Below are 57,671 nucleotides of genomic sequence, written 5' to 3' on the forward strand. Positions count from 1 at the left end.
ATTCTGCAGGAGTGCCAGCGGACCTGGGAGCGGGAAGGGTTATCCTACTCGTACCCCGAATTGGTTAAGATGGCGGATGCAGCACCTGCTTTTGCATGTTTCATTGATCCGGACGATCCCTTATTCCTCCCGGCTGGAGACATGCCGAAGCGGGTAAGGGAGTATGCGGCTCGCACCAACCAGCGCATTCCGCAAGCTGAAGGTGCCATCGTGCGCTGCATCATGGAGAGTTTGGCCATGCAGTACCGTTATGTGCTGGATTTGACCGAGGAATTGTCCGGACAGAAATTTCAAGGGTTGCATATGGTAGGCGGTGGCATTCATAATGAAACATTATGCCAGTGGACGGCGAATGCCATCGGCAAGCCTGTATGGGCTGGACCTGTAGAGGGCAGCGCCATTGGCAATATGGCTGTGCAGTGGATTGCACAGGGCGAGTTGTCCGATATATGGGAGGCTCGTGCCGTTATTAGGGAATCATTCCCGGTCAAGACTTACGAGCCCGAGGATACTCCACTATGGGAGGATGCCTGTGGTGTGTTTGGTCAGCTGACCCGGAAGAGATAGAATATATCGAATAGTAAGGATGGGCGGTAATATGCTGGTTGCAGAACGATATGAGAAAATAGTACAGTTGGTCAACGAAAGAGGGAGCATCCGCGTCTCCGAGCTGAGTCAGCTATGCGGCGTAACGGAGGAAACGATTCGCCGTGACCTTGACAGGCTGGAGCAAGCAGGACGCCTGCGCCGTTCCCATGGAGGGGCGGTTAGTGTGAAGGATCAACCGGAAATTCAGCGCTCGCAGCCGGAGATACCGTATGCTGAACGGGAAATCATGAATGCGCTGGAGAAGCAGCGCATTGCGGAGGAAGCGGTCAAGCGAATCCATCCGAATGACCGTATCTTGCTTGATGCCAGCTCAACGGCCTGGTATATGGCAAAAATCATACCGGATATTCCGATTACGGTATTGACGAATTCAATCAAGGTGGCTGCCGAGCTAAGCACCAAGGAGCGCGTCCAGGTTATATCTACCGGCGGCATTCTGGCACACCGCTCGTTGTCCTTTGTCGGTCCGCTTGCGGAACGCTCTCTTGATGCTTATTACGTGGATAAAGCCTTTCTGTCCTGCAAGGGCGTGCACCTGGACAGGGGACTTAGCGAATCCAACGAGCTTCAGGCCAGAATAAAGCATAAAATGATTGGAATGACGGATGAGACCATTGTGCTTGCCGATGCCAGCAAATTCGGTGCTCAGGCTTTTGCCCAGGTGGCCGACTTGTCTCAAGTGAATCTGATTATTACGGATAGGAGATTAACGGAAGAGGAAGCCGATCCTTATCGAGCTTTAGGCATCACCATTCAATCTGTGTAGAGCAGCGAATGGACATCAACATTGGAATCCCCCCGAGGTCGGGGGGTTCTTGCCAGAGACCGATCAATCGGTCCATATCCTGATGATAGCGGGGTGAAAATCATGAAGATTTCGTTGTTTGTTACTTGCCTCAGTGATGCCTTGTTCCCGCGGGTGGCTGAATCCATGGCAAGGCTGCTGGCCAGGTACGGTGTTCATTTGGAATTCCCGGAAATTCAGACCTGCTGCGGTCAGCCGGCCTATAACAGCGGTTACTGGGAGGATGCACGAATAAGCGCGAGGACGATTCTCGACGCTTTCGAAGATAGTGACTTCGTTGTTTCCCCTTCCGGTTCCTGCACCTATATGATTCATCATTATCCGGATCTGTTCAAGGACGATCCCCTCTACCTGAAAAAAGCGAAAGCGCTTCAATTCAAATCCTATGAGTTTACCCAGTTCCTTGTCGATGTGCTCGGTGTGACTGATGTGGGAGCCGTTTATCCGCAAAAGGTAACCTACCATCCCTCCTGTCACGGCAGCCGTCTGCTGGGCGTTAAGGATGAACCGATGAAGCTGTTGAATCAGGTGAAGGGGCTGGAGCTTGTACCGCTGCCTTTTGCTGAGGATTGCTGCGGGTTCGGAGGCACGTTTGCCGTGAAGATGGCGGATATTTCGGGAGCCATGGTCACTGAGAAAAGCGATCATGTGCTGGAGACGGAAGCGACCGTGCTGGTCGGTCTTGATATGGCCTGCCTGATGAATATTGCCGGCAATTTGCGTCATCGGGGCGAGAAGGTGCAGGTCAAGCACTTGGCCGAACTTCTGTACGAGGGGGTGAGCGTGCATGAACACAGCTGAATCGAAAGCGCATTCGGTTAAGGAACGTGCAGGTTACGCTCTGAACAACGAATTTCTGCGCAATGCGGTGAAGTTTACAACAGAGCGGCTGCGGCTTGGCAAAAAGCTGGCGTCGGAGGAGCATGGTAACTGGGATGAGTGGAGGGAGCGAGGACGTCAAATCCGGCTTCATACCATCGCTCACCTGGATTACTATTTGAATGAGTTTGCTGAACAGGCCAGGGCGAACGGGGCTCATGTCCACTTTGCGGAGACGGCGGAGGAAGCGGTCGCGCTATCCCTGCAGATCGCGGAGCACAAGTCCGCCAAGTCCGTCGTAAAGTCCAAATCGATGGTGTCCGAGGAGCTGCATTTGAACAAAGCACTGGATTCCATCGGCGTGGAGGCCGTGGAAACGGACCTCGGCGAGTACATTATTCAGCTTGCGGATGAAACCCCATCCCATATCATCATCCCTGCGATCCACAAGAACCGTTATCAGATCGCAGAGCTTCTGTCTGAGGAGGCGGGCGAAACGCTGCCGCCCGACACGGCGATCATGGCAGGTTTTGTACGAATGAAGCTGCGCGAGAAGTTTCTCGAAGCGGATATTGGCATGACGGGCTGTAATTTTGCAATTGCCGAGACGGGATCGATGGTATTGTTCGAGAACGAAGGCAATGCCCGGATGGTGACCACCGTGCCCAAGACGCAAATAACGCTTATGGGAATGGAGCGGATCATCCCGTCATGGGCTGACCTGGAAGTGATGGCCACCTTGCTCCCGCGGTCAGCGACCGGCCAGAAGCTGACAGTCTATATGTCTGGAATCAGTGGTCCCAAGAGAGAGCTGGACGCCGATGGACCTGATGAAATGCATATTATCATCATCGATAATGGGCGTTCTCTCCAGCTCGGCGATCCGGAATTCCAGGAGCTGCTCAACTGCATTCGCTGCGGCGCATGCCTGAACGCCTGTCCCGTATATCGCCATATTGGCGGTCACGCATACGGAGGCACCTACAGCGGTCCGATCGGTGCCGTATTGACTCCGGCGTTAAACAAGAATGTCGCGGAATGGGATGATATCGCCAACGCATCGAGTCTGTGCGGAGCATGTTATGAGGCATGTCCTGTGAAGATTCCGCTCCACGATATGCTGGTATCCTTACGGCGAAGAAAGATTGAGGCCGGACGCGGTGACAAGTTGGAAGCCATGGGGATGAAGGGCTTCTCCGCGATAATGGGTAATGCCAAACGTTATCGCAGCGTGGTATCCCTGGGGAAATGGGGGCAGAAGTTTGTCGTTCGAAACGGGGAGATTCGGACACGGATCGGCCCGTTGAAAGGATGGAACTCGTACCGAGTGACCCCGAGTCTGCCTAAGCAGTCCTTCCGGGATCGGTGGCCGGAGATGGAGCGGGATATCCGCCGAACCTCCGGGCAGATGGAGCCTGAAATCGCAAACCGATTGAAGGAACGGCTTCAGCAGCAGAAGTCGCGAAAGGGGGAGGACTCCCATGGGTAACCATGCAGACGGCGGGTGGTTAAGCCAACTGGAAGAACGCTCGCGCAAGAAACAGGAGTTGTTCATGGATGGGATTGCCGCGAAGCTGGGAAGAGACCGCGTTCGGTCAGCTCCGGAGCATCCTTTTCGCGGTGCGCCTGATTTCTGGCATGAATTCCAGTGGCCGCTGGAAGAGAAGATTACGCAATTTACCGCGAACTTTGAAGCGGCCGGAGGCCATGCGGTCAGGGTAAGCAATCGTGAAGAGGTAAGCCGGTTTATTCGAGATAAGGCACTGGAGATGAGTGCGGCCACGATTCTTCGTCAACGGGAAGAGGCTCTGGACCTTTTAGAACTTGAAGAGAGTTTGCCGGAGGCCATGATTCTCTCCTGGAACGAAGCTGCCGACACGGACTGGAGAGCTGTCGCCGCGAAGGCCGATTTTGGCGTGGTGATGGCTGATTATGCAGCGGCCTACACGGGTTCGATTACGGTGAAATCTGCCCCGCATAAAGGAAGGTCGGTCAGCCTGCTGCCCACGGTACTGATTGCCGTCATTCCTGTCGATCGGATGTATACCCGTTTAGGCGAGATTCTGGTTCAGTTTGATCAAGGCGGACGTGAGCAGCTTCCTGCCGGCATCCATTTCATCTCGGGTCCCAGCCGTTCTGCCGATATCGAGAATGATCTGACGATCGGCGTTCACGGACCCGGCATCGTCTATGCCGTACTAGTAGATTCTTATGAGTAATCATTAGATAAACAATAAGCCCCTTGCCTGGAATAGGAATGTTTATACTCCAGGCAAGGGGCTGTTTAGCATGTCGGAATTCTATCATTTTCAGGCGAAGGTAAAAATCTCGGTAGTTGCAAGAAGAACATCCCCCCAAGCGGGTTCTGTTTTTCTGCAAGCACGTCGATGGTAGTTTACTCGGTCGCTCGTTGTTTTTTTGTGTGAGATTATTTTCCTTTTCGCGTCAGCTCGGCCAGTCGATCCCACTGCTCATGGGTTACTTCTGACAGGTCATTGAACTGGCCTGCACCCCTCAGCCATTCGCCGCCATCAATGGTGATGACGTCCCCATTAATATAGCCGGCATAATCCGAGATGAGAAAGGCGGCCAGGTTGGCCAATTCCTCCGCGTCGCCAACGCGTCGCAGGGGGATACGGTCGATCATTTTCTGCTCAAGCTCCGGCGTCGGCGATAATCTTGACCATGCGCCTTCAGTTGGGAACGGTCCGGGCGCAATGGCTACTTGACGAATACCGTATGAGGCCCATTCCACAGCTAAGGATCGGGTAAGTGCGAGCACTCCCGCTTTCGCAGCTGCAGAAGGGACCACGTACCCTGAGCCTGTTGAAGCGTAGGTAGTGACAATGTTGAGCATCGTTCCGTTTTTCCCCTGCTCGATCCAGCGCTTGCCAACCTCAAGGGTCGTGTAGAAAGTTCCATGCAGCACAATATTTAACACAGCATCCACCGCTCGTGGCGAAAGACGTTCAGTCGGGCTGATAAAATTGCCAGCCGCATTGTTCACAAGCACATCAATGCCTCCATAATGCAATTCTGCTGCATCGACTAGTGCTGTGATCTGCGCAGGATCCCGTACATCACAGGTCTGATGCCATACCTCGCATCCCAATTGCCTTAGCTCATCAGCCGTCTGCTGCAGAACCTCCTCCCGGCGTCCGCATATGGCCAGCTTGGCGCCAAGCTGTGCGAACTTCTCGCCCATGGCACGTCCCAGTCCGGTTGCGCCTCCTGTGATCAATACGACTTTGTTTTGAAGTAAATCGTCGGTGAATGGTCCCATCGATTATTCTCCTTTCAAGCAGTGATGAAAATAGCAGAACGAATAAGTGAATCTGATGTTCATATGAGCGGCTGGTATCGATATTCGATATTGGAATTGCAATCGCTTACTTCCAGCGTAACATGGTTATCTCTTCCAGTCATCATATTCTTGTTTCATAACGGGCTGGCTTGGTTAGGTTAATAAGAAACGCTGGTTTAAAACGATACATCGTCGTGAATTCTACGCCTTAATATCACAACGGACCTTGAATGGATTACATCACGAGATGAGGTACCCTACATGAACCTGAAATCACTGACGGAGCGGCTGATTCTTAAGACAATTACAGGCAGCACTGCTGTGGAAATCACGAATCTCGATACGGATTCAAGAGCCATCAGACCTGGCGGATTGTTTGTCTGCGTTCCGGGATTTAATGTAGACGGCCATGATTATATCGAGCATGCGATACAGAACGGTGCTGTTGCCATTATGGCTGAGAAGGAGCTTCCGGAGCTTCCCGGGAACATTACGCGGATTACTGTGCCGGATACAAGAAGGGTGCTTCCCATTTTAGCCAACTCCTTTTTCGGTAATCCTACCGAGCAGCTGAAATTGATCGGGATTACGGGGACGAACGGCAAAACAACAACAACACATATGGTTGATAAGGTGCTGAATGATTCCAACCGCAAAACGGGAATTATTGGTACTCTCTATATGAAAATCGGAGATCATGTAGAGAAAACGTTGAATACCACGCCGGATACGATCCAGCTACAGCGATATTTTCATACGATGGTTGCCCATGGCGGCACGTATGGCGTGTTGGAAGTGTCCTCGCATGGACTGGATATGGGAAGAGTGCGGGGGTGTGATTTTCAGACCGTTGTTTTTACAAACCTGTCCCATGATCATCTCGATTTCCATCAGAACATGGAGAGTTATCGCAATACGAAGGAACTGCTATTCACCCAACTAGGCAACAGTGATCGTGACATGCAGAAAAAAGTGGTGCTGAATGCTGATGATGCGGCCTCATCCTATTACGGGAAGCGTACATCCGCACAGATTGTGACATACGGTATTCATAACCCGGCGGATGTTCGTGCTCTGCATATTCAAAATACCGGGGACGGCTGCAACTTTATCGTAGAGACGCCATGGGGAAGTAGCGACTTCAGTATGAAGATTCATGGCATACACAACGTGTACAATGCGCTGGCGGCCATTACTACTTGTCTGCTCGAAGGGATTCCGATCCAAGAAATCAGGAACAGTCTTCAGGATTTTGCAGGTGTTCATGGACGTTTTCAAGAAATAAAGACAGACAGGAGTTTTCGCGTAGTTGTAGATTATGCCCATAATCCGGATGGGCTCAAGGCAACCTTGCTGTCCGCTAAAGAAATTACCTCGGGCAAAATGATATGCGTGATGGGCTGTCGGGGCGAACGGGATCGGCTCAAGCGGCCGATCATGGCGGATATTGCAGCATCCTATTCGGATTATGTGTTGTTCACAACGGACAATCCGTTCTCCGAGGACCCGGAGCAGATCATAGCTGAGATGCTCGGAGGTTTGAGCTCTCATCATGCCGTCAACTGGGAGGTAGTGCCGAACCGCAAAGAGGCGATTCAACGTGCGGTCGAGATGGCCGGGGACCAGGACAGGATTATCATTACCGGGCGGGGTCATGAGACCCGTTACGTAGCGGGGAGTCAGGTTGATTCTTTCAGCGATGAGGAGGTTGTGCTGAGTTCCCTTCAGGTCATGGAGCACGGCATCCAGATGATGTCACCCGAACAATAAGCTTAAGCGATCTTGGGAGGTGTAATCTTGAAACGAACAACGATTGGCATCATGTTGGCAGCGATTTTGTTGACTGTGACAGCTTGTACCAGCCCTTCATCCCCGTCAACGGAGGGAGAGCGGCAGGAACAGGAGCAGGAGCAGGAGGTCAGCCGGGAGGAAAAGTCCCCCGATACTCCATACCAAATGCTTGCTGAACAATTGAAGACACCCTGGGCGATTGATTTTGACGGAGAAACGATTTATATCAGCGAACGGGGAGGGAATATCGTTCAGATCCAGGACGGCGCATTCAACAGACAGTCTGTACATACAGAGAAGCCGGTTGCCCAGATAGGAGAAGGCGGGTTCTTGGGCTTTGTATTAGCCCCTGATTTCAAGGAATCCAGAAGAGCCTTCGCCTATCACAGCTATGATCAGGACGGATCGGTTATGAACCGGCTGGTTCTATTGGAGCAGAAGGGGAATGAATGGACAGAAGCGGAATCGTTCATTGAGAAAATCCCGGGCTCCAATGTGCATAATGGCGGAAGAATAGCGATTGGACCCGACAATCATCTCTATGTGACTACCGGTGATTCAGGAGAGGGCGAGCTTGCGCAGAACCAGGAGAATCTTGCGGGGAAAATATTGCGGCTGACGCTGGATGGAAAAATTCCCGAGGATAACCCCACAGCAGGCTCCTATGTGTTTACGTTAGGTCACCGAAATTCGCAAGGCTTGGCTTGGAATTCCGAAGGAGAATTCTACAGCTCAGAACACGGACCATCCGGTACGCCTGGTGGACACGATGAGATTAATGAGATCACCGCAGGCAGCAATTATGGCTGGCCCGAGATTCTTGGGGATGAGCAGCAAGAGGGCATGAAGACCCCGGTGTACCATAGCGGCGATACGGCCATTGCTCCTTCGGGCATCGCTTTTGATGAAGAGGATCAGATGTATGTTGCTACCCTGCGCGGTCAGAAGCTGTACCGGTTCCAGCCGGAGAGTACCTCACTCGATGTTGTGTTGGAGGATGAAGGCAGATTAAGAGACGTGAAAGTATATAACGGCAAAATTTATGTCATTACCAACAACACCGATGGGCGGGGTGTGCCCTCCGATAACGATGACCGGCTGCTTGTACTGGAATAATTCAGAGAATTGTACATGTCTTGTCGTTTGAGAGAATAGGATAGAAGAAGCGTACCGTACCGTTCTAAAAAAGCCCCTCCCTGTATGGAAGAGGCCTTAAGTGGCAATAACAGATATTATGTTTGTCCGCTTTCGACCTGCTTTCGGATACGGTAGACGCATTTCTTGTCGCCCTTGGCGAGGCATTCGGTACGTTCCACATCGGCCTCCAGCAGCGATTGAAACAGGTCAAGCTCACAGCGGCAGGCATGCTGGAACCGGTTGGCTACCTGGGATATCGGGCAGTTCAATTCTTCGAATATATATTCATCTTCCGTTACCTTTTTGTAATCGACCATATATCCGTTGTCATTCTGAATTTGGGCAAGCGCTGCAACACGCTCTTCCAGGGCATCCGCTTTAACAGCAGGCGTATACTTGTTCAACAGTGTACCTTTTCGTTTATCAAACAGCAGCGAAATCATCTCATCACCAGCTTCGTCCTGCAGCTCGCTGAGCAGGTCAAGAGCAAGAGCGTGATAGTTCTTAGGGAAAAAATCCTCCGCAGAATCGGTAAGACTGTATAAGGAAACGGGTCTTCCCATCGGTTGCTTCACGGTTCTGTATGTGATGTAGCCCTCATTTTTCAAGCTTTCCAGATGACGCCTGACGGCCATGCCGGTAATGCCTAATGTCTCGGTTATGGATTTTGTGCTCAGTTCACCATTTATTTTTAACATTTGCATGATATACTCGCGAGTGCTGTATGCGACTTCCTGATCCACTAAAATCACCGCCTTGTTTCTCGATGAATTACTTCTATTACAACTAAAAATCGTTAAAAAGCAATATGTCTCATCTTATGACTTTACCTTCTATAAGTCAACCGGAATAGCAGTTTTATAAGCTTGATGTGACGCCGTTTATTGACAATCCACATGATTGACCACATAATTATGATATATTTTAGTATAAAAAGTATAAAAAAACAAAGTGTCTCAAGGTCACGAAACTTTATTTGGAAATGATAGGCAATGAAAAATTATAACATGGGAAGGTGGAATCACGAATGTATGTTATTGGTTCGGCTTGTATCGAAGAGAAAGCGGGAGAATGCGTAGACGTTTGCCCTGTGGATTGTATAGAAGAAGGAGATGACCAGTTCTACATAGACACGGATATCTGTATTTCATGCGGTGCTTGCGAGGCAGCATGCCCGGTGGCCGCTATTTTCTATTTCGAGGACCTGCCGGAAGAAGAGAAGCATTACTTCGATAAAGCGGTTGAATATTATAAAAACAAGTAGGGCGCTCGGGCGCTCCGGTTTGAGGCTAGCAAGCGCTCCGGTTTGAGGCTATCCGCTCTGTTGTCCGTCCGTTTCTTTTATTGGAATAGGCAGGGGTGAAACGGACTCCCAAAGGATCGGCTATCCTCAAACCTCCGCTGTGGGGGAAGATCTACAGATCAAAAGATTAAGGGATCAAGGGATTGAAAGATCGAATGCGAGAATAGCGTGACCAATCAATGATGTGTGCGAGGCATCACCCTAACGGACCTAGCAGGCGTTATTCTAGCGAAATCGAGCGATTGCAGGGATTAACGGACACCGTAGCTCTTATTCGTCACTGAAAAGCACCTTTGGGGGTGTTTTCGAGTAAATAAGAGCTCTCCAGTCCGTTAGAAAATCAAAAGCTGGTTTTTTAGGCAGATAAGAGCGTTCCAGTCCGTTAGTGTCCTCAGTTATCCAACCACCCAGGAACCACCCATTCAACCACGCTGCAGCTATCGATCCACGTGGACAGCCATCGACGTAAGGGGGTAGCCAGCAAACTCCTCGGGCAGCATCCAAACCGCATGTACAGCCCTCGACGGACATCTATCCAACCACACAGCATCCATCAAATCACGCAAAAGTCATCGTACCGCACGGCGCCACCAACCCTCACGGGCAGCCACCGAGCCGTATAGCCATCTACCGAACCCCATGGCCAGCCACCAACCCTCGCGCACAGCCACCGAGCTGTATAGCCATCTACCAAACCGCACGCACAGCCATCGAACGACCCGGGCAGCCATTCGCTCCCGCGCCGATCACGCGCTGCGGGGCGATGGTCAACTCGCTCCATGGGGACCGAGCTGATTTCTAGCGAGCGGGAACAAAAATCAAAGAATCAATGACAATCACAAATCATCAATTTTAAAGCCATTCGGGAAATAAAATGTACCCCATAAGACAGACACTTTAAAAAAGGTCATCTTATAGGGTGCATTTTAAAATTAGAGAAACCTCTCTAATTTATTTCTCGGGTGGTTTATTTCGCTTGGATGAAGTGTTCGACGTAGGCATGCCTCGAATCAACATCGTTATTACTTTAAACCCCTGTAAAACCACCTATTGAGGCGCTTAGAATGGGAAAATTTCCTGATGCGAGGTTCGGGGCATGCTTGGATGGATGTCGACCAAACAAGGCTGGCAAACATACAATAATTCGTTTCGCGGTTGGCTTTATTATGGAAGTCAAACCGCGGTGTTATCTACATTTCAGGAGATTTCGTGTCATATTAATGTCATGTTGTGCGCGTGAGAGGGGCAACTGTGTCTATGCAAGGGATTGTATCACTTTCGCAAAAAATTGAAATGCTTACATTTCCAAAATAAAAAAATAATAATTTAAATGTGTCATATATATTGACACTTTTACAAAAGACGTTTTATTATTAATATCACTGGAGAATAAAAATAATAAAATTGATAAAAATCACTGTTTTTTGATGATAACAGGTCGTTTTAAATGGAAAAATGATCTAATTAATCTACTGGTGAAATTAAATAGGGGATGTCTTCATGAAAAAGCATGATCAAGACTTTATGAAGCGGCAGAACAGACTCACGGTATTCCAAATCATCAAGAATGAACAGCCGATTTCAAGAGCAGCTATTGCCAAACAAACCGGAATGAGCCCGACAACCGTCAGCCGCATAGTGTCAGAGCTGACAGAAGAGGGATACGTTCATGAGACGGAAGAACAAGCTTCGGCCGGACGAGGAAGAAAGTCTTCCTTAATAAGGCTGCTGGATACTGCCGTGATCTCGATCGGCGTCGAGCTGGATCGTCACCAGGCCAACATCGGATTCATCGATGTACAGGGGAATGTGCTGTGTAGCGGCAATTTTCCCAGATCTTCGGGCGATACGCCAGAAGCAACGGTGGCTCGGATCGCAGACATTATTGAAGAGCTGATTCTTGAATGCGATATCGATCGCAGACGGATTGTGGGAATCGGCGTTGGGCTGCCAGGCATCATCGATGTTGAAGCAGGCATTGTCAATTTTTCCGTTCAGCTGGGTTGGAAGAATGTGCAGCTTGCTGAGAGACTGAAGGAATTAACGGGGCTTCAAGCTGTCGTAGATAATGAGCTGAAAGTGAAAGCATTGGCGGAACAATTAAAAGGCTCCGCGTATGGCTCCAACCGTACGGTGCTGCTGGGATTCGGTAATGGTGTAGGCTCGGCACTGATCCTGGAAGGGGAAATTTACCGGGGGGTGACCAACAGTGCGGGGGAAATCGGACATACCACGGTGGACCCTGAAGGCATGATGTGTGACTGCGGCAAGGCCGGCTGTCTTCAAACCTATATCAACATACCGTCCTTGCTATCAGAAGCCAGCAAAATAAAACCGGTTCGTACTATAGAAGAGTTATTCGCGGAGAGACGTGCAGGAACAAGGTGGGCGTGTTACTTAATCGATCGAGCCCTTGCTTATATGGCCATTACAATCAACAACGTGGTTAGCATGTACAACCCTGACAGCGTCATCTTGAGCGGTGAAATTCTGGACAAGTTTCCCGAAGTGTATGAGGAGATTACCAATCTCTGTTATACGCAGTATATCTGGGAACCGCTTCAGGATTCCTTCACCATCGTCCGCTCCAAGCTGCATGAGCATGGCGTCATCATTGGCTCGGGACTTGTGGCACAGGATCGTTATTTTCAATTGAATTAATTCATCTAAAGATCGGGGGAGCATGATTATGGGTTTTGTGCCATTGGTAGAGGAATATCGCGGAAATGTACTGGAGAATGTCCATTACGGAGCGATCAGCGTTGTAGACGAGAACGGAGGGGTCATTTATGCAGCAGGTGATCCGCATCACATGACATTCCTGAGGTCGGCGGCTAAACCATTTCAGGCGATACCGGTTATGAAGCGCCGAATTGCCGAAGTCTACGGACTTACGGGGGAAGAGACGGCACTGTTTGCCGCTTCCCACCGGGGCGAACGCTTTCATATCGATGCCCTGGAATCCATTCTTAAAAAAACAGGGATTCAGGAGGAGGCCCTCCACTGCTGTGCAACCTATCCATTGAATGAGGATGCAAAGGCAGAGAGGCACCACAACCATGAGGAGAAGCGCCGGATATTCCATAACTGCTCAGGCAAGCACAGCGGTTTGATTGCCCTGAGCAAGCATATGGGCTGGGACGAGAGCACGTATTACAAGCCGGAGCATCCGGTTCAGCAGGAAATCCTTGAAACCCTGGCTTACTTTGCTGAAGTTCCGGTTTCCTCGATTCCGCAAGGCATCGACGGCTGTGGGCTTCCCATCTTCGCACTTCCTCTGGATCGCATCGGGTACTCGTTCCTTAAGCTGGCTTGTCCGGATTTGATCCACGATGCGGAGACAGCGGATGCAGCTGCAAGAATGGCACAGCTGATGAACGAGTATCCGGATGTCATCGCAGATACGAGATTTGTGTGCTCGGCTCTGCTCCGGGATCCCAATCTGGCTGCCAAGGGCGGCGCCAAAGGCGTATACGGCATCGGACTTCGGGAGGAGCGCTTGGCCATCTCGCTTAAAGTATCCGATGGCTCCGAACAAGTATGGCCTTGTATCATTGCCTCCATCCTGGAGCGTCTTGGTTATGACAATCAAGCTACGATTAATCGATTGTATGATCTTGTGCCGAATGCGATCTTTAACGATGGCGGTACGCTTGTTGGCGAGCGGCGGGCCGTGTATGACTGGAATGATTAAGCTGTGAGGAACTCAAGGCTTAAGGAAGAGATGTTATTTTCTTAAGCGGCGAGTGAATCTATAGATATTATTACATCAAAGGGGGAGTAAACAATGAGATTCAAAGGTAGAACATGGTCACTGCTTATGCTGCTGCTCGCATTCACGATTGTTGCGGCAGGCTGCGGCGGAAATAGCGGAGGCGGTGAAGGTGCAAGTGAAGGCGGCGGCGAAACCAAGCCGGTGACAAAAGATAATAAAGACGTGGTCATTGCCATCAACGCCAACTTCATCACGCTTGACCCGCACAATGCTGGAGACACGCACTCGATTTCCGGTGCACGCACGATGTATGAAGGCCTGATGGGTTTCAATGAGAAAATGGAACTCGTGCCTATGCTGGCTGAAGACCACACAGTCAGTGAAGATGGTTTGACGTATACGTTCAACCTGCGTAAGAACGTGAAGTTTCATGATGGAACAGATTTCAATGCTGAAGCGGTAAAAGTCAATCTGGAGCGCATTATGAATGAAGAGAACAACCTTCGTATGCGTAAAAGCTTCTCGAAAGTGGCAGATGTTCAAACACCGGACGAACATACCGTTGTTATTACTCTCAGCGAGCCCTACAACGCGTTCTTGAACAAGACGGCCATGGCGCTGATCATCAGTCCGAAAGCGCTTGAAGACGGTATTGATATCACGAAGAACCCCGTGGGTACCGGAGCATACAAATTCAAAGAATGGGTCCAAGGTGATCGTCTCGTTGTGCTGAAGAACGAAGACTACTGGCAGGAGGGTCTGCCCAAAGTCGACAGTATCACGTTCAAGCCTGTACCTGAGAATGGTTCCCGTATTGCCATGCTGAAGACCGGAGAAGCGGACTTCATCTACCCGATGCCGACAGAGCAGGTATCTGAGGTCGAAGGCGATCAGAACATCGTTGTTGACAAGATCGATTCCACCATCGTGCGTTACATCACACTGAACACGATGAAGAAACCTTACGACGATCTGAAAGTCCGTCAAGCGATCAACTATGCAATCGATAAAGAAGCATACATTAAGGTTGTCAAATCCGGTCTTGGCTCCAAGCTGACTTCCTCCATGTCCTCAATGACACAGTATTATTCAGAGCAATCCGGTTATGACTACGATCCGGAGAAAGCCAAAGCACTCCTTGCGGAAGCTGGCTATCCGGAAGGATTCGAAGCAGAAATCTGGGGAGAGAACGACTCCGAAACGATGAAGGGTATGCAGTTCATTCAACAGCAGCTTGCTCTAGTCGGAATCAAAGTCGAAGTGAAATCGATGGAGGGTGCTACGCTGTCCGATCAAATCAATTCGGCAACGCCGGAAGATGCGAAGATTCAAATGTGGTATGTAAGCTGGTCACCATCTTCAGGCGATGCGGATGGAGCCACTAAAGGTCTGTTCAGCAGTGAATTCTTCCCGCCAGCTGGCTCTAATACAGCATATTACAAGAATGATAACGTAGATAAGTGGATCATGGATGCCAATAAGTCTGTAGATCCAGAGGCTGCAAAAAGCATTTATGCCGACATCCAGAAGCAAATCTGGGAAGATGCGCCATGGGCGTTCCTCGGTGTAGATCAGGTCATTACGGGTAAAAGAGCTTATCTTGAAGGCGTGAAGGCATTCCCTGATGGTTCCATCAATGTGCTGAATGCCGAAATAAAGTAATCAGACAGCGAAGAGCTTACTGAACGTATACCTTGTGGTGGGCCGCTTCTTAAGATTATTAAGGATGCGGCCCATCTTATTTTAAAAAGAGCTCAAATGTTGCGGAAGGAGGCTCATCCCTTGGGAAGATATGCAATTCAGAGGCTGCTGGGGGTTATCCCGCTGCTGTTCATTGTATCGATACTCGTATTTATGTTCATTCATCTTATTCCTGGAGATCCGGCGAGACTTGTTGCGGGTAAGGATGCCACCCTTGAGGAGATCAACGGTATTCGTGAGCAGCTGGGATTGAATTTGCCGTTATGGCAGCAATATGTTAATTACATGGGTGATCTGTTGAAGGGTGACTTGGGTGAATCCGTACGTTCCGGAATACCGGTTATGGAGATGCTGGAAAGCCGTTTTCTCCCAACCATTATCCTGACTTTTACCAGTCTTGGCTGGGCACTTATTATTGGACTGCTTATCGGGATTGTAACCGCTGTTAATCGAGGCAAATGGCCGGATTATATCGGTATGCTGGCCGCGATATCCGGTATTTCGCTGCCTGGATTCTGGCTTGGGCTTGTCCTTATACAAGTTTTCTCCGTTCAGTTGGGATGGTTCCCGACAGGGGGCATTGATACATGGCAATCTTATATTCTGCCTTCCTTCACGCTTGGAGCCGGCATTATGTCCATGCTGGCGAGATACTCCCGCTCCTCCATGCTGGAGACGATGCGTGAGGATTATGTCCGAACCGGACGCGCCAAAGGCTTGCGCGAGTTTACCGTTGTCGGAAGACATGCGCTGCGAAATTCCCTGATTCAAGTAGTGACCGTTGCCGGACTGCAGTTCGGGTTCCTGCTTGGCGGCTCGGTTATGGTTGAGACGGTATTCAGCATACCGGGCATGGGTCGTTTGTTGGTAGATTCCATCGCATTTCGTGATTATACCGTGATCCAGGCCTTGCTGTTAATGTTTGCAGCTGAATTTATTTTAATCAACCTGATCGTCGATCTGCTTTATGGCGTACTGAATCCGAAAATCCGGTATGCATCGAAATAGGAGGGGGAACCAATGAGCGACAACTCGACAGCGACTGTCATTTCTGTACCAGAGGAGACGTTTGTGAACAGGCCGGCAACAGGCAAATTCAAAGCGTTTATGTCTAAGTTTATGAAGCAAAAGCTTGCCGTTATATCCAGTGCGTTTATCCTGCTGTTATTCATAGTAGCAATAATCGGTCCGCATATTGTACCTTATCCTCCAAATGAACCGAATTACGACGCCCTGATGGAAGGACCATCGGCAGCGCATTGGGCAGGTACCGACGAGTATGGCCGGGATATTCTCAGCCGCTTGATCGATGGAACAATGCTCACGATGGCTGTCAGCTTAAGCGCGGTATTCATTTCCGCAATAGCGGGTACCATTCTCGGACTAATCAGCGGTTATTATGGCGGCTGGATCGATCGTCTGATCATGCGGGGCAGCGATGTTATGTTCTCCTTCCCCGATCTGCTGCTTGCCATCGGTATCGTGGCGATTTTGGGGCCGGGCTTATCCAACGTGGTTATAGCAGTAGCCGTATTCGGGACGCCGTCGTTCGCAAGGATCATCCGAAGCGTAACCTTGTCTGCCAAAGAATCGCTGTATGTCGAAGCAGCCCAATCGATGGGCGCCAAGAATAATCGGATTATCTGGAAGCACATTTTTCCTGAAACCGTACCAAGCATCATTGTTAACGTCTCGATGAAAATCGGTGGCGCCATTCTGGCAGCGGCATCCTTGAGCTTTCTTGGACTTGGGGCGAAGCCGACTGAACCGGATTGGGGTGCCATGCTAAGCATGGGGCGTGATTACCTCAGCATTGCTCCGCATATCGTGTATTTTCCAGGTTTCGTCATCTTTTTGACGGTGCTTGCTTTTAACCTGATTGGGGATGGCCTCAATGACGCGCTGGATCCGAAGACAAAAAATTAAAAGGGGGGATAAATCGTGGCGCAAACATTGCTTGAAGTGAAAGGTCTCAAAACCGAGTTCAAACGCGAGGGCTCATCGGTGCTCGCTGTGGCGGGAGTGGATTTTCATATTAATAAAGGCGAAGTGCTCGGGCTCGTAGGTGAATCCGGTTGCGGTAAAAGCGTGACCTCCCTGTCCATCATGAGACTTCTTAAAGATACACCCGGCAGAATCTCCGGGGGCTCCGTGAGCTTTGAAGGCAAGGATCTGGTGCAGCTGTCGGAAAAAGAAATGCGTCGTTACCGCGGTAACGAGCTGGCAATGATCTTCCAGGAGCCGATGACCTCACTCAATCCCGTGCTGCGCATCGGCAAGCAGCTGGAAGAGTCGATTATGCTTCATCTGGGCTACGGCCGTAAGAAGGCGCGTAATCATGCGATTCAGTCTCTTAAACTGGTTGGGATTCCGAGAGCCGATGAAGTCGTGGATGACTATCCGCACCAATTGTCTGGCGGCATGCGGCAGCGCGTCATGATTGCAATGGCCATGTCCTGTAATCCGAAGCTGCTCATAGCTGACGAACCAACGACAGCGCTCGATGTAACGATTCAGGCTCAAATCCTGGATCTGATGAACCGGCTGAAGAGAGAGCAAGAAATGGGAATGCTGCTCATCACACATGACCTTGGCGTCGTCGCGGAAATGTGCGATCGTGTGGTTGTCATGTATGCCGGCCGGGTGGTGGAAGAAGCAACAGTGGAGGAGCTGTTTGAGAATCCGCAGCATCCATATACCAAAGGGCTCATTCATTCCGTGCCGAAGCTGAGACAGAAGGTTCGCCGCTTGGAATCGATACCCGGGAACGTACCGGATTTGATGAATATGCCTCAAGGCTGCAAGTTTGCACCGCGCTGCCCATTCGTGATGGAGCGTTGTTTGTCACAGGAGCCTGAGCTGCTGCCCGTTGCCAATGAATCGCATCGTCAAAGTCGCTGCTGGCTGACGCAGGAAGGGCATCCGGAAGGAGGGGAAACCGCATGAAAGAAACACCTTTGTTAGAAGTCAGGAACCTGCAGAAATCATTCACCGTGAAAAAAGGATTCTTCGGTAACGCCAAGCAGCTGCGCGCCGTGGACGGAATATCCTTCGCCATTCAGAAGGGCGAAACCTTCAGTCTTGTTGGGGAGAGCGGATGCGGCAAGTCAACGACAGGCCGGCTGGTCACACGGTTGCTGACACCAAACGCAGGCGAAGTGATTTTTAACGGACAAGACATCAGCGGTTATAACGATAATCAGATGCGTCCGCTTCGTAAAGATATGCAGATGGTCTTCCAGGATCCTTACGCTTCCCTCAATCCCCGGATGAAGGTGAAAGAGCTGGTGGCAGAGCCGTTGCTGATCCATACCAAGATGAGCACGAAAGAGCGGGATAAATTGGCTTGCGAGCTGCTGGAAACGGTGGGTTTGAACAGCTTCCATGCCGAACGCTTTGCCCATGAGTTCAGCGGGGGCCAGCGTCAGCGGATTGGCATTGCCAGAGCACTGTCCGTTCGTCCGAATCTGATCGTAGCAGATGAGCCTGTTTCGGCACTGGATGTATCCATCCAGTCGCAGGTGCTGAACCTGCTGCAGGATCTTCAAGAGGAGTATGGGCTAACTTACCTGTTCATCTCGCATGATCTGAGTGTTGTCGAGCATATCAGCGACCGGATCGGTGTGATGTATTTAGGGACTTTGGTGGAAACGGCGGATAAAGATACGCTGTACGATCGTCCGCTGCATCCGTATACCCAGGCGCTGTTGTCCTCGGTTCCGGTTCCGGATCCGAAACAGAAGAAGGAACGGATTATTCTGAAAGGCGATTTGCCAAGTCCCGTGAATCCGCCAACAGGCTGCCGATTCCACACGCGCTGCCCTTCCTGCATGGAAGTGTGCAAGCAGGTAACGCCCGTATACCGTGAGGTTGAACCAGGGCATCAGGTGGCTTGTCATTTATATGATGAAGAGATCATGAAGCATGTGTAAGCAGCTTTGATATGGATGTTCGGTTGAGGAGGAGGACTCAGATGCAAATCACAATAGACGATATGCAATCGGTAGATACTTCGATTTATGCGGTTTATGAAGGGGAGGGGCCCCCTTTCCGGGTAACGGAATCCCAGAAGCAAAAATATACACTGACCTGGTTCTATGGCCGTTCTCATCATGAGACAGACGATCTCGTAGCCGGAATGGGTCCGCGCTCTGGCCTGACATTGGAGCAAGTGCGCAGAACGGGAGCATCCGCAGCGAGAGCACTGCTTAAGGAGAAAAAAGCAAGTGCGGTGCTGGTGCGCGCCTCATTCCGCGAGGGAGGGGCTTCTGCAGCAATATCGGTGAAGGAGGAGCTTCAAGCATGGATGGAAGGCTGGATGTACGGATTATATCAATTCAATAAACATCGAGGCGTTACAGCCAATCATCAAGACCTCTCCTTGAATCTCCGAGTGAAAGATTGGCAGGGGCTCACCCGTGAAGATATGGAATCCATCCTGAGGGAGGCTTCCATCCGCATAAACGGAACCCGGCTCACGCGAGATTTGGTTAACGAATCACCGGAAACGTTAAATCCGGAAGCGTTCGTTGCGGTCGTGGAGGAACGCTTCAAGAAGGCACCGGTTCAGCTTCACGTGTATCGCGGACAAGAGCTTCATGATCGGCAGATGAACGGGCTTATTGCCGTAGGCGCTGGCAGCCAATACGCCCCTGCCATGATTGAATTATCCTACAACGGAGCTTCTTCATCGGAGAAGAGTCCTCATATCGTGCTCATCGGCAAAGGCGTAACCTTTGATATGGGCGGTATGAACGTCAAGATTGGCCGAGATATCAGCGATGCCCGCATGGACATGGGCGGTGCTGCTGCCGTCGTTGGTGCAATGGATATTCTGGTATCTCGCCAAGCACCGGTGCGAGTCACGGCACTGATCGCCGTGGCTGATAATTTAGCTGGACCGAATGCCATGCTTCCTTCTTCCGTTATCCATTATCCGAACGGGCTGAGTGTTCAGGTAGCCAATACGGATGGGGAAGGGAGATTGATTATTGCGGATGCTCTGCTGCATGCAGCGAATCTCGGTGCCGATAAGGTCATTGATATCGCTACCCTCACAGGCAATGTCGGCGCAGCGCTCGGCCTGGAGATTGCTGGAATCTGGGGAGACCGGGAGATTACAGCTGATTTGGTTGATATCGGGGAACGCAACGGGGAGCGTTTGTGGCCCATGCCGCTGATGAATGAGTATGCCTCGGAGCTGAGAAGCGATTATGCGGATTTAAAAAATGTCGGTACGTCTACGCTGGCTGGAGCCATAACGGCTGCGCTGTTCATCCGCCATTTTGTAGCCGAGTCCATGAAATGGGTGCACATCGATATGGCAGGCACCGTCCAGTATAAACGGGAGTTTCCCTATTCCGCTGCGGGAGCCACTGGCTATGGCGCCAGATTGTTGGCAGATTATGTGGAGAAGCAGTTTCTCAAGACATAGAGAACAGAACTTCAGATGAGGAGTGACGATGATGCTTCTAGAAATTATCGCAACTTGCGTGGATGATGCCATCACCGCAGAGCAGAATGGTGCGGACCGTCTGGAATTAATTACGGCCATAACCGAGGGCGGACTTACGCCTGGAATCGGTCTCGTTGAAGAGGTTGTGAAGGCTGTTCAAATTCCTGTCCATGTGATGGTAAGACCACACAGTCGGTCCTTTGTGTACAGCACACACGATATAGCAACCATGACGGCGGAGGTCAAGGCGATCCGCAAGGCCGGGGCAGCCGGCGTAGTGCTGGGCATGTTGACCCCGGATGGGAAGATTGACGAGGTTTCCTTGGCCAACATGCTGGAATGGACGGGCAGCATGCAGGTCACCTTCCACCGTGCTTTTGATGAGCTGGAGGATCAGTTCGAAGGTCTGCGTACGCTGCTGAAATACCCATCCGTTACCCGTGTACTGACATCGGGAGGGCCCCAGCCAGCGCCACAAGCAATTCCGAGAATTCGGGAGCTTGTGGAACAAACCAAAGGCAGCGAGCTTAAGATATTGGCCGGCAATGGCCTGAAATGGGAAATTATTCGTGAATTTATCGATCAGACCGGTGTGAGCGAGGTGCATTTCGGCTCGGCGGTTCGATATGGTCGGTCAGGGCTGAAGCCCATTGATCCGATTGAATTGAGATCGCTGGCAGACAGCATACATCAATAGAAGTAGTAGCAAACCTATCGGAAACAGGTGAACAAAAATTGCAAACCGAATGGAATAAACAGCAAGAATTTGTGGTTGGCGTTGACCTTGGGGGTACAAAGATCGCGGCAGCGCTCTTTGATTCCGAAGGACAGCTGCTGAACCGGGAGCAGATGGAAACCGCCGGCGCACAGACGGCGGAGGAGGTGGTCGGCAGAATTACGGCCATGATCCGCAGTGTGTCGGGCGGCCATCCGCTTCGAGGGGTAGGGATGGCCTCACCAGGCACAGTGAATAGCCGAGAGGGGATTGTCATTCATGGAACGAATTTGCCGGAATGGACCAATGTCCCCCTCAAAGCTTGGATGGAGCGTGAGCTGCATACGGAAGTTCAGGTGCTGAACGACGCCAATGCAGCCGCGTGGGGGGAATATGTAAGAGGAGCCGGCAGAGGTTCAACTAACATGGTGTATGTGACGCTGAGTACAGGCATTGGTTCAGGAATCGTGCTGGACGGCAAGCTGTTTCTGGGCAGTAATTCTTTTGCAGGCGAACTCGGGCATCATATCATCGATCCGAGCGGTCCCAGATGCAATTGCGGAAGTCATGGCTGCTGGGAGGTATTTGCCTCGGGGACAGCGATCGGCCATGCAGCGTCTCAGCGGATGCTCGATCAGCCGAGCGTGATCAGAGAGCTGGCTGCAGCGGATGGGGGAGTGAATGCAAAGCACGTATTTGAAGCTAAGCGTCTTCAGGACCCTGTAGCGGTGGAGGTCATCGACCGTGCTATTTATTACATGGCACTAGGTCTGGTTAATGTCATTCACAGCTTCAACCCGGACCGCCTCGTAATTGGCGGAGGTGTCAGCAGAGCAGGAGAGCTGCTGTTCCCGCAGCTGCGGGAAATGACAGATAAACTGGTCATGCCGTCCTATTTAGGCACGTACGAGATCGTTCCGGCCGGTCTGCGGGATGATGTGGGTCTGGTTGGTGCCGCAGCCTTGTTCCGGTGATGACAAATTTAATGCTTGGGTAGTGGATAGAGCAGTGGATGGAATAAAGCTTAGATAGAGATCATTTGGCAGGGAAATAGAATTGGAATTAGACGGGTCTTATAGCCAGTAGTTATAAAAAAGCCGCCCATAGAGAAGTGACCCCCAAAAGTTAGACACGGTTATTTCATTAGGCAGCTTTCTCAAAATGAGTTCGGTACTGTACTGGACTCATTTTTAATTTTGCCTTTAACCGTTTGGTATTGTAGTATTCCATATATTTTTTTAGTTCTTCCTTAAAATGTTCCACACATTCAAACTCTTTGTAGTACAGAAACTCCGACTTGAGAATGCCGAAGAAATTCTCTATGACGGCATTGTCGTAACAATTCCCTTTTCGTGACATGCTTTGGAGAATGCCTCTCGACTTAAGTGCATGCCGATACGACTTCATTTGGTAATGCCATCCTTGATCAGAATGAAGGAGAAGATGGTGTTCTTCCGGCAGACGTTTCAGTCCTGCATCCAGCATCTGAGATACCAGAGAATAGGTTGGTCGTGAATCCAGGGTATAGGTGATAATTTCCCCGTTGAATAAGTCCAAAATGGGCGATAGATACAGCTTTTCTCCAAATAACTTAAATTCCGTAATGTCCGTCACCCATTTCTCATTTGGCGCCCCAGCCGTGAACTGGCGGTCCAGATGATTCGGTGCAATCTTGCCGACGCTCCCTTTATATGACTTATACTTTTTCACGCGAACCAGGCATGTAAGACCCATTTTCTTCATGAGTCTCTGAACCTTTTTGTGGTTAACTTTCCACCCACGGACTGCCAGTTCATCACGAATACGGCGATATCCGTACCGTCCGTCATGTTCCACGTAAATGGATTGAATTTCAGCCCTCAACTCGGTATTCGGATCTGGTTGGTTCATACACTTTATAAGGTTGTAATAGGTGCTTCGCGGGACACCAGCCACCTGTACGAGTGCCTTCACCGGATATTTATGCCTTAGTTGCCAGACGGCTTGTGCTTTGTCTTGTTTGGTGATTTTTCCTTGTTTCGAACTAAGGCATTCAACTTTTTTAGATACTCATTTTCCATTTCAAGCTGTTTGATACGTTCTTCAAGTGCTTCGACAGACCCTTCAACTACGGATCGTTTGGTAGACGAATTGGGGTTTTTCTTCATGGATGGACGCCCCTTCTTTTTTGGCTCAAGGGCTTCTAAACCGCCTGTCTCCATCTTTCTCTGCCAGGAATACAACATGGAGAAGTCCGGAAGCTTAAACAAAGCAGCGGTATCCATGAGAGAAGCGTCTGATTGAGCCATATGATTGAGTACGTCCAGTTTAAAGCTTGCCGGATAATTTGTATAGCCGTTAGTAAAGGCAGTCTCACCATGTATCTCATAAAGCTTCAACCAATATTGGAATTGAGACTTGGTTACACGCATTTGATTTGCGTATTCTGTTTGAGATAGAAGATCAGAGTCATACCCTTGAATTAATGCCAATTTGCTATCCTTCGTAAATTTAGTCATAAAAAACTGCACCTCCAACTGTTAGATATGTCTAACAAATGGGGTGCAGTTCATAGAAGGGCGGCTTTCATTATGTATCAGGGAAGCGGGAAACGGGGCGATCTTTTTTTTGCTATTGGGGAGTCCGTCACATGTAATGAGTGATAAGTGTGAACCGTAAACCGCCATCCGTTTGTGCATAGGATTCGACTTTTTGGTTTTCTTATGGTTTGTTTGTATCCGACAAACAAGCGGTTGCCCGCACTTTCCCGCCCGCCGGCGGTAACCGCCGGCTCCAAACCCGCACGTGAGGAATACCTGTAGGCTTGGAGCCGGCGGCTGCCGTTACCCCATATACTTCGATGCGTCAAACGATATCATGGCGTTATGATTGGCATGTTCTATCAGTGACGAGAGTTTGGTTACCTCGCGTTCCTTCTTGCGCGCTGCCGCCTGATAAGCTTCAGGATCATATAGAGCGACGTTGAACAGCGTCGTGGCGTTGTCTCCGCTTCCCCGGCTGCTTTGACGCTCAAGCTTCTTGCGAGAGCCGAGGTGTGCAAGCTGTCCGATATCACCGCGAATGTGTTTCGCCAGCTCGATTGCTTCCATGATCGTTATGTCGGAACCATTCCAGGAGATCGTCTGCGTTGTGTTGGAGAGGGCCATCAGCAAATCCAGTTTTCTGAAATCCGCCGCCGCCGCTTCAATCTCTTCCGTAATGACATCTACACTCCGCGCGGGATACTCAGCCGTTTCTCCTTTTTCAATGATCGTACTGCTGTTATTCAGTCGCTCCGACGCCAGCTGGCTCATAAGACGATGAATTGCTGCCCGTACGGCTAAAGCTTCAGCCATTGTGATTTGACTCATTCGTAATGGATCACCTCTATGATTTCTTTTCTGATATAGTTAAACGCAGGATCCTGTAAAAAGTTGCTAAACGTTTTAAGAAAATGGAGTAAGAGGAATACGCTAGAGTTACATAATTGTCATGACTATGTGAGATTGTTAACAGAAATCAAGCTGCGAAATTCGATTATTCCGACAGCGGGTAACATAAAACGATAGATTCTTAGGATATTATTGACAGCATCCTTGCTTGTATACTATATTAAGAGAAGTTACAAAATGTTAATGAATTTTTGCCGAATTTCGTTTGTGAAAACGGGGGAACCGTCTTGGGTGAATTATTCTTGTACTAAAGAGAGTATAGGGAACCTTCAACCGAACCCTTAGCTAACTCCGTAGGCATCGAAGGAGAGAACATATTTTGAAGAAATTTGTCATCACATTGCTTGGGTCTGCAATTATTTTTTCTTCAGGTGCCGTAACAGCATTTGCTGATCAACAACCGAACTTTCAGCATCAAGTGAAACAATTGGTAGGAACCCCATATAAATGGGGCGGAACGACCACCAGTGGATTTGATTGCTCCGGATTTATACTGTACATGTTTAGAAATTTTGATATAGATCTTCCACGCACATCCCAAAGCCAGGCTAAAGCCGGGGTTTATGTGGATCGCGAAGACCTGCGGGTTGGAGATCTGGTGTTCTTCAATACAAGCGGCAGCGGAATTTCGCATGCAGGAGTTTACATTGGCGAAGGTCAATTTGCGCATGCTTCCAGCAGCAAGGGTGTAAGAATCAGCAAGCTTAGCGATTCTTATTATGAGCCGCGTTATGTAACGGCGCGTCGTGTACTGAGTCAAGAAAACTATGCGAAACTGGTAGGCAGTCCAAGCTAATTGAGAGACGCAGTTTTTCGGGAAGTATAATACATATTAAGAAAGCCTGACAAAGATCCATCTTTGTCAGGCTTTCTTTTATTGAGGGATGCTAGACCTGATCACTTTATTCCTTTACAACAGAAGCATTCACAGCGCCTTCCATCTGATTATTATAAGTCCGGAATAGTCCCAGACGCCAGAAGGCGGCTCCCTTTAGATCATAGCGCTTGGCGAGACCCAGCTTATCATCTACGGAAGACGGAGTTTCACTGCTTAAGCTGATGCCGAGCAGGAGCTTTTGCTTAGGAACACCCGCTTGGAGTGCAAGCTGAATCGCCTGATCTACAAGACTGTTAGGCTCGGGTACCTGCGATTTGGTGCCGACCGGGTTGTACTGATAAGCCATAATGATGAGATCATCTGCTATGGAGGCAAGAGTCTTGTAATCATAGCCTTTATAGGCACTGTTCAATGGCGGCACGGCCAATGACAGGGAGATGTCCTTCGGTAAAGAAGCCTTCAGCTGTTTGACATAATCGTTAAGCAGCTTCTGCTGCTGCCCTGCATTCAATTTAAAACCGAGCCCTTCAAAATCGAGAACAACTCCGCCGAAGGCGTTGTCCGTAACGGCTGTCGTTATGCCCTCAATCGATTTCTGCCGAAGGGTGCTGTCACTCAGAACCTTGGTCAGTTCACCATTACCATCCAAAGCATAAACCATAAGATGAGGTTTAATGTTCTGATCCGCTGCATCCGCCACAATGGATTGTGGCGTTACATCACCGGCAGATGCAGGCAAGCGGTACTCTTTACCCTCAAGCGTAAATTGACCTTCGCGGTCGATGCGGCTCCACCCGAAAGCGACTGAGTTCATGGAAGGTATTATATCGCGTTCCTGATAGGATTCTAGAGCATAGAAGGCTCTCAAATGCATCTCCCGCTGCGGAGATGTCAGGGAAACCGTACGCGTAGCCTGGTTCCAGCCCACGTCGACACCGAATTGGCTGCTGAACGAGCTGAGCGGAATCAGCACGCGCCCTTCCCGCTGTACCGGTGGTGCCGCGAGCGTAACTTTTTTCCCGTTCACGGTTGCAGTTTTACTGCCCACCTGCAGCAATACCTCCGTTGCTTGCCCCTTCAGGCTGCCGATCGCTTTCACCGTTTGCGTCTTGCTGTTCCAGGTGATCTCAATTCCGAGCGCTTCGCCAACGGTCCGGAATGGAACATAAGTGACACCGTTGTCTATCCTCGGAGCAGCATCAAATTTCAGTGGAACATCATCCAGCATGACCGCAATAGCCGGTGCTGCGGCGGCATTACTGATATTCGTGGCCGCACCCAGCAAGGATAGGGCCAGAACGGTGGCGGCCGCTGTTTTTCCTACATGTTTATGTAACATACTCCGTATTCCTCCAACTCATCATATAATAGTAGATTGGCCTTGCATGGAATGGTAATCTAGCATATGCAATTATAGCAAAATTTTCATAGAGTTCCAATTACATGATGTCATAGAATAGATAAGAGCAGGCATGTTGATTTTTTAAACTTTCAAGTATAATAAATACAGGAATTCATACATAACCTGATGATTACATGCATAGGGGGACAACGGCGTGTTTAAATTCTGGAAGAATAAAAAGGGTAGTGAACGCGGAGATACATCGTTGAGTACGGAAGGAGAACCGATTGAGGCTGTACCGGATCTGATTATCGAGCTTACGGGACGAGAGATTCAGCGTAATGTGGCGCCTGTTCTTGGTATGACCGTGCTGGATCTTGCGGAGCGGAATGACGTGGATTGGAACTCCTTTTGCAAAAGAGGGACTTGCGCGCGCTGCCGCTGCATGGTGGCGGAGGGTATTCAATATTTGTCCGAGCCGAACCTTGCGGAAGAGGGGCGTCTTGATCCGGAAGAGATTGAGGAAGGCTACCGTTTGGGATGTCAGAGCCGTATCGAAGCGGTGGGTCCCATCAAAATCAGGCATGCTCCGTACTTTTGAACGATATTATCTGGCGACTATTTTTTGAGTTGCAGATTAGAATAGCTATTCAATACACTGATCGGAATTTTCAAAGGCTTATTCCAACTTGAACGATAAGGAGGGCAGGCCTTTTTTGCATGCTTTTTTAATCGTGAAAAAATGAAGGGGGTATATCACGCAAGGGAAATCCATAACGTTACCAGAAAAATGCAAAGAACCTAGTCTAGTTGAGCACCGGACTAAGGTTCTTTAAAGACGGCTTCATATAAATAGTCTGCGCATGTAAATCTCTTTATTCCAAGGCCAGCTTGTTCTGTTCCCGGAAGGAACTTGGCGTTTGACCGGTAATTTTCTTGAATAACATCGAGAAGTATTTATCGTTGCCATAGCCTACTTGTGAGGCCACCTCATGCACTGGCATTTCCGAATCGGCAAGCAGGCGCTTGGCTTCCTCAATCCGGCGGGATATCAAGTAATTGAAGGGAGAATCGCCAAGCTCTTTTTTGAACAGATGGGATAAATAATGCTGGCTGACGTACATCGTATCCGCGATGTCCTTCAGACTGATGCTTTGGGTATAGTTGGCGTCGATGAACTGTTTGGTCCGGAGCGCGATTTCATTCTTGCCCTTCAGGGATTGAAATTGATGCTTTACATCCACGATGCGATAGATCACGGTGATCAATGACATGAGCAGGTTCGTGCTCAGCGTTTCGTAACCCAGCACCTGCGAATCACATTCGCGGATGATTTCCGAAAGATAACTTTCGACTTTATAGGCGTATTTCTCACAGGAAATAACCGGCTCGACATACGCCGGCAGCAGCATTCCTTGCGGAACGCCTTCAATGTGGAGCGAATCCACGCCGCAATAGATTACTTTAAAAGGCCCGTCCGTAATGGATCGTTCCTCATGGGGGACACCGGGGTTGTAAATCGCAACATCGCCTTTGCGGAGTTCATATACTTTTCCTGCGATGGTGAATTCCCCGCGTCCTTCAACCACATAGAGGATCTCACAGAAATCGTGAATTTGCGGTGGCCCGTAGAAAAAATCCTCGTCCACCACTTGCCCGGCAAACAGCAGCTGCGGATTTTTGATGAAGCGGAATTGATCGCTTTTGCTATGCGAGATTTCGATCTTTGGCACGGTCTCGTCCCTCCTGGAAAGCAGCATCCTGTATCCATTATAATGCATAACGCTCATCATGCGGAAATCGTTTACATGAATAGCCGGAATGGTTCACTGTCTTGCTGAAATTATGGTCCGATACAACAAAATAGTGGGTTATCCTCTGCGCTGAATCAATTTACAATGAGGTCATATTCCTGATTGGGAGGCGTGGCATACATGACAATTGAAAACGATTACAGATGGCGGGACGGATTTCCGAAAATCGGCATTCGCCCTACGATAGATGGAAGACGGAGAGGGGTAAGGGAATCCCTCGAAGAACAGACGATGAACCTCGCCAAGGCCGTCGCTGTGCTGCTGTCCAGCGAGCTTAAATACCCGAATGGCGAACCGATTGAATGCGTTATTGCAGATACTTGCATCGGTGGAGCCGCTGAGGCAGCAGCTGCCGCCAAAAAATTCAAGAATGCGGAGGTCGGTCTAACAATAACCGTTACGCCTTGCTGGTGTTACGGAACCGAAACGATGGATGCGGATCCTTCACGTCCCAAGGCAGTGTGGGGCTTTAATGGAACAGGGCGTCCAGGTGCGGTTTATCTGGCTGCCGTACTGTCTGCCCATGCACAGAAGGGACTGCCGGCATTCGGTATCTACGGGGAGGACGTTCAGGACGAAGGCGATACCCGCATCCCGGACGATGTGCAGGAGAAACTTCTGCGCTTTGCCCGAAGCGGCTTGGCCGCTGCATATATGCGTGGACAATCGTATTTGTCCATGGGCTCCGTATCAATGGGCATCGCCGGCTCGATTGTAGACGACAGCTTTTTCCAGGAATATCTGGGCATGCGGAATGAATATGTGGATATGAGCGAATTCACGCGGCGCCTAGCAGAAGGCATTTACGATCCTGAAGAATATACAAAGGCGCTAGCCTGGGTGAAGGAGAACTGTGCGGAAGGACCGGACAACAATCCGGACCATCTTCAGAACAGCCGGGAGCGGAAGGATCTGGAGTGGGAAACCGTTGTGAAAATGACGCTGATTACCCGCGACTTAATGATTGGCAATCCGCGCCTGGCTGAGCTGGGTTTCGAGGAGGAAGCGCAGGGGCACAGCGCAATCGCTTCCGGTTTTCAAGGACAACGCCAGTGGACGGATCATTCGCCGAATGGTGATTTCCTGGAGACCTTGCTGAACTCCTCCTTCGACTGGAACGGCAAACGCGCTCCTTATGTTGTCGCCACCGAGAATGACAGCTTGAATGGCGTGGGCATGCTCTTCGGGCATCTGTTAACCAACACGGCGCAGATCTTCGCGGATGTTAGAACATACTGGAGTCCGGCATCGGTTGAACGGGTCACGGGTTACAAGCTAGAAGGCAAGGCGGAGAACGGCATCTTGCATTTGATTAACTCGGGCTCGGCAGCGCTGGATGGCACGGGCGAGCAGGAGAAGGACGGCAAACCGGCCATGAAGCCGTTCTGGGAGATTACGGACGAGGAAGTGGACCGCACGCTGAGGGCAACGGAGTGGAGACCGGCTAATTTAGAGTACTTCCGGGGCGGAGGTTATTCGACCGATTATCTGACACGCGGCGGAATGCCGATGACGATGTTCCGTCTGAATTTGGTGAAGGGACTTGGCCCCGTCCTGCAAATTGCCGAGGGTTACTCGGTGGATCTTCCAGCGGAGGTGCACGATACACTCGACAAGCGTACCGACCCGACTTGGCCGACAACCTGGTTCGTGCCGAACCTCACAGGACAGGGAGCGTTCACAAGCGTGTATGAGGTTATGAATCAGTGGGGGGCTAATCACGGCGTCATCAGTTACGGTCATATCGGTGCAGATCTTATAACCCTTGCTTCCGTGCTGCGGATTCCGGTCAACATGCATAATGTGTCCGCCGAAGAGGTGTTCCGTCCGCGTGCATGGGGCATGTTCGGAACGTCTGACCCGGAAAGCGCTGATTTCCGCGCTTGTCAGAACTTCGGACCCCTATATAAATAACGGGTCATTCGAGAGGAGAAGGAATCATGCTGAACCTAGAAACGAGAAACGAGCTCTGCAAGTATGCCAAAAAAATCGTCGACAGCGGACTTGTTGTAGGTCCGGGAGGGAACATCAGTGCAAGAGCCGGGGACAAAATGTATTTGTCCCCGAGCGGCTTTGCGCTGGAGGAGATCGAGCCGGAGCAATGGATTGAGGTTGACATCCCGACGGGAGATATTACCGACATTGGCTTGAGACCCTCTTCCGAAGTATTGATGCACTTGTATGGTTATCGTAGCAACCCGGATATCGGGGCCATGGTGCATACACATCCGTCACACTGCATTGCGTTCACGCTGGTTGAGCGGGAGCTCCCGGTGATGTTCCCCGATCAAGCGGCATTGGTCGGCCGAACAGCTTATATTCCGTATATTATCCCGACAACCGACCTGCTGGCAGATGCCGTTGCGGCGAAGGTTACAACGGCCAGTTCCATTCTGCTGGGCAACCACGGCTTGGTCACCACCGGCCGGAATCTTCGGGAAGCCTATTACCGGACCCAGGTTGTGGAAGAGAGTGCCAAAATCTACTTGAGCGCGAAGGCTGCCGGCACGCTGGTGCCGCTGACGGAACAGGAAGTGGACGACATCGCTGCACTCGAAAGTGAAGATTATCGAATCCAGCTGTTGCAGAAGATGAAATAAACGATTGTTGTGTTCAGATCCATGGGTTCAAATTCGGATGGGTACAGTACTGAAGGTGAGAAAGGATGCGGCTTATGAGCAAATCATCGGCGGTGCTTGCTTTTGATATGGGGGCGAGCAGCGGCCGGGCGCTGCTGGGAGAAATCACCTCTTCTGATCATGATTCGCCCGGAATGTTGAAGATTACCGAGATTCACCGTTTTGCCAATATCCCTGTACAGATGGGAGAGCATCTGCATTGGAATTTTCCGATGCTGCTGCAGGAAGTTAAGCATGGCATCCGCAAAGCTTTTCAAGCCGGTCATCAACCGGTTAGCTACGCCATTGATTCATGGGGTGTCGATTATGGGCTGATTGATTGCAACGGAGAGCTGATCGGGGTTCCTTACCATTATCGGGACCTGAGGACCGAGGGAATGGTGAAGGAGACTTGTGAGCAGGTTGGCAAGGAACGCCTGTTTCAAGAAAGCGGACTGCAGTTTATGCCGTTTAACACCATATTTCAATTAAATGCGATGTTGAAGTCACAATCGCCGATGCTGGATATTGCGGATAAACTCCTGCTCACCCCGGATTTGCTGAATTACTATTTGACAGGGGTACAGGCATGCGAGTTTACAATGGCGACAACCACGCAGCTGTATCATGTGACGGATGGCGAATGGAACGAGAAGCTCCTCGAAGAGCTCGGGCTTGCCCGCGCCCTGTTCATAGATCCCATTCAACCGGGGACGGTTATAGGGAAGCTGCAGGATTCGGTAGCACAAGAGCTGGGGGTTCCGGCGATAGAGGCCATTGCGGTTGCCTCGCATGATACGGAATCCGCCGTGGTCGCTGTACCGGCGAATTCGGTGCAGTTTGCTTATCTGGTATGCGGAACCTGGTCGCTTCTTGGAACGGAGCTTCCTGAGCCGCTTGTGCACATGGAGGTGCTGGAAGAGGATTTCTCCAATGAAGGCGGGGCTTATGAGACCTTTCAATTGCTGAAGAACATTATGGGCCTCTGGATTTTGCAGGAATGCAAACGCCAATGGGAGATTCAGGGACTGACGTATTCATACGCAGAGCTGGTTGAACTTGCGCAAGAGGCAGAACCGTTCAGGAGTTTCATCCATCCGGATGACCTGCGCTTTATGAATCCGGCGGATATGACGGTTGAGATCCGGGAGTATTGCAAGAAGACGAGTCAGCCCGTTCCGCAGAGTACTGGCGAGTTTGTGCAGTGTATTTTGCAGAGTTTGGCATTAAGATACCGGGAAGTGCTTGAACGAATGGAGATTCTTACCGGATGCCATTATGATGGGCTGCACATGGTAGGCGGCGGCATTCAAAACGAGCTGTTATGCCGGTATACGGCTAATGCCATGGGCAGAACGGTGTGGGCTGGACCGGTCGAAGCCAGCGCCATCGGCAATATGCTGGTTCAATTTGTGGCGAATGGCACACTGCGCAATCGGGAAGAGGGAGTAGAGCTGGTCAAGCGTTCGTTTCCCCTTGCCTGGTATGAACCAGCGTCTGCAGAGGATTGGAACGCAGCCTTCTCTCATTACAAGTCCATAACCGCACAGCAGCAAGTGAAATAGGCTATTGCACTCTTTTATTCATGTAAGCAACATGACGTCCCAACTGCTTGATTCGTTATTATTCTGTTGTTGCCATAGAAGGGGGTTCGTGCCATGTTAAAAGGAATATCCAATGTGATCTCCCCGGATCTGCTGAAGATCCTCATGGAAATGGGGCACGCGGATGAAATCGTGCTCGGCGACGCCAATTTCCCGGCAGCAAGTCATGCCCGGCGGTTGGTCCGGGCAGACGGACATGGTATCCCTGCGCTGCTGAGCGCCATATTGCCGCTGTTTCCTCTGGATACGTATGTTGAGTCCCCTGTTGCGCTGATGGCTGTCATGCCTGGCGATACGGTGCAGACACCGATCTGGGAGGAATACAGGGGGATCGTGAGGGAGTTTCATGCCGTGCATATGGACTTCGAGGAAATGGAGCGGTTTGCATTCTATGAACGGGCAAAAAATGCTTACGCGGTCGTCTCGACAGGCGAAAAAGCATTATATGCAAACATCATTCTGAAAAAAGGCGTTGTGATTTAATTGAGAATGCCAAACAGGTTAGGGGTTAAATTCCTCTGGGTTCTATACGAAGAAAACCCTTGATGATTCAAGGGTTTTCTTTTGAGTTTAGTCAGTTGAGCACGCGATAGCGTGCGAAATATGAAACCACTGTGCAAGCACCATATTGTGTTCACCCGACGTATAGACGGAAAGAGATCTGTAATCAAGTGAGAAAAGACTTGATCGAAATCTTCAAACGATTATGTAAATACAAGGGAGTAGAAAGGAAATATATTGAGCAGCTTTCCAGTCTTGATCACGCCGTTTTTCAATTGCAGCTCGACTTATAGCATCAATCTTGCGATATGCCGATTACTGGCTGATTTGCGCCGTTCGTCGTCTGTTACAGGACCGGCTATATCACCACTGCTGTTCCGCTGACGGCCACCATCAGCATTCCCTCGCGAATGACTTCATAGTCGATGTCCACTGCTACAATGGCGTTCGCGCCCATCCGCTCAGCTTTATCTTTCATCTCGGCAAACGCTACATCTCTTGCCTCCTGCAGCTTGTTCTCGTATGCACCCGAGCGCCCGCCAACAAAATCGGTAATGGAGGCCAGAAAGTCCCTCACTACATTAGCGCCCATAATGACTTCGCCTGTCACAACGCCGATATACCTTTTAACCGGGTAACCTTCAATGGTAGATGTTGTTGTAATAATCATACGATCTTCCTTCTTTCAAATAGTTTTTTATAGCGATTACGAATAAAAATACCTTTTCCAGCGGGTGTTTTCTTCTATTACGCTGACAGAAGGGGATTGGTTGCATGAATGGGGGCAGGAAGACAATCCTACGATCGGAAATGCTTAATTTAAATTGCAAAGCAGGTGGCCTAAGAGGCCTCTGTTTCCTAATGTTTTTTGTAGGGGTTACGCAAACCAAGTCCGCATTGAAACCTTTTGTCATGTTCTTCTCGCATGGCGAAAGCTGGAATGGAGCATGGAGTATAAACGCCGTAAAAGATATGTAATTTATTGAATAAGGGATAATATTCTATTTATTTACTATAAGATATTATCCTTGTAAGAAATGATAAATATAGTATATTAATCATATCTTGCAAGCTAGTTAGTTAGATCAAGCTCCTCTTAAACAACCTCTGGATTTATTCACTAAACTATGCGCTTTACTAGACTGAACGACTCCCTACATCAAGCGGGTTACACATCTCAACACGGCTGCCAGAGCACCTTTCACATAAATGCACATGTATTTCATGGTTTGAAAGGAGGTGAAGATTAATGTGTATTCTTCGTCACACTTCTTGTAACACAACAGAGCAATGCGGACGTGACAAATTTGGCGTTCTTCTCGAAGTATGGGATTGCGGCAATGGTTCCGAAGCAAGATATAGCTGCGGCTGCTAATTTTTGAAAACGCATGCACTCATCGTATAAACAGCGGAACTTCTTGTTCCGCTGTTTATATTTCATGCGGAATCTACTATTTCATAACACTGTTGGAGAGTGAGGTATCGATTATGATTGCTGGTCCATTGCAGTATGGAAGAGAAGCCGTGAGCAGGCATGATGAGTACAGTCCGATGTCAGCAAGAATTCAATGTCATCAAATGGGTACCTGGTCTCCCTGGCTGTCGGGAAGGAGAATGAACCGTGTCGATGACCGCGCTTGGTCTGCTGTCTCTTACCGTGATATTTGTGTTTTCGGGAGTGTCGAAACTGTTATCGTTACCGGATTTCAGGACAACGATAGAACGATTGCAGATGCCTGCAGGTCGCTCACCCATTGTACCTGTTCTCATATGCGCCGCTGAGATAGCGGCAGGGGCAGGTCTGCTGTTCTCAGGAAGCAGGATGTATGCGCAGATCGCGATTTTCATCATGCTGGCAGGGTTCGGATTCGCCGTTTATCAGGCAAAGGTTGTGCGGAAACAGGAGATTGTCTGCAGCTGCTTCGGCTCGTGGTCCAGTGAAACGCTCGGAATGAGCACGGTCGTCAAGATCGGGTTATTAGGATTGTTAAATGTGCTGCTATCGATCTTCTCTGAGTCTGTGGATTTCTGGAGCCTACCGGCACAAGAAGTGGTTCTCACCGTGCTGTCAGCCATCGGAGTTGCCGTTCTAGCCTTGGTCGTATTGAACTATTATACGCTAGCCCAATTGCACCCGAGGAGGGAGGAATAATCCATGGATTTGATTACTACCGTGCTTGTTATTCAATATGTACTCATATTCAGCTTGGCGTTCTTCGTAATTAAATTGTATCAACATGTTCGGAGTTTGAAGTCTCAGCCAGCGATAACCGATAAGGAGGAGCCGACAATCCCGAAGGAAGGGCTTGAGCTGGGGGTGGCGATTCCCCGTAAAACCTATATGAGTATGGGGGGGAATCCGTGAATCTGTATGATGGCAAGTCCAAAATCATCTTGTTCACCATGAACAATTGCAATGCCTGCAAGGAAACCTATAGCGCCGTTAAAACATTCATTGCTTCGCATCCTGGGCTTCCCGTCACGTTATTTCTGTACGCACAGGATGCTGACGAGGCTGAAGAGATGGTCAACACCAATGAATTAGCAGATTTTCAGGTGGTATGGGCGGATCGGGCACTTATCGATTCGTATAAAGTGAACCGGTTTCCCTTTGCGTTTTACTTATCCGAGGAGCAGGTTATCCTCAACAAAAGTGTCACCAATTACTTGCATCATTTTGAGCAAATGATGACACAGCTGCCGCAGGCAAAACCTTCAGCCTTTAACAAATCAGCTTAATCGTGAAGGAGGCTCAAGGCCATACACCATGAAATATGCAAACCTGATATTTGAGGTTATGAAGCAGGTGTACCGTGTTTCTCCACGCATGTTCTCAAGGGCCACTGTTATTTATCTGGCTCAGGCCTTCTTGCCTGTAGCACAGATCTATATTACGGCTCAAGTCATTAACGCTGTTACGGGTGTGCTGACCCGTGGTGAAACGCCTCTTAGCGCACTGTATTGGTTGGTTCTTCAGTTGACGGTCATATTGCTTGGAATCGCGCTGAGCTCCTTTCAAAAGTATACGGAACGCAAGATGAACGCGTATGTATCGTTCTGGTTTAATCTTCAAGTATCCGAAAAATTGAGCAAGCTTCCATTCTTGTTCTTTGAATCACCGGAAAGTTATGACAAGCTGCAGAGAGCACTTCGCAATCTGAGCATATGCGGCATTAACATGGTGTTCTACATATTCTCCATCATTCAGAGTGTCATTACGCTTGCGGGATTGCTTGTGCTGCTGTTCAGCTTCCATTACATATTGCCCATCGTGATGCTGCTTCTGATTATTCCGCTGCTGGTCATCCAGAAGAAGGAGGGGGCTTCCCGCTTTATAGTCATTCATCAGCAGACTGCTTCGTCAAGGATGGCGGTGTATATGAACCAGCTGCTGCAAACCAAGGAAGCGGCGAAGGAAATTCGCTTGTTTGATGCCAAGGATTTTTTACTGAGCAGATGGAGGGATATCTATTTCAAGAACACGTATGAGATGCTGGGTGTTGAGCGGAAAAATATGAAAAATCGCCTTGTGGTGGAGTCCGCGGTTACGGTATTTTCATTTTGCATTCTGGCTGTATTCATATGGCTGGGCTCCCGCGTCAAATTGACGATTGGCAGTTATGTTGCACTCTATCAAGCGGTGCAGGATACGCGTTATTCCATACAAAATATTAGTCAGAACATGGGACAGATCTACCATGACGGTCTGTTCATTCATGAATTGTTTGAGTTTCTGGATACGCCCGTACCACAGCAAAGCAAAGAACTGCCGATGGCCGGGCAGCTGTTTCAAGGCATTGAAGTGGATCGTGTTTCTTTTCGTTATCCGAGCCAGGAACGGAATATCCTTGACGATCTGTCCATTCGCATAAAGCCTGGTGAAAAGGTAGCCATCGTGGGTGAAAACGGTGCGGGTAAGAGCACCCTTGTCAAGGTTATGCTGGGGTTGTACGAGCCAACCAGCGGTGAGGTGCGTTACAATAACATCCCGATTCATGATTATGATCCCACGAGCTTCCGCAGTAAAGTGACGGCAGTGTTCCAGGATTTCTACCGATATGAATTGACCCTTGGAGCGAACATCACGCTGCAGGAGAGTGAGACGGATGATTGGAAAAGCGAGCGCCAATTGACTCATGCCATCGATAAGGCATCGATGACCTCGCTGGTCAATTCACTCCGTGATGGGGTGTCAACACAGCTGGGCACGCGTTTCTCGGGCGGACGTGAACTGTCGCAGGGACAATGGCAGAAGGTAGCGATTGCCCGCGCATTTTACCGGGATTTCGAGGTAATCTATCTGGACGAGCCTACGGCTGCGGTAGATCCGCTCACGGAGTCTGCTATATTTGAGAACCTGATGTCCATGACGGAAGGGAAAACCGCCATCTTCATATCTCACCGGCTGGGCAGCTGCCGACAAGCGGATCGTATTCTGGTCCTTAAGGATGGAAGGATCGTTGAAGAGGGAAGGCATGAGGAGTTAATCGAGCAGGACGCGCATTATGCCGAGATGTTTAACAAACAGGCACAGTGGTACCGGTAGCACCCGGTTTCCTAACGAAAGCGAGCTGATCAAGGGTTTATTCTTGGTCGGCTTGTTTGTTGTTTGGGAACAACATCATGGGATGTACGATACTATACAAGTATAAAGTATGGATCGAAAGGATTGAAATACTCCGATATTAGAGGGATTTTGCGTCCGAATCTCGAAATTAAAACGGATACAAGCAGTCTGGAGGCTAGAATATGAAAATGTAATCCCCGTTAATCTATGTCAAGTTCAAAACGATGAATCAGGGGGAGAGTATAGGATTATGGATAAAAAAACATGGATTGTGGAAGCAACCATTTCGGATATGCAGGATGCATTGAAACAAGGCTGGATCACTTCAGCGGAGCTGGTTCAATTGTACCTGGAGCGGATCGAGCTGTACGACGGACAGCTTCACTCGATTCTGGAGGTGAACCCGGACGCGCTGCAGATCGCCCAGGACCTGGATCAGGAACGCAGCGCCAAGAAAGTCAGGGGAATGCTGCACGGAATTCCAGTTCTGCTGAAAGATAACATAGACACAGGAGACAAGCTGCATACAAGCGCCGGCTCTATCTCGCTTGCGGACTCTTATGCAGCCAAGGACTCCTTCGTTGCAGAGAAGCTGCGCCAGGCTGGTGCCGTCATTCTTGGAAAGACCAACATGACCGAATGGGCCAACTTCATGTCAGCCTCCATGTGGGCTGGGTATAGCTCGAGAAAAGGACTTACCTTAAATCCATATGGTCCGGGTGAATTGTTTATTGGAGGTTCAAGCTCCGGTTCCGGTGCAGCGGTAGCGGCGAATTTGGCCGCGGCGGCTATCGGGACGGAAACCTCGGGATCGATTATCAGCCCATCCAGCCAGAATAGTCTGGTTGGAATTAAACCGACAATGGGTCTGGTTAGCCGCTCGGGTATCATTCCGATCACCTATACGCAGGATACAGCAGGCCCAATGGCCAGAACTGTCGCGGATGCCGCTATTCTGCTTGGTGCCATCACCGGGGCTGATGATCAGGACGAAGTCACGAACATAGATCCTCAGCATCGGATCAAGGATTACACCGAATTTCTGGATGCTGGGTATCTGAAGCAGGCCAGAATCGGGATTCCCCGACACTACTATAAGCATCTCGATCGGGATAGACTAGAGATTGTAGAATCCGCCATTCAAGTGCTGCGGGAGCAGGGAGCTGTCATAATCGACCCGGTCGATCTGCCATGCCAGAATACGAAATGGGATGCCAATGTCCTCCGCTATGAGTTTAAGAAGTACGTGAATGATTATTTGGCAAATGTGGATTCTTCGCTGCCGGTTCACTCATTGGCCGACGTAATCGCTTATAATGAGGCACATGCCGACAGGGCCCTGAAATATGGTCAGGGCACGCTGATTTGGGCCGAGGAAACCAGCGGTACATTGACCGAGCAAGAGTACCTCGAGAGCAGACAGAAGAACAGGGAGATGGCAGGGACCCGGGGCATTGACCAGGTTTTGCAGGAGTTCCAGCTGGATGCCTTGCTGTTCCTGGGTAATGAATATGGACCGGATCTGGCAGCCAGAGCAGGCTATCCTTCGATTACCGTTCCTGGAGGTTACGCGGAGAATGGCGTCATTGCTCCGGGCGGTTACATGACGAAGGGCCCTCAGGGCATTACCTTCATCGGAACGGCTTATAGTGAGCCCGTGCTAATCAAGCTGGCCTATGGCTTTGAACAGGCGACGCGACATCGCGTAGCGCCAAAGCTTTCATCCCAGTCATCAGAGTAAAGAGAGGTGAAGCTCCATCATGCCGCGCAATTTGGTGCATGTTCCTTACGGCTACGAACCCCCGAAGCCGGCAACCAAGGGAACATTAATATTTTACGACTCCTTCGAACAGGTACAGGAGGATCTGGAGCAGGCTGTAGCCATTCTGGAAGAACGGGCGTTTTCAAAATTGGTGCTGTATCCGCTGCATGAAGAGACGGTAAGACGGATGTTCAAGGAGCCGGTGAGTCCTTATTACAAACGGGAGAAACGGCTTCAGGAATGGGTCGGGGAGCGTGAAGACTCCTCGGTTGTAATTGAAGCTTTCGAGTCGAAACGAAAAAAGTACACGCCAATCGATACTGCGCTTCGTCATCTGGTCGAGAAATACGGAAGCCCGCATTTTCTTGTTTTGACGCCTGAGGTGGCTAATGTGTTTGCGTCTTTTTCTTCATTTGAGGAATGGATTGTGAAGCTGAGGCTGATTCTGTTGTCCGAGCCTCCATACTTGCATCCGAGATTGGAGAAATTCCGCCATTGATGGGATATAGCGGGTGAGCCGCAGGAAGGATAGTTGGACATGAAGATGCCCGGCCGTAGACAATCTACAGCCGGGCATTCTTTTTTCTATGTAGTCGAATCTCGAATTCCGATATACGGTTCAACACAAGCCAGGCTCCACGCCAGTTTAGCCTGAGTCACATGAAAAGGACTGCACCCCTGGGGAACAGTCCTATGTTAATCCGCATGCAGACCGTTAAGCCTCATCGCTTTAGGTCCCTACGCGGGTAAGTTTGCTTATGATCTTGCGCACGCTTTCTCCTGACAGGAAGTAGGTCCGTTCCAGTTCTTCAATAGACCTTCCTTTGCAGTAAGCGCGATACATTTCTTTGTTGCGACTTTCGATGCGTTGTTTGGAACCGCTTAACTCTCCCCAGCCGGCTCTTTGCTCGCTCTGTTTCGGTATGTAGAGTAATTCTCCATCTATATACTGTTGAATTTGCTGCAGCAGCTCGGGGGGAAGCACTTCTCTTCCGTTCTTGTAATGGCCCATCGATGCCCTCCTCTTTCTGTATACATATTTAAGCTATCGCTGAGTTTCAAAACAATTGCATTGATCATGCTTGCCCTCCTCCTTTCGTGAAATTAGTTTTTTTAGGATTTTTTTGGATTTTAAAATAGATATAGGGAGCCCGCAGCGGGCTCCCATTTAACGGATATTCGCTTTACGCGAATACCACCTCACGGATCTGAATCATTTCAATCAGCCTCCTTTCAGCTCATTTCGTCGGCCCGACTTCTATATTAAGCCATATGTAGGTGGAATTATGCAAGAGATAAAACAATATTAATTGTTTTTTACCAAAATTAATGGGGTGAAATATCGGGCTGGCTGAGGATGCTGGATGAGGGATTGGATGGTATGTGACTGGATTATATAATATAGTTACTTCAGAATGCAAAAAAAAGAAGGAGTTCTCGTGTATGTCCAATCAGGATCCGCATATTCAGGAATTGATTACGCTGAAGACGATCGCAGAAACCTTGAACGAATCCAATGAGCTGACCCCGATGCTGGATGTTGTCATAGGCAAGCTGTTGGAGCTGACAGGACTTACGACCGGCTGGCTGTTCCTTGTGGATGAGCGGGGAACGTATGAATTTGTAGCGAATCGAAATCTGCCGCCTGCACTGAGCCGGGAGGATAACGAGCCTATGAGATGCGGCAGCTGCTGGTGCTTGGAGCGCTACGATGATGGACGCCTGAAGAATGCAGTCAACATTCTAAATTGCAAACGTCTGGATAACGCGGTTCGATATCAGTGGGGTGACACGGAAGGCATTACCCACCATGCAACGGTTCCGCTGCGATCCGGCAGCCGCAGGTTCGGTGTGCTGAATGTGGCAGCGCCCGGGAAGCTGCATTTTTCCAAAGAGGAATTGGCGCTGCTGGAGTCGGTTGCATATCAGATTGGCAGCGCCATTGAGCGCATGCGGCTGTACGCGGCCGAGCAGCGTCGAGCGGATTTGTTCGTCCGGCTCGGGGAATACAGCAGCGCTCTCGGTGCCTATGCTTCACAAGCCGTTAACCGGGCTGAGTTAACAGAGCAGGTGATGAGTTTAATGGGCCGATATTTTGATTGGCCGGTCGTCGCGCTGCTTGAGCCGCTTGAAAAGGAAATCACACTCCGCGCACTATACAGCGAGGGAAAAACAACGCTGCCCCATGCCAAATTTCCACTCGCCGAGATGGCACGTCCCCACCCTAACGATAGGAAGCGCTCAGGAGGAGATCCGGTCTGCGCAGAAGATGCGCAGCGGCTGGCAGACCAGCTCGTTCAGGAAGGCTGGGTCTCATCCCTGACCCGTGCTGTGGCTACCGCTGTCACTGTCGCCGGAGACTCTTCACTCGGCCTGCTTCTGGTGGGTTATGATCAATACGGCGATCAGTACCGGGCGGATATCGAAGTAATCGAGGCTTTGGCTGAACATATTGGCTTGACCCTTCAGCGTGTCCGCCTCGAAGAGAACCGGCGCGAGCTTACCCGGATGGATGAACGAAACCGCCTCGCACGCGACCTGCATGACTCGGTAAGCCAAACCTTATTCTCGCTGGTGATGATGTCCAGGGGAGTGGGCGGTATGCTTGCAGCGGAATCCAACGGTCAAACAAGCTTGCTGCAGGATACGATTCACGACATACAGTCATTATCACAAAGCGCCCTCAAGGAAATGCGGGAGCTGATTATGCAGCTTCGTCCGCCAGGGCTTGAGGAAGGGCTTGTGACAGGTCTTAAGCAATACGGCGAACGCTTGAAGCTTCATGTGCGTTCACATATCAGCGGTATTCACGAGCTGCCGAGGCTAATAGAAGAAGCCTTATGGAGGATCGGCCAAGAGGCGCTCAACAATGTAAGCAAGCATGCGGATACGAAGGAAGTTACGGTAGCTTTAACCCTGCATGATGGTGAAGTGGAACTTCGGATTGAAGATCGCGGGCGAGGCATTACCAAACAACGATTGAGCGAGCTCACAAGACACTCCATTGGACTGTCCAGCATGCGGGAACGGGCCGAATCACTGGGAGGACAATTCCGTCTATATAGTGTGTACAGAGGAGGAACCATCATTGAGGTTACGCTGCCTTTGATGTTGAAATCAACAGAGAATGGAGGTGATATGCGATGATCAGATTGTTAATTGCTGACGATCACGCCATGGTACGCCGGGGACTGCAGGTTTTTCTGGCTACGCAGCCGGATATCGAAATGGTGGGTGAAGCCGCCAATGGCGAGGAGACCTTGGAACGGGTGGTTCATCTCAAGCCGGATGTTGTTTTAATGGATCTGAACATGCCTGTGCTGAATGGAATCGACACGACCGCACGGCTGAAAAAAGAACAGCCTCACATTAAAGTGATTGTACTGACCTCTTTTGTCGATTACGACCATGTTCTGCCCGCCATTCGGGCAGGCGCACGAGGTTATCTCTTGAAGGATATTGAACCGGAGGAGCTGGTAGCTGCCATCAGACGCGTATTCCAAGGCATGGTCGAGCTGCATCCGGATGCAGCAGGACTGTTAATGACACACGTTACATCACCCGAAGGAGCGGAGGCGTCCAGCGGGCCAGGCAGGCAGGAAGAAGCCGTGCAGGAGCTGGATAAACTCACCCGCCGGGAGCAGGAAGTGCTGCAGCTGATCGCTTCGGGCATGAACAACAGAGAAATCAGCGAAGCGCTGTATATTACCGAGAAGACGGTCAAGACCCATGTCAGCCATCTGCTTGATAAGCTGGGTGTCGCCGACCGGACACAGGCGGCCATCTATGCGCTCAAGCACGGAATCGTATAAAAGTTTACTTTACATAGTGATCGTATCTAAGACTATAGTTGTAGAGCCCTCAGCCTAAGGTTTGAGGGTTTTTGCACGTGAAATCACTCCTTGTGATGACGAATTCCATGGCTTGCCTCCTATACAATGTACTTAACAAATCACTCGACAATCTAAAAGGGAGGCAGTGCTATGAAAATCGTGATGATCACAGGCAGCAATCGCAAGGAAGCAACCAGTACCGTTTTGGCAAAAGCTTTGGAGGGGCAATTGAGGCGGTTGTTCGTGGAAGTAAACCTGTTCAATCTGTATGAAAGCCCGCTTCCGTTCTATTCGCCGGACGAAATATTCAACCGTCATGAGGGCGTGCGTGAGCTGCAGCGGCTGTTAATGGAGGCAGACGGCATTATTTTGACAACTCCCGAATATCACGGTGGAATGAGCGGGGTGCTTAAGAACGCGCTGGATCATATGGGACAGATGCATTTCTCAGGCAAGCCGGTTCTATCCGTAAGCTCGGCGGGCGGCGCAGTAGGTGTGAGTTCACTGCAGCAAATGCAGGCTACCATTCGCAATCTGCATGGAATTAACAGTCCGGAATGGATCTCCATTGGTGGCTCTCAGCGTGCCATTTATGAAAACGAATCGGCAGAAGGTACAATTGTGCTGGATTACCGTGCCAAGGAAGCCCTTTCCATCTTTATGGAGCTGGTCAAGAAAGTCAGCGGTAAAGAGGAGGCTTTTCCATCGTGATTACACATTTTGCCGGATTGAAATTGAAGACCCTATCCATTCAGGGGGTGAAGCAGTTCTATCATGGACTGCTTCACTTCCCCATCACGCGGGAAAATGAGGTCGAGATCGAATTTCAGCCTACACCTGATTTTTCACTTGTATTCGAAGAAGTGTTCGAACCCTTATCCCCGGTTCATATCGCGTTTGAAGTCTCCTATTCCCGCTTCAACTCTACGATTCAGCAGCTCGCAGAGCAGCTGCCACTGCTGCAATGGCCCGACGGCGAGGTGGTTGAATGGTTTGATTCCGGTGTGAACGCGTATTTCAAAGACGGCGATGGCAATCTGCTTGAATTTATAGCCCATCACGACTTGAAAGAAGGGGTTCTGACTCCGAATGGCCCTTACGGTGTCCTGTATTTGCGGGAAGTGGGATTGCCTGTAGAGGATCCGGTAGCCGCTAGATTATGGATGAAACGGACGTTGGGACTAACGATTGCCAAGGACTCGGAGCAGTTTGCATTTGTTATTGGGGGAACGGCCCATGCGGTTGTCGTGTCTACCAAGCGCAAATGGATTCCAATCGCGATGTATGCGCTGGCACCGTCGTTAGATTTAACTTATGGGGTTACGGATGATCGCTTTCTGGATCGGGTTCGCTCCTCATTGGATCGCCGGATCATCGTGTCGGATAACGAAAATGGTCTGCAGTTTAGAATGTATGGCTACAATATTCGTTTGAAGAAAACGAGTTTGCCCAAGGATATTGCATCCAGGCTGAATTTGCCGGACACGAGTGAAGGGAAGGGAGACGACATGGACATCAGCGACCAATATTTGGAGGATGGACTCACGGCACTAAGCCGCGGGGGTGAGGTGGGTTGGTTTGAAGGACATGTCGGCGGGGCGTATCTGGCGGCTTATTACATGCAGAAGGAGCATAATCTTCCGCAGGACGTGCGGCAGGGGCTGGCCGCCAATTGCCGGCACTTGCGCAGTCAGCATGAGGATTGGTTTGAGCCCTATCCATCGGAGCTGGCTAAGCCTGAATTAATGGATCAATTGGTAGAAGGATTGCTGCCGAACCTGACAAATCTGAGCACCTCCGGGCATGGGGTGACCCTCGGAGTCCTCGGCCTTAAAGCGCTGCGGGACCGGCCGGATCTGCTGACTCCGTCTATCGTCAGGGGCCTGCTCAAGCTGATGGAAGATGCAGCGCATGAGCAAAAGCTTGCCAGGTATTATGGGATTGAGGATTATACCCGGCAAAGTCTGCCGGAACTCTCGTTCAATGACATACCACCTTACCAGGATGCGTCTGACTTGGCCTCCCGTGCCCTATCGGAGCTGCAGCTGGTGCTGCCGGATCAGCATTATGAGGGCAAGTATTACTTTTTTGCAGGAGAGCTTGAACACGGCATTACGCATGCCCATGCGCTTATTGAACTGGAAAGGCTCGGATACACCCAGCTGGCCAGGCTGGGTCAAGGCAACCACCAGCGGCAGACGATATTGAACCGTCTGAGACCGCAAGAACTCGCGCATCAGGAAATTAAGGTATCGGATGAAGCTTCGATCATGGATTCGTCCTATTGGAGCGGGCTCTATGAAGATCCTCACGCAATCAAAGTGCCCTACGCTGCACTGGCGCTGCTCCAGTATGTGCCGCAAGGTCGAAGAGTGGAGCTGGAACGCGATGTGTGTAAACTGCTCTCCTTGATGAAGTAGGACGAAGGTTATTTTGACAATGGTAAAATATGGTGTTAGGCTGAATAGAGTTGTCTAGAATCTGAAACATTTGTGCTTAAGGCATAAGAATTGGAGGGTATCATGAAGGTTGCAATTGTGGTAGGAAGCATCAGAAAACAGTCGTACAATATGAAGCTTGCAGAATATTTGAAGCTCCGTTATGCGGATCAGATTACATTCGAGATCGTTGGCATTCGCGATTTGCCGCATTACGATCAGGATGTGGAGCTGGATCCGCCTGCGGTGGTCAAAGATTTCAAGGAGCGGATTGCAGCAGCTGATGCTGTGTTATGGATAACGCCGGAGTACAACTACTCCATACCTGGCGTGCTTAAGAATGCACTGGATTGGTTATCCCGCGTCGATAAGGTCATGAACGGGAAGCCGTCCTGGATCATGGGGGCATCGATGGGTCAGCTTGGCACGGTTCGTGCTCAAGAGCATCTTCGGGATATCCTTTTTTCCGTCGGCATTACGTCACCACTGCTTCCCAATAATGAGGTATATATCGGTGCGGTACATGAGAAGATGGATGAGACCGGTAAGCTGATCCATGAACCGACGATTGGTTTCATCGATATCGTGGTGAACAACTTCATAAACTGGATGAACTCCCGCAAATAATGCTAACGTATGAAGCCCTTTGGCAGTTGCCTGCCGAGGGGCTTTTCCTGTATATTCTCCTCATATCCATGAAATGTGAAAGAAAGGCGAATTTGCTTCGGACGGGGGAGGCTTCGATTGTATACAATCCTTATTGTGGACGATGAACCAATTGTGAGGGAAGGAATTCGAAACCGGATTCCGTGGGCAGAGCACGGCTTTGAATGTATTGGAGATTGCGAGAACGGCCGTGATGCATTGGAAGCTGTGAACCGGCTTCAACCGGACGTCGTGTTGACGGATATTCATATGCCGTATATGGATGGTCTGGAATTATCCCGACATATTACGCAGCAGCACCCCAAGACCAAAATTATCATTTTGACCGGGTTTGACGATTTTGAATACGCCCAGCAGGCCGTGAAGCTGCAGGTGACGGATTTTATTTTGAAACCGGTTACATCCGCGGAGTTAAGAGAACTGCTGGATAAACTGAAGCTGGAAATGGATGAAGAGCGCGGACATGCAGAGCACCTGAAAAAACTCCGGCAGCAGTTGAACGAAAGCCTGGTTCTCCTCAAGGAACGTTTCCTGGAGCGACTGGCAACATCTCCGATGAAAATCACGGAGATTGAGAACAAGCTGACGTATTTTGAAATTCCACTCCATGGCCCGTGTTATATAGCCATGCTGGCGGATATGGATGAACTCCGTTCTGATGAAGGGTGTGTGGATCATGAGCTGCACGCTTTTGCCTTATACAATATCACTCAGGAGATATTAGCGGAGGAGCCGGGAGCAGCGGTCTTTCGGTATAAGGAGAATAAAGTCATGACTATTCTGTCCGGTCTTGGCGAGGAAGAGCTGTACGCAAGGGCACAAGAGCTGGCAGAGGAAATTCGCGTGTCTACGAAACGATTTATGAAATTCACCGTTACCTTAGGAATAGGAACGATCTGCTATCAGCTTCATGCGATACGTTATTCCTGTCGTGCCTCAGAGGCTGCGCTGGAATATCGGCTCCTGATGGGCCATGATCAGGTGGTCAGCATTACGGATCTCGAAAAGCGGGAGACCAGCCCGCTGCATGACGGGAGTGAAAATGAAGCAGCGCTTATAGCCGCAATCCGTGCAGGAACTGCGAATGAAGTGGAGGCGTGCATCAAGCGTTTGATCAGCGAAATTGGAAGCGCTTCAATATCGATTGAGCTATGTTATGTGAGAATTGTACGGGTCATGCTGGCCGTACTTCAGACCCTAACGGAAATCGGCAGCAACGAGAACGAGTGGGTTGGCATGGAGAAGAGGCTGCTATCCGATTTATACTCATTTCGTTCCCTCGATGAGATTGAACGCTGGCTGCAAGAAGTGTGCGAGCAAGCTTTACGGGACGTAGCCAAGACGAGGAAGGATATTACACGTTCGCAGATGCTGGAAGCGGTGAATTTCATTCACCAACATTATGAGGATGCCCAGCTATCGATTAAGTCGGTATCCAGCCGAATCTTCATGAGCACAAGTTATTTCAGCTCCTTGTTCAAGGCTCATACGGGGAAGACCTTCGTTGAATACGTAACGGAAGTTCGAATGGAGAAAGCCAAAGAGCTGCTGAAGCATTCGCCGATGAGAACCTATGAAATTGCGGCAAGGTCCGGCTACCTGGACCCTCAATATTTTAGCGTGCTGTTTAAGAAGCATACCGGAGTTACCCCCACGGAATACCGGAACAAAATGACGATGGATGGAACAAACTCATGAAATCCTCGCAGCGGATCAAGAGCATTCAGTCCCGCATTGCCAGCTCGTTTGTGATGCTGGTGCTGTTTACGGCACTATTGCTTATTTTTATCTCCTATCGGTTATCCGAATCAGCTGTTCGCGAAACGGCGGAGAGTTATACCTCCGAGCTTATCAATCAAGTGAATGCGAACATCCAAACCTACATTACGGGCATGAAGGACATTTCGCTTGCGACCATGAACAACCCGAACGTGAGGGAATATCTTGCCTCTTCCGAGGAATTGCAGCCGGCTGAATTAGCCCAACTGAAAGCGAAAATATCGGAATATTTCCATTCCATCCGGGTCTCGCGCAAGGATATAGCTTCGATCAACATCTTCGGCGAGGGCGGGACCTTCATTTCCGATCGGATGAATGCAGAGTTAAATCCTTATATTGAGGTTTCCGAGCAGCCCTGGTATCGGCAGGCACAGGAAAACAAGGGGCAGACGGTCATATCGTCGTCGCATGTGCAGCCGGTCATCAAGGGAGAATACCGCTGGGTTGTATCGCTCAGCCGAGAGCTCAGCGGCATTACCCCTACCCAAGGGCTTGGAATCCTGCTGATTGACCTCAATTTCAAGGTCATCAACGACATGCTCAGCAAGCTCGATCTGGGCAACCGGGGTTATGTGTTTGTGATTGACAGCCAGGGGAGGATTGTATACCACCCTCAGCAGCAACTGCTCTACAGCAATCTGAAGACGGAGCGATTGGAACAGGTGCTTCAGGACAAGCAAGGGGCATTTGTTGTGAAGGAGGATGGTGCAAGCCGGATTTATAGCATTAAGGACACGGATTTCGGCTGGAAAATCGTCGGCGTCTTTTACGAGAATGAGCTGGTGGATAATAAGAAGCAGATGCAGCTTTCTTTTGCCGTAGCAGGATTGTTATGCCTCGGGTTAGGCGTGCTGTTCTCTGTTGTCATCTCCCGCAACCTGACCCGGCCTATCAAGAAGCTTCAGGAGAAAATGATGGAGGTGGAGAAGGGGAACTTCGATATCCGCGTTCCTGTCGGGCACTCCAGAGAAATCTCCGGCCTGGCCCGCAGCTTTAACGTGATGGTATCCAAGGTCAAAGAATTGATGAGGCAGATTATGGTCGAACAGGAGTTTAAGAGGAAAAGCGAATTGAATGCCCTTCAGGCCCAAATCAATCCCCACTTTCTGTACAATACACTCGACTCCATCATATGGATGGCCGAGAGCAAGAAGCATGATGAGGTTATTCTGATGACATCGGCTTTAGCTCGTCTCTTCCGGGCGTCACTAAGCAAGGGGAAGGAATTGATACCGATTGCCACGGAAATGGAACACATTACGAATTATTTAAAAATACAGCAGATGCGATATCAGGATAAAATCCGGTATACACTTGATATGGATCCGGAGCTTTATTCTTATCTCACGCTAAAAGTACTGCTGCAGCCGCTTGTGGAAAACGCTATCTATCATGGCATCAAGAACAAGGAAGGCCCGGGAACGATCACCATCACGGGTGCGCATGAAGACCATATGATCGTATTTCAAGTCATGGATGACGGCATCGGAATGGATGAGGCCAAGGTGGAGACCCTCTTAACGTCCAGTGGTGGGAACCAATCGAGGAATAGCGTTGGGATTGCGAATGTCCATCAGCGGATTCAGTTATATTTCGGTGCGGATTATGGCCTGAGTTATACAAGCGAGCCTGGTGCGGGGACGTGCGTAAAGCTGCTCATTCCGGCTATTCATGCGGAGGAACGGCGGGAAAAGGAGGGGGAACTGCCTTGAAGTCCTACTTGAGCATGCGTTATATTGTGATGCTGCTGATTCCTGCCTTGATAGTGGGTTATGCCATTCTTCAATGGTCTAAAGATGAACCCCGGCCCAAGAAGATCATTGTCGGCGTCAAAGCCGTGGAAGAGATCGAATTCTGGAGAGTGCTGATTGAAGGGGTAAACACGGCTTCGCGTGAATTCGGCGTGGACGTTTCGGTGGTAGGACCTCCTCGTGAAATTCAGGTTGACCTGCAAATCCAAATGCTGCAGGAAGCCATTAAGCAGCCGCCGGATGCCATCGTAATGGCCGCAGGCGATTATAACCGCTTGGTCCCCACTGTGGAGTCGATTCGAAAAGCAGGTATTCCGCTGATCATGATTGATTCTGCCGTAAATGGTGATTATGCACAGAGCCTGATCGCTACGGACAATTTCAATGCGGGGCAAAAGGCTGCTGTGGAGCTTGCTGAACGGCTTCCGGTAAATGCCAAGGTCGCTATCGTCAGTTTCGTTCAGGGCACCTCAACGCAGATCGAGCGGGAACAAGGAGTTCGAAGTATACTGGAGCAGCGTGAAGGCACTGAGATTGTCGGCACCTATTACAGTGAGGGCATGGAGGAGAGGGCCTATGAAATCACGATGGAGCTCCTGCGGGAGCGGCCTGATTTGGATGGAATCGTAGGATTGAATGAGCCTTCCACGGTTGGGGCGGGCAGGGCGATTGGAGAACAGGGACTGGTCGGGAAGGTGAAACTCGTTGGTTTCGACAGCTCGATCAAGGAAGTGAAGCTGCTGGAAGAGGGAGTTCTCCAATCTACCATTGTTCAGAAGCCGTTTAGTATCGGTTACTTGGGGATAAAAACAGCCGTATCCCTTATCGAAGGGGATAAGGTGTCTCCTAATGTTTATACGGACTCCGTAATTATCAACAAGGACAATATGTATACCGAGGAAAATCAGAAGCTGCTCTTTCCCTTTGTGGAGGAGTAGCTTCTTTTTTTGAGCTTATGGATGGATCGTAGAATATTCAACATGGAACAGAGAATATTCCATTCCCGTGAAACTTACCGGCTTATACAATGATGAATAAATGCATCGATGCTGGAGAGGTGAGAGATTTTGAGTGAAGTGCTGCTGCAGATGGAAGGAATCACGAAGGAATTTCCGGGTGTGCTGGCATTGAACAACTGCCAATTTGAGCTGCGGCGCGGCGAAGTTCATGCGCTGATGGGTGAGAATGGTGCGGGCAAGTCGACCATGATGAAGATTTTGACCGGCGTGTACCAGAAGGATGAAGGTACAGTTACGTACCAGGGGAAACCCGTGGAGTTAACGAATCCGAAAGCGGCTCAAGACGCCGGAATCAGCATGATTCATCAGGAACTGAACCTGGCGCCGGACTTGACGGTTGCTCAGAATATATTCATCGGTCGTGAGCCACGGCGAAGGCTCCGTCTGTTTCTGGATGATCAGGCGCTGCACCGGCAGGTGAAGGCATTGTTCCAGCGAATGGGGCTTGATATGGATCCAGCCGTTCAGGTATCGGAATTAACGGTAGCCAAGCAGCAGATGGTGGAGATCGCCAAGGCCTTGTCCTATAACGCGGATGTACTGGTTATGGATGAGCCGACGGCAGCTTTAAGCGAGACCGAGATCGAAGAATTGTTCCGCATCATTCGTCAGCTTCGCGCCGACGGAGTTGGAATCGTTTACATTTCGCATCGAATGGACGAAATCAAGCGGATTACGGATCGCATTACGGTGATGCGCGACGGGCAGTACATCGATACGGTGTTGACGGCTGAAGTCACCACCCAGGATATTATATCCAAGATGGTTGGCCGGCAGATTTACGAGACCTCGAAGCCGGAAGCCGCGGCAGGCGAGCGCGAGACGGTATTGGAGGTGAAGGGGCTGAATCAAGGCAGAGCCTTGAGAGATATTAGCTTCACCCTGAGAAAAGGAGAGATTCTAGGCATTGCGGGTCTGGTGGGTGCGGGGCGCACCGAGCTTGCGCGAGCGATATTCGGTGCGGACCGTATCCAATCCGGAGAGATATACATCCATGGCTCCAGGGTGAAGATGAGAGGCCCGCATGACGCGGTACGTCTAGGCATCGGGTATTTATCCGAAGACCGCAAGCGATACGGATGCGTTGTTGACCTGGATGTGAAGAGCAATGTGGTCATTGCTTCCTACCCTGAATTTCTCCGTCCCGGCGGATGGATGAATACGGAGAAGATTCGCAAGCAGGCGGAGGATATGGTCGAACGATTGAAGGTCAAAACGCCGCATGTTGACCAAGAGGTAAAGTTCCTCTCCGGCGGCAATCAGCAGAAAGTGGTCATTGGCAAATGGCTGACGCGCGATTGCGATATTCTGATCTTCGATGAACCTACGCGCGGGATTGACGTGGGGGCGAAGAGCGAAATTTACAGATTGCTGAACGAACTTGCGGCGCAGGGCAAATCAATCATCATGATCTCGTCGGAACTGCCTGAGATTCTGCGGATGAGTCATCGGATTCTCGTGATGTGTGAAGGCCGGATTACAGGCGAACTGGATCATGAAGAGGCTACCCAAGAAATCATTATGCATCTGGCAACAGCGAGAATGTAAGCCGTTATCCATACACGTCAGGAGGAATTAGTAGATGAACATTCAAATCAAGTCAGGTGCGCTTCAGCAAGTGCTGGCGCTTGCAAGTTTGGTCGTTCTCATTGTTTTCTTCACGATTTCATCCAGCAATTTTTTTCAGTTCTCCAATATCGTGGGGATTCTTCTCTCCACTGCCGTGATCGGCGTGCTGGCTCTGGGTTCAACCTTTGTCATTATTACGGGAGGCATTGATTTATCGGTTGGTACGGTCATGACACTCAGCGGTGTTATGACAGGGGTATGCATTACGTTCTGGGGTTTGCCGGTTCCTGTTGGTATCCTTGGAGGCATATTGACGGGCGCTTTATGCGGACTTCTGTCCGGAACGGCGGTTGCGAAAATGAAGATCCCGCCTTTTATCGCCACGCTGGCGATGATGATGATAGCCAAAGGGCTGGCGTTAATCATCTCAGGGGCGAAGCCGGTATATTTCAACGACGCCGAGAGTTTTGCAGAGGTCTCCCAAGGCAGCGTGTTGGGCTGGTTGATACCGGGACTCGATATTCCGAATGCAGTGGTCATTTTCTTTGTTGCCGCTATTGTCGGATATCTTATCCTATCGAAGACCATTATCGGCCGATATAACTTTGCGCTTGGCAGCAACGAAGAGGCGACCCGATTGTCGGGCGTTAATGTAGGCTTCTGGAAAATCGTAATCTACACCTTAACCGGCGCCTTTACCGGCCTGGCCGGCGTCATGATGGCATCGAGATTGAATTCGGCCAATCCGGCGCTGGGTGCCGGGTATGAACTGGAAGCTATCGCAGCGGTGGTGATTGGGGGAACTTCACTCAGCGGAGGGAAGGGCACCATTATCGGAACGGTCATCGGTGCTCTGATCATGAGTGTGCTGACGAATGGATTGCGCATTCTGTCTGTGCCTCAGGAGTGGCAGACCGTTGTGGTTGGGTTCGTTATCATTCTTGCGGTGTATGCGGATATTCTTCGCAGACGTAAAGCGTGAAGCGTTTCAAGCGTTTCAATGACGGAATTAAGCTCGATCAGAAGCAGATTGGTTGTGTAGAAACTTCCGGAATGGAGTTCTATAGATGTACATTACTGAAACATAAGGGGAGATTGAGATTATGAAAAAGCTTTTCGTATTGGCTCTGATTCTCATGGTGACTGCTGGCTTGCTGGCTGCTTGCGGCGGATCAGGCAGTACAGCGACAGGTACCGATAGTCCAAGTGAAGGCGGTTCAAGCTCAGGCACCGGTGCCGAAGGTGAAATCTATATCCCGATCATTTCCAAGGGCTTTCAGCATCAATTCTGGCAGGCGGTGAAAGCTGGAGCTGAGCAGGCTGGGCAGGAGCTGGGCGTACGGATTACCTTTGAAGGACCGGAAACGGAATCCCAGGTGGATAAGCAGATCGAAATGCTGCAGGCTGCACTGGACAAGAAACCAAGCGCGATCGGGTTCGCTGCACTGGATAGTCAGGCTTCGATCCCTTATCTGAAAAAAGCCCAGGAGAACAATATTCCGGTGATCGCCTTTGATTCCGGCGTGGAGAGCGACATTCCGGTAACCACTGCTTCAACAGACAATTTGGCAGCATCTGCTCTTGCAGCGGATAAGATGGCGGAGCTCATCGGGAATGAAGGCAAAATCGCGATGGTGGTCCATGACCAGACAAGTGTCACGGGCGTAAGCCGTCGCGACGGCTTCAAGAAGCAGATCGAAGACAAGTATCCGAATATTGAGATCGTTGATATCCAATATGGGGGCGGAGATCATCTGAAATCCACGGACCTTGCCAAAGCGATGATGCAGGCACACCCGGATTTGAAAGGGATTTTCGGGGCGAATGAAGGATCTGCGGTCGGTGTCATTAATGCGGTAACGGAGATGAAGAAGGAAGGCCAGATCGTGGTGGTCGGCTTCGATTCCGGAAAAGCGCAGATCGATGCCATCAAGAACGGAACGATGGCGGGAGCCATCACGCAAAACCCGGTCGGCATCGGATATGAGACGGTGAAAGCGGCTGTTGCCGCTATCAAAGGAGAGAAGGTAGAACCGCAGATTGATACGGGCTTCTACTGGTATGATAAAAACAACATCGATAGTGACGAAATCAAAGCCGTTATTTATGAATAAAATGAATGAAGGGGAGTCCAAGATGGACTCCCCTTAACGCGACATCCGCTTACGCAGATGCCACCTCCATATTCTGAATCAATTCGTTCAGCCTCCTTTCCGATCATTTAGTCCGGCCGGACAACTATATTAAACCACAGCAGCTGGTGAGACTGAAGCGAATAAATGGCCTTAATTGTTTTTTACCTGGGCGCTAGCATGTTATCCAAAATATTTTCGCGGAAAAGGAGAGCCTGCAAACCCTTGTCCCACCACATTACTTACTTCGCCGTAAGTATCTCACTTATAAGTACGTACTTCCATAAAGTAAAGTAATGGCTCTACAATGAGCGTGTAACAGCTAACCAATACGCTCATAAGGAGAGATTAACAATATGGAACTTCAATTGGCATTAGACCTGGTGAATATTTCGGAAGCAAAGGAAGTGGTGGCCGAGGTAGCCGAGTTTATCGATATCGTGGAGATTGGAACACCGGTTGTCATTAACGAGGGCCTTCACGCCGTAAAAGCCATCAAGGAGGCATTTCCGCATCTGCGCGTGCTTGCTGACCTTAAAATTATGGATGCTGGCGGTTATGAAGTGATGAAGGCATCCGAGGCTGGTGCGGACATTATCACGGTATTGGGTGTATCCGATGACTCTACCATCAAAGGCGCCGTGGCTGAAGCCCTGAAGCAAGGCAAACAGGTGATGGTGGACATGATTAATGTGAAGGATATCGAGGGAAGAGCACGGGAAATTGATGCATTCGGTGTGGATTACATTTGCGTGCATTCCGGTTATGACCATCAGGCGGAAGGCAAAAACTCCTTCGAAGAATTGGCAGCGATCAAACGTGTAGTCAAAAATGCCAAGACAGCCGTTGCAGGAGGAATCAAGTTGGAGACTCTGCCTGAGGTGATCCAAGCGAACCCCGATCTCGTAATCGTTGGCGGTGGAATCATGGGCCAATCGGATAAGAAAGCCGCTGCTGCCCAAATGCAGCAATGGGTTAAGCAGGCTTAAAGACGATGGATAAACCGATTTTTCAACATGCAGATGTGATTGCCAGGGAGATCTCGGAATCTGTACAGAAGGTCGATGGTACCCAGATTGAGGAATTGATCAAACGAATTATGAGATCCGAGTCTATCTTTGTAGCGGGAGGCGGAAGATCCGGTCTGATGATCCGATCTTTTGCCATGCGGTTGATGCAGATGGGATACAAGGTCCATGTTGTGGGTGATACGGTAACTCCGGCTATTGGAGAGAGGGATCTGATCCTGATCGGTTCAGGCTCCGGCGAGACGCAGAGCTTGGTGGCCATGGCCCAGAAGGCCAAAAGCATCGGTTCTGCCTTAGCGGTTGTAACCATTAAGCCCGAATCCCGATTGGGTAAACTATCAGATACGGTTGTTGTGCTTCCAGGCGCAACCAAAGACCAGAATCAGGATAATCTCGTAACCGTTCAACCGATGGCTTCCTTATTTGAGCAGACCTTGCTGATCGTGCTGGATGCCGTCATACTCAGATTGATGGAACAGAAGAAACTGCAGTCGGACAATATGTTTGGGCTGCACGCCAATCTGGAATAGAAGCTTGATTATGTGAGGTTTTCCATTTTGATGATATGGCCGCGCCCGTTGTATACTATAGGGAGGAAGGGGTGTTAATTATGGCTAGTGAAGTCAAGCAGCGGATTAATCTCAAAGAAATAAACTGCCATAAGGAGTTAACCCTTGCGGTCATCGGCGGCAAATGGAAACTGATCATTCTATGGCATCTTGGCTTGGAAGGCGTCAAACGCTTCGGTGAGCTGAACAGGATGATTCCTCATATCACGCAAAAAATGCTGACCAATCAGCTTCGTGAGCTGGAAGAGGATCAGTTGGTGCATCGAGTGGTTTACCCCGAGGTTCCGCCCAGAGTCGAATACTCACTCACGCCTTATGGGGAGAGCTTAATGCCGATCCTGAAACTGATGTACGATTGGGGAAAAGATTACGGCGAGCAGGTCATCTGGAAAGACGAATGATAGGCTTCAATATAAATAATAGCAGCAGAGGATTGACTCTGCGATAAGCAGACAAAAGAGCATGTTAAATCATAGAGGGCAGCTCAACATCATGACTCGCGCCTCGCTGCAATATGGCATAAACCTCCGGTACATAAGGCGCCGGAGGTTTTTTACTGCTTGAGGCGTTTTTTTTGTACAGAAGGATTGACATTTGAACGGAGGAGATATAATATCAAAACGTATTAATCGTAATAATTACGATTAATGAATGGAGGGAGTTCAATAAATGAATAATACAAGAATACCGGTTACTGTACTTAGCGGCTATCTCGGATCAGGGAAAACAACGGTTCTTAATCATGTATTGCATAACCGTGAGGGATTGAAGGTAGCTGTCATTGTTAATGACATGAGTGAAGTGAATATTGATGCAGATCTGGTTCGAGGAGAGGGAAGCTTGTCGCGCACAGATGAGAAGCTGGTCGAAATGTCCAACGGCTGTATCTGCTGCACGCTTCGGGAAGATCTGGTGCAGGAAGTACAGAAGCTGGCGGAAGAGAAGCGCTTTGATTACATTCTGATTGAATCAACGGGAATAAGCGAGCCCGTGCCTGTGGCGCAGACCTTTGTCTATCCGGATGAGGTCTCGGGTGTGCAATTGTCTGACCTCGCC

General features: G+C 49.9%; 53 protein-coding genes, 1 pseudogene and 1 riboswitch (2 of these 55 cut by a window edge). Of the genes and pseudogenes, 46 read left to right on the forward strand and 8 right to left on the reverse strand.

What is annotated here, in order from left to right; all coding sequences use genetic code 11:
- From B9D94_RS11135 to B9D94_RS11155, 5 genes are all read left to right on the forward strand, one after another.
- On the forward strand, positions 1–567 hold the 3' end of the coding sequence (locus B9D94_RS11135; RefSeq protein WP_148247017.1) for a rhamnulokinase. Its footprint begins 903 nt before the window's first position; the window shows 567 of its 1,470 coding nt (coding positions 904–1,470); the start codon falls outside the window, past its left edge; its stop codon occupies positions 565–567.
- A gap of 31 nt (positions 568–598) precedes the next feature.
- A complete protein-coding gene (locus B9D94_RS11140) occupies positions 599–1,375 on the forward strand; it encodes a DeoR/GlpR family DNA-binding transcription regulator (RefSeq protein ID WP_006211051.1) in 777 nt (258 codons plus the stop codon).
- Positions 1,376–1,477: 102 nt separating this feature from the next.
- Positions 1,478–2,215, forward strand: a complete 738-nt coding sequence (locus B9D94_RS11145; protein ID WP_006211050.1) for a (Fe-S)-binding protein — start codon at positions 1,478–1,480, stop codon at positions 2,213–2,215.
- Positions 2,202–3,722, forward strand: a complete 1,521-nt coding sequence (locus B9D94_RS11150) for a LutB/LldF family L-lactate oxidation iron-sulfur protein (protein ID WP_006211049.1) — start codon at positions 2,202–2,204, stop codon at positions 3,720–3,722. Before B9D94_RS11145 ends, B9D94_RS11150 begins: the two co-directional genes overlap by 14 nt.
- On the forward strand, positions 3,715–4,452 hold the full coding sequence (locus B9D94_RS11155) for a LutC/YkgG family protein (RefSeq protein ID WP_148247018.1): 738 nt from the start codon (positions 3,715–3,717) through the stop codon (positions 4,450–4,452). The genes B9D94_RS11150 and B9D94_RS11155 overlap by 8 nt, the downstream gene beginning before the upstream one ends.
- Positions 4,453–4,661: 209 nt before the next feature.
- Here the strand turns inward: B9D94_RS11155 and B9D94_RS11160 are convergent, their stop codons facing one another.
- Complete coding sequence (locus B9D94_RS11160) at positions 4,662–5,516, reverse strand: SDR family oxidoreductase (RefSeq protein ID WP_063479928.1); 855 nt, start codon at positions 5,514–5,516, stop codon at positions 4,662–4,664.
- A gap of 282 nt (positions 5,517–5,798) precedes the next feature.
- Between B9D94_RS11160 and B9D94_RS11165 the strand changes: the two genes are divergently transcribed.
- Both B9D94_RS11165 and B9D94_RS11170 read left to right on the forward strand, forming a co-directional pair.
- On the forward strand, positions 5,799–7,307 hold the full coding sequence (locus B9D94_RS11165; RefSeq protein WP_148247019.1) for a UDP-N-acetylmuramoyl-L-alanyl-D-glutamate--2,6-diaminopimelate ligase: 1,509 nt from the start codon (positions 5,799–5,801) through the stop codon (positions 7,305–7,307).
- A gap of 27 nt (positions 7,308–7,334) precedes the next feature.
- A complete protein-coding gene (locus B9D94_RS11170) occupies positions 7,335–8,444 on the forward strand; it encodes a PQQ-dependent sugar dehydrogenase (RefSeq protein WP_036642385.1) in 1,110 nt (369 codons plus the stop codon).
- A 116-nt stretch (positions 8,445–8,560) separates the two neighbouring features.
- On the opposite strand, the gene B9D94_RS11175 is transcribed toward B9D94_RS11170, so the two are convergent.
- Entirely contained in the window at positions 8,561–9,208 is a 648-nt protein-coding gene (locus tag B9D94_RS11175; RefSeq protein ID WP_076150534.1) for a helix-turn-helix transcriptional regulator, read from the reverse strand.
- Positions 9,209–9,492: 284 nt separating this feature from the next.
- On the opposite strand from B9D94_RS11175, the gene B9D94_RS11180 reads away from it, so the two are divergent.
- The 11 genes from B9D94_RS11180 (at position 9,493) to B9D94_RS11230 (ending at position 22,328) form a co-directional block, all read left to right on the forward strand.
- Positions 9,493–9,729 (forward strand): ferredoxin family protein, encoded by a 237-nt coding sequence (locus B9D94_RS11180; RefSeq protein ID WP_006211042.1) that lies wholly within the window; start codon positions 9,493–9,495, stop codon positions 9,727–9,729.
- A 1,539-nt stretch (positions 9,730–11,268) separates the two neighbouring features.
- Positions 11,269–12,429: an ROK family transcriptional regulator gene (locus B9D94_RS11185; RefSeq protein WP_006211040.1), complete on the forward strand. Its 1,161-nt coding sequence runs from the start codon at positions 11,269–11,271 to the stop codon at positions 12,427–12,429.
- A gap of 28 nt (positions 12,430–12,457) precedes the next feature.
- Positions 12,458–13,462, forward strand: a complete 1,005-nt coding sequence (locus B9D94_RS11190; protein ID WP_148247020.1) for an asparaginase — start codon at positions 12,458–12,460, stop codon at positions 13,460–13,462.
- 93 nt (positions 13,463–13,555) lie between these two features.
- Complete coding sequence (locus B9D94_RS11195) at positions 13,556–15,145, forward strand: glutathione ABC transporter substrate-binding protein (RefSeq protein ID WP_036642390.1); 1,590 nt, start codon at positions 13,556–13,558, stop codon at positions 15,143–15,145.
- A 120-nt stretch (positions 15,146–15,265) separates the two neighbouring features.
- On the forward strand, positions 15,266–16,192 hold the full coding sequence (locus B9D94_RS11200; RefSeq protein WP_006211036.1) for an ABC transporter permease subunit: 927 nt from the start codon (positions 15,266–15,268) through the stop codon (positions 16,190–16,192).
- A 12-nt stretch (positions 16,193–16,204) separates the two neighbouring features.
- Positions 16,205–17,110 carry an ABC transporter permease gene (locus tag B9D94_RS11205; protein ID WP_148247021.1) on the forward strand — a complete coding sequence of 302 codons (906 nt, stop codon included), beginning with the start codon at positions 16,205–16,207 and terminating at the stop codon, positions 17,108–17,110.
- A 15-nt stretch (positions 17,111–17,125) separates the two neighbouring features.
- Positions 17,126–18,130, forward strand: coding sequence for an ABC transporter ATP-binding protein (locus tag B9D94_RS11210; protein ID WP_148247022.1), 1,005 nt, complete (start codon positions 17,126–17,128; stop codon positions 18,128–18,130).
- On the forward strand, positions 18,127–19,116 hold the full coding sequence (locus B9D94_RS11215) for an ABC transporter ATP-binding protein (protein ID WP_006211033.1): 990 nt from the start codon (positions 18,127–18,129) through the stop codon (positions 19,114–19,116). Before B9D94_RS11210 ends, B9D94_RS11215 begins: the two co-directional genes overlap by 4 nt.
- A gap of 41 nt (positions 19,117–19,157) precedes the next feature.
- The gene (locus tag B9D94_RS11220) at positions 19,158–20,618 is read left to right on the forward strand and encodes a leucyl aminopeptidase family protein (RefSeq protein WP_148247023.1); all 1,461 of its coding nucleotides are present in this window, start codon (positions 19,158–19,160) and stop codon (positions 20,616–20,618) included.
- Between the two features lie 31 nt (positions 20,619–20,649).
- Complete coding sequence (locus tag B9D94_RS11225; protein WP_036642394.1) at positions 20,650–21,336, forward strand: copper homeostasis protein CutC; 687 nt, start codon at positions 20,650–20,652, stop codon at positions 21,334–21,336.
- A gap of 38 nt (positions 21,337–21,374) precedes the next feature.
- A complete protein-coding gene (locus tag B9D94_RS11230; protein WP_148247024.1) occupies positions 21,375–22,328 on the forward strand; it encodes an ROK family protein in 954 nt (317 codons plus the stop codon).
- A gap of 169 nt (positions 22,329–22,497) precedes the next feature.
- Here the strand turns inward: B9D94_RS11230 and B9D94_RS11235 are convergent.
- Both B9D94_RS11235 and B9D94_RS11240 read right to left on the reverse strand, forming a co-directional pair.
- Positions 22,498–23,852 (reverse strand): IS3 family transposase gene (locus B9D94_RS11235; protein ID WP_103110993.1). Its coding sequence is split into 2 segments (ribosomal slippage): positions 22,498–23,399 and positions 23,399–23,852, totalling 1,356 coding nucleotides; the frame shifts between segments, so codons are not numbered across the junction.
- Between the two features lie 324 nt (positions 23,853–24,176).
- A complete protein-coding gene (locus B9D94_RS11240) occupies positions 24,177–24,704 on the reverse strand; it encodes a hypothetical protein (RefSeq protein ID WP_036642396.1) in 528 nt (175 codons plus the stop codon).
- Between the two features lie 263 nt (positions 24,705–24,967).
- Positions 24,968–25,101, forward strand: a riboswitch (cyclic di-AMP (ydaO/yuaA leader).
- Positions 25,102–25,104: 3 nt separating this feature from the next.
- Between B9D94_RS11240 and B9D94_RS11245 the strand changes: the two genes are divergently transcribed.
- Entirely contained in the window at positions 25,105–25,581 is a 477-nt protein-coding gene (locus B9D94_RS11245; protein WP_006211028.1) for a C40 family peptidase, read from the forward strand.
- Between the two features lie 106 nt (positions 25,582–25,687).
- Here the strand turns inward: B9D94_RS11245 and B9D94_RS11250 are convergent, their stop codons facing one another.
- Entirely contained in the window at positions 25,688–26,962 is a 1,275-nt protein-coding gene (locus B9D94_RS11250; RefSeq protein WP_148247025.1) for a stalk domain-containing protein, read from the reverse strand.
- A gap of 217 nt (positions 26,963–27,179) precedes the next feature.
- Between B9D94_RS11250 and B9D94_RS11255 the strand changes: the two genes are divergently transcribed.
- Positions 27,180–27,566, forward strand: a complete 387-nt coding sequence (locus B9D94_RS11255) for a 2Fe-2S iron-sulfur cluster-binding protein (protein WP_148247026.1) — start codon at positions 27,180–27,182, stop codon at positions 27,564–27,566.
- 274 nt (positions 27,567–27,840) lie between these two features.
- Here B9D94_RS11255 and B9D94_RS11260 read toward each other — a convergent pair whose 3' ends face one another.
- Complete coding sequence (locus tag B9D94_RS11260) at positions 27,841–28,698, reverse strand: AraC family transcriptional regulator (RefSeq protein ID WP_006211025.1); 858 nt, start codon at positions 28,696–28,698, stop codon at positions 27,841–27,843.
- A 201-nt stretch (positions 28,699–28,899) separates the two neighbouring features.
- Here B9D94_RS11260 and B9D94_RS11265 point away from each other — a divergent pair, with 201 nt between their 5' ends.
- The 5 genes and pseudogenes from B9D94_RS11265 to B9D94_RS31435 form a co-directional block, all read left to right on the forward strand.
- Positions 28,900–30,693, forward strand: coding sequence for an L-fucose isomerase (locus B9D94_RS11265; RefSeq protein ID WP_006211024.1), 1,794 nt, complete (start codon positions 28,900–28,902; stop codon positions 30,691–30,693).
- A gap of 26 nt (positions 30,694–30,719) precedes the next feature.
- The gene (locus B9D94_RS11270) at positions 30,720–31,379 is read left to right on the forward strand and encodes a class II aldolase/adducin family protein (protein ID WP_006211023.1); all 660 of its coding nucleotides are present in this window, start codon (positions 30,720–30,722) and stop codon (positions 31,377–31,379) included.
- 74 nt (positions 31,380–31,453) lie between these two features.
- Positions 31,454–32,962 carry a rhamnulokinase gene (locus tag B9D94_RS11275; RefSeq protein WP_148247027.1) on the forward strand — a complete coding sequence of 503 codons (1,509 nt, stop codon included), beginning with the start codon at positions 31,454–31,456 and terminating at the stop codon, positions 32,960–32,962.
- Between the two features lie 93 nt (positions 32,963–33,055).
- The gene (fucU, locus tag B9D94_RS11280) at positions 33,056–33,484 is read left to right on the forward strand and encodes an L-fucose mutarotase (RefSeq protein ID WP_063479916.1); all 429 of its coding nucleotides are present in this window, start codon (positions 33,056–33,058) and stop codon (positions 33,482–33,484) included.
- 120 nt (positions 33,485–33,604) lie between these two features.
- A pseudogene (locus B9D94_RS31435) lies at positions 33,605–33,729 on the forward strand (transposase); the annotation flags it as partial.
- A 131-nt stretch (positions 33,730–33,860) separates the two neighbouring features.
- On the opposite strand, the gene B9D94_RS11290 reads toward B9D94_RS31435, so the two are convergent.
- Positions 33,861–34,172, reverse strand: a complete 312-nt coding sequence (locus B9D94_RS11290; RefSeq protein WP_036637073.1) for a YbjQ family protein — start codon at positions 34,170–34,172, stop codon at positions 33,861–33,863.
- Positions 34,173–35,129: 957 nt separating this feature from the next.
- Here B9D94_RS11290 and B9D94_RS11295 point away from each other — a divergent pair.
- The 6 genes from B9D94_RS11295 (at position 35,130) to B9D94_RS11315 (ending at position 40,330) form a co-directional block, all read left to right on the forward strand.
- Positions 35,130–35,654 (forward strand): MauE/DoxX family redox-associated membrane protein, encoded by a 525-nt coding sequence (locus B9D94_RS11295; RefSeq protein ID WP_006211018.1) that lies wholly within the window; start codon positions 35,130–35,132, stop codon positions 35,652–35,654.
- Between the two features lie 3 nt (positions 35,655–35,657).
- Positions 35,658–35,867 carry a hypothetical protein gene (locus tag B9D94_RS31440; protein ID WP_253806131.1) on the forward strand — a complete coding sequence of 70 codons (210 nt, stop codon included), beginning with the start codon at positions 35,658–35,660 and terminating at the stop codon, positions 35,865–35,867.
- A complete protein-coding gene (locus tag B9D94_RS31445) occupies positions 35,864–36,241 on the forward strand; it encodes a thioredoxin domain-containing protein (RefSeq protein WP_253806132.1) in 378 nt (125 codons plus the stop codon). The genes B9D94_RS31440 and B9D94_RS31445 overlap by 4 nt, the downstream gene beginning before the upstream one ends.
- Positions 36,242–36,269: 28 nt before the next feature.
- Entirely contained in the window at positions 36,270–38,048 is a 1,779-nt protein-coding gene (locus tag B9D94_RS11305; protein ID WP_148247028.1) for an ABC transporter ATP-binding protein, read from the forward strand.
- Positions 38,049–38,319: 271 nt separating this feature from the next.
- Positions 38,320–39,810, forward strand: coding sequence for an amidase family protein (locus tag B9D94_RS11310; protein ID WP_148247029.1), 1,491 nt, complete (start codon positions 38,320–38,322; stop codon positions 39,808–39,810).
- A gap of 19 nt (positions 39,811–39,829) precedes the next feature.
- A complete protein-coding gene (locus B9D94_RS11315; RefSeq protein WP_148247030.1) occupies positions 39,830–40,330 on the forward strand; it encodes a hypothetical protein in 501 nt (166 codons plus the stop codon).
- A gap of 231 nt (positions 40,331–40,561) precedes the next feature.
- Here B9D94_RS11315 and B9D94_RS11320 read toward each other — a convergent pair whose 3' ends face one another.
- Positions 40,562–40,843 (reverse strand): CD3324 family protein, encoded by a 282-nt coding sequence (locus B9D94_RS11320; protein ID WP_006211013.1) that lies wholly within the window; start codon positions 40,841–40,843, stop codon positions 40,562–40,564.
- Positions 40,844–41,274: 431 nt separating this feature from the next.
- Here B9D94_RS11320 and B9D94_RS11325 point away from each other — a divergent pair, with 431 nt between their 5' ends.
- From B9D94_RS11325 to B9D94_RS11395, 15 genes are all read left to right on the forward strand, one after another.
- A complete protein-coding gene (locus B9D94_RS11325; RefSeq protein ID WP_148247031.1) occupies positions 41,275–42,978 on the forward strand; it encodes a GAF domain-containing sensor histidine kinase in 1,704 nt (567 codons plus the stop codon).
- Complete coding sequence (locus B9D94_RS11330; RefSeq protein ID WP_148247032.1) at positions 42,975–43,643, forward strand: response regulator; 669 nt, start codon at positions 42,975–42,977, stop codon at positions 43,641–43,643. The genes B9D94_RS11325 and B9D94_RS11330 overlap by 4 nt, the downstream gene beginning before the upstream one ends.
- A gap of 171 nt (positions 43,644–43,814) precedes the next feature.
- Entirely contained in the window at positions 43,815–44,375 is a 561-nt protein-coding gene (locus B9D94_RS11335) for an NADPH-dependent FMN reductase (protein ID WP_063479910.1), read from the forward strand.
- Positions 44,372–46,084, forward strand: coding sequence for a VOC family protein (locus B9D94_RS11340; RefSeq protein WP_148247033.1), 1,713 nt, complete (start codon positions 44,372–44,374; stop codon positions 46,082–46,084). The genes B9D94_RS11335 and B9D94_RS11340 overlap by 4 nt, the downstream gene beginning before the upstream one ends.
- 102 nt (positions 46,085–46,186) lie before the next feature.
- Complete coding sequence (locus B9D94_RS11345; RefSeq protein ID WP_006211008.1) at positions 46,187–46,729, forward strand: NADPH-dependent FMN reductase; 543 nt, start codon at positions 46,187–46,189, stop codon at positions 46,727–46,729.
- Between the two features lie 117 nt (positions 46,730–46,846).
- Positions 46,847–48,466, forward strand: coding sequence for a response regulator (locus B9D94_RS11350; protein WP_148247034.1), 1,620 nt, complete (start codon positions 46,847–46,849; stop codon positions 48,464–48,466).
- On the forward strand, positions 48,463–50,259 hold the full coding sequence (locus B9D94_RS11355; protein WP_148247035.1) for a cache domain-containing sensor histidine kinase: 1,797 nt from the start codon (positions 48,463–48,465) through the stop codon (positions 50,257–50,259). The genes B9D94_RS11350 and B9D94_RS11355 overlap by 4 nt, the downstream gene beginning before the upstream one ends.
- Complete coding sequence (locus tag B9D94_RS11360) at positions 50,256–51,236, forward strand: substrate-binding domain-containing protein (RefSeq protein WP_148247036.1); 981 nt, start codon at positions 50,256–50,258, stop codon at positions 51,234–51,236. Before B9D94_RS11355 ends, B9D94_RS11360 begins: the two co-directional genes overlap by 4 nt.
- A gap of 129 nt (positions 51,237–51,365) precedes the next feature.
- Positions 51,366–52,865 carry a sugar ABC transporter ATP-binding protein gene (locus B9D94_RS11365; RefSeq protein WP_148247037.1) on the forward strand — a complete coding sequence of 500 codons (1,500 nt, stop codon included), beginning with the start codon at positions 51,366–51,368 and terminating at the stop codon, positions 52,863–52,865.
- Positions 52,866–52,899: 34 nt separating this feature from the next.
- Positions 52,900–53,868 (forward strand): ABC transporter permease, encoded by a 969-nt coding sequence (locus tag B9D94_RS11370; protein ID WP_006211005.1) that lies wholly within the window; start codon positions 52,900–52,902, stop codon positions 53,866–53,868.
- Between the two features lie 121 nt (positions 53,869–53,989).
- The gene (locus B9D94_RS11375) at positions 53,990–55,000 is read left to right on the forward strand and encodes an ABC transporter substrate-binding protein (RefSeq protein ID WP_063479903.1); all 1,011 of its coding nucleotides are present in this window, start codon (positions 53,990–53,992) and stop codon (positions 54,998–55,000) included.
- 374 nt (positions 55,001–55,374) lie between these two features.
- Positions 55,375–56,007 carry a 3-hexulose-6-phosphate synthase gene (gene hxlA, locus B9D94_RS11380; RefSeq protein WP_148247038.1) on the forward strand — a complete coding sequence of 211 codons (633 nt, stop codon included), beginning with the start codon at positions 55,375–55,377 and terminating at the stop codon, positions 56,005–56,007.
- Positions 56,008–56,012: 5 nt separating this feature from the next.
- Positions 56,013–56,576, forward strand: coding sequence for a 6-phospho-3-hexuloisomerase (hxlB, locus tag B9D94_RS11385; protein WP_148247039.1), 564 nt, complete (start codon positions 56,013–56,015; stop codon positions 56,574–56,576).
- 80 nt (positions 56,577–56,656) lie between these two features.
- Complete coding sequence (locus B9D94_RS11390; protein WP_036637115.1) at positions 56,657–57,016, forward strand: winged helix-turn-helix transcriptional regulator; 360 nt, start codon at positions 56,657–56,659, stop codon at positions 57,014–57,016.
- A gap of 268 nt (positions 57,017–57,284) precedes the next feature.
- On the forward strand, positions 57,285–57,671 hold the beginning of the coding sequence (locus B9D94_RS11395) for a GTP-binding protein (RefSeq protein WP_036637117.1). 825 nt of this gene lie beyond the right edge of the window; only the first 387 of its 1,212 coding nucleotides appear in the window; its start codon is at positions 57,285–57,287; its stop codon lies off the right edge, out of view.

Source organism: Paenibacillus sp. Cedars, assembly GCF_003184205.1.
Taxonomy (GTDB): Bacteria; Bacillota; Bacilli; order Paenibacillales; family Paenibacillaceae; genus Paenibacillus_AQ; species Paenibacillus_AQ glucanolyticus.

What these genes read in the sequence shown, in the direction of transcription:
- B9D94_RS11140 (WP_006211051.1), top strand. Translation starts at nt 599, where the DNA reads ATGCTGGTTGCAGAACGATATGAGAAAATAGTACAGTTGGTCAACGAA.
- B9D94_RS11145 (WP_006211050.1), top strand. Translation starts at nt 1,478, where the DNA reads ATGAAGATTTCGTTGTTTGTTACTTGCCTCAGTGATGCCTTGTTCCCG.
- B9D94_RS11150 (WP_006211049.1), top strand. Translation starts at nt 2,202, where the DNA reads ATGAACACAGCTGAATCGAAAGCGCATTCGGTTAAGGAACGTGCAGGT.
- B9D94_RS11155 (WP_148247018.1), top strand. Translation starts at nt 3,715, where the DNA reads ATGGGTAACCATGCAGACGGCGGGTGGTTAAGCCAACTGGAAGAACGC.
- B9D94_RS11160 (WP_063479928.1), bottom strand. Translation starts at nt 5,516, where the DNA reads ATGGGACCATTCACCGACGATTTACTTCAAAACAAAGTCGTATTGATC.
- B9D94_RS11165 (WP_148247019.1), top strand. Translation starts at nt 5,799, where the DNA reads ATGAACCTGAAATCACTGACGGAGCGGCTGATTCTTAAGACAATTACA.
- B9D94_RS11180 (WP_006211042.1), top strand. Translation starts at nt 9,493, where the DNA reads ATGTATGTTATTGGTTCGGCTTGTATCGAAGAGAAAGCGGGAGAATGC.
- B9D94_RS11185 (WP_006211040.1), top strand. Translation starts at nt 11,269, where the DNA reads ATGAAAAAGCATGATCAAGACTTTATGAAGCGGCAGAACAGACTCACG.
- B9D94_RS11190 (WP_148247020.1), top strand. Translation starts at nt 12,458, where the DNA reads ATGGGTTTTGTGCCATTGGTAGAGGAATATCGCGGAAATGTACTGGAG.
- B9D94_RS11195 (WP_036642390.1), top strand. Translation starts at nt 13,556, where the DNA reads ATGAGATTCAAAGGTAGAACATGGTCACTGCTTATGCTGCTGCTCGCA.
- B9D94_RS11205 (WP_148247021.1), top strand. Translation starts at nt 16,205, where the DNA reads ATGAGCGACAACTCGACAGCGACTGTCATTTCTGTACCAGAGGAGACG.
- B9D94_RS11215 (WP_006211033.1), top strand. Translation starts at nt 18,127, where the DNA reads ATGAAAGAAACACCTTTGTTAGAAGTCAGGAACCTGCAGAAATCATTC.
- B9D94_RS11220 (WP_148247023.1), top strand. Translation starts at nt 19,158, where the DNA reads ATGCAAATCACAATAGACGATATGCAATCGGTAGATACTTCGATTTAT.
- B9D94_RS11225 (WP_036642394.1), top strand. Translation starts at nt 20,650, where the DNA reads ATGCTTCTAGAAATTATCGCAACTTGCGTGGATGATGCCATCACCGCA.
- B9D94_RS11240 (WP_036642396.1), bottom strand. Translation starts at nt 24,704, where the DNA reads ATGAGTCAAATCACAATGGCTGAAGCTTTAGCCGTACGGGCAGCAATT.
- B9D94_RS11250 (WP_148247025.1), bottom strand. Translation starts at nt 26,962, where the DNA reads ATGTTACATAAACATGTAGGAAAAACAGCGGCCGCCACCGTTCTGGCC.
- B9D94_RS11265 (WP_006211024.1), top strand. Translation starts at nt 28,900, where the DNA reads ATGACAATTGAAAACGATTACAGATGGCGGGACGGATTTCCGAAAATC.
- B9D94_RS11270 (WP_006211023.1), top strand. Translation starts at nt 30,720, where the DNA reads ATGCTGAACCTAGAAACGAGAAACGAGCTCTGCAAGTATGCCAAAAAA.
- B9D94_RS11275 (WP_148247027.1), top strand. Translation starts at nt 31,454, where the DNA reads ATGAGCAAATCATCGGCGGTGCTTGCTTTTGATATGGGGGCGAGCAGC.
- fucU (WP_063479916.1), top strand. Translation starts at nt 33,056, where the DNA reads ATGTTAAAAGGAATATCCAATGTGATCTCCCCGGATCTGCTGAAGATC.
- B9D94_RS11290 (WP_036637073.1), bottom strand. Translation starts at nt 34,172, where the DNA reads ATGATTATTACAACAACATCTACCATTGAAGGTTACCCGGTTAAAAGG.
- B9D94_RS11295 (WP_006211018.1), top strand. Translation starts at nt 35,130, where the DNA reads ATGACCGCGCTTGGTCTGCTGTCTCTTACCGTGATATTTGTGTTTTCG.
- B9D94_RS31440 (WP_253806131.1), top strand. Translation starts at nt 35,658, where the DNA reads ATGGATTTGATTACTACCGTGCTTGTTATTCAATATGTACTCATATTC.
- B9D94_RS11305 (WP_148247028.1), top strand. Translation starts at nt 36,270, where the DNA reads ATGAAATATGCAAACCTGATATTTGAGGTTATGAAGCAGGTGTACCGT.
- B9D94_RS11310 (WP_148247029.1), top strand. Translation starts at nt 38,320, where the DNA reads ATGGATAAAAAAACATGGATTGTGGAAGCAACCATTTCGGATATGCAG.
- B9D94_RS11315 (WP_148247030.1), top strand. Translation starts at nt 39,830, where the DNA reads ATGCCGCGCAATTTGGTGCATGTTCCTTACGGCTACGAACCCCCGAAG.
- B9D94_RS11320 (WP_006211013.1), bottom strand. Translation starts at nt 40,843, where the DNA reads ATGGGCCATTACAAGAACGGAAGAGAAGTGCTTCCCCCCGAGCTGCTG.
- B9D94_RS11325 (WP_148247031.1), top strand. Translation starts at nt 41,275, where the DNA reads ATGTCCAATCAGGATCCGCATATTCAGGAATTGATTACGCTGAAGACG.
- B9D94_RS11330 (WP_148247032.1), top strand. Translation starts at nt 42,975, where the DNA reads ATGATCAGATTGTTAATTGCTGACGATCACGCCATGGTACGCCGGGGA.
- B9D94_RS11335 (WP_063479910.1), top strand. Translation starts at nt 43,815, where the DNA reads ATGAAAATCGTGATGATCACAGGCAGCAATCGCAAGGAAGCAACCAGT.
- B9D94_RS11345 (WP_006211008.1), top strand. Translation starts at nt 46,187, where the DNA reads ATGAAGGTTGCAATTGTGGTAGGAAGCATCAGAAAACAGTCGTACAAT.
- B9D94_RS11355 (WP_148247035.1), top strand. Translation starts at nt 48,463, where the DNA reads ATGAAATCCTCGCAGCGGATCAAGAGCATTCAGTCCCGCATTGCCAGC.
- B9D94_RS11370 (WP_006211005.1), top strand. Translation starts at nt 52,900, where the DNA reads ATGAACATTCAAATCAAGTCAGGTGCGCTTCAGCAAGTGCTGGCGCTT.
- B9D94_RS11375 (WP_063479903.1), top strand. Translation starts at nt 53,990, where the DNA reads ATGAAAAAGCTTTTCGTATTGGCTCTGATTCTCATGGTGACTGCTGGC.
- hxlA (WP_148247038.1), top strand. Translation starts at nt 55,375, where the DNA reads ATGGAACTTCAATTGGCATTAGACCTGGTGAATATTTCGGAAGCAAAG.
- hxlB (WP_148247039.1), top strand. Translation starts at nt 56,013, where the DNA reads ATGGATAAACCGATTTTTCAACATGCAGATGTGATTGCCAGGGAGATC.
- B9D94_RS11390 (WP_036637115.1), top strand. Translation starts at nt 56,657, where the DNA reads ATGGCTAGTGAAGTCAAGCAGCGGATTAATCTCAAAGAAATAAACTGC.